This is a genomic window from Wolbachia endosymbiont of Chrysomya megacephala (assembly GCF_008245065.1).
Lineage (GTDB): Bacteria > Pseudomonadota > Alphaproteobacteria > Rickettsiales > Anaplasmataceae > Wolbachia.
Genome location: NZ_CP021120.1, coordinates 115,343 through 173,013, shown reverse-complemented (window position 1 = coordinate 173,013; position 57,671 = coordinate 115,343). Strand labels below are relative to the sequence as shown.

Genomic DNA, 57,671 nt, shown 5'->3' with positions numbered 1-57,671 from the left:
AATTTTTGTAAATTACCTTCTTCATCTTTATTAAATTCCATGAACACCAGGTTCCAAATTTCAACAATTCTGTCGTCTTCATGTAAAGCGGAATTTCCATGATCGTAAAAGATTTCAGAACATGGGCCACATGGACCAGTATTGCCCATGCTCCAAAAGTTATCATCTGTTGTAATTCTTATGATTTTATCATCTGAAAAGCCACTTATCTTACGCCAAATTTCATATGCTTCATCATCAGTGTGGTAAACAGTTATGGATAGTCTGTTTTTATCAAGAGACAATTCTTCAGTAATAAATTTCCACGCAAATTCTATCGCAGTTTCTTTAAAGTAATCACCAAAGCTAAAATTTCCGAGCATTTCAAAAAATGTGTGATGCCGAGATGTATAGCCAACATTTTCAAGATCATTGTGTTTACCACCTGCTCTGAGACACTTTTGACTTGAGACGGCACGTTTCATTTCAGTTTTTTGCGTGCCGGTAAAGATGTTTTTGAACTGTACCATACCAGCATTTGTAAACATGAGTGTTGGATCATGCTCTGGAATCAAAGGAGAAGAAGGAACTTGCTCGTGATTATTATTTACAAAAAATTTTATAAATCTTTCTCTAATTTCGTTTAGCTTCATCGTTTTTACTGAGGTTATCTATGCATAATAAGTTGTAACAGAAGTAAAATCAATTTATCAATCTAAATATTAATATATACATTACTTAGTATAATAAAAGTAACTTTTACATAAAAATTTTAATAAAAAGATATAGGTTTAAATATTTTATCCACTAACATAGAGAAGTATTTGTTAATTCAAATAATATTTTTGTTAATTAATTTAAGGAGTGTGAAATGCCAAAAAAATTCCAAAACACTAAGAATAGCATGCGAAAGAGAGAAACAACAAATAAGCAGGAGATGGATGGTCCAACAATTAGAATTGTATCTGACTTGGAAAGTATAAAACAAAACAGAAGAGTAGAATTTTTAATTAAAGGAGAGAATTTAACAGTAAAAGACCTCTCTATATCTTCTAGAGCAGCTGAGATAGGCTTGGTTACAGGAATAGTAAATTCAATAGACATTCCTCAAGCAATTCGTGAATCGACAATAGATGGAATTATTTTAGGTCTTAAGAGTGGAGAAATAGAAAAAAGTAAAGAATATAATTATAGAGAATTTAAGAAAATATATCTAAAAAACCTTGTAGATGAATTGGGTAAGGATAGTTCAAAAAAGCTAAAAGAAAGAACTGATGAAAATAGCCAATTGAGAGAATCTACTACTGAAGAAATTGATTATCAGATGCAGGAAGATGTAACTATCGAATCAGCTTCTTTAACAAAACAAGAATTCGATTTTGCATCAAGCAAAGTAACTACTAAAGAGATTAATGACGTAATAAATGAAATAGAAGAATCAAATGCTAGTTATGGAATTACTCCTGAAGATATAAGTAGTGTTTCCCGTTTTGATAGTAATTCACAAGAAGTGTTAGATCATTCTATATTTAATAGCACAGATGTGGAAGGGCCTAAATTACCCGAAATAAATGGAGGACAGTATATAGGAATAGCAGGGATTGCTGGTGGTATATTTGGTGGAGTGCTAGCAGTAGCTTTTGCAGGATTAGGATACTTTGTATGGCATAGAAAAAATAGGGAAGGTAGTTACGATGTTGAAAAAGCGATGAAAAACCTTCCTGAACAAGCTCAACTTGAGCATTCCGGATCTACATCAGAAATAGAATCTTTGCTCAGCAATGCTACATCGGTAGCACATCTATCTTCTCAGATTAGTGTCGAGTAAGATTCCAGAGTTTGATGGCACAACAGTGCCATCAACTTAGCTCTTACAGCACTTATATGCTCTGGAACCAAAGGAGAAGAAATTTTCCTGTCTTACAAAAAATTTTATAACTCTTTCTCTAATTTTATATCGTTTTTACTAAGGTATAATAAATTGCAATGAGAAATTCAGATATTAATATATGTATTATTTAGTATAATAAAAATATAAAAATCTTAGTGAAAAGATGTGGACTTAAATAATTTATCTTTTATACATAAGGAAATATTGGTCAGCTTGGGGGTCATATATGTCAAGAAGATTTAAAAATACTGTAGGAAAAAAAAGATCAATCAATAAGGAAAAAAGGAATAGATGGATTAGTATTGAATCAGAATTGCGAGATGTAGAACAAAACAGAACAATATATTTTCTATTGGGAGGAGGTGATTTAAAACTTAAGTATGTATGTATGCTTGACGATACATCTTATCGTATTCTTGTTGCTGAAGGAGAAATAGTGCATGCAGAAAATCCAAAAGTGATGATTGATGATATTGTTTCTGATCTCAAGAGTGGAAAAATACGAAGTTATAAAAGATATAATGCCAAAGAGTTTTATGAAAAGTATCTCAAAGAGTTTTTGAGTAATGAGAACTTGCAAAAGCTGGAAGCTGGTGATATTGAAAATACAACAGCAGAACTACCAAACTTAAAACAAGTAATGGAAGAAATGAAAAAATCAAACGCTAGCAATGGAATTACAATGCGAAATATAGAAAGTGTTCAAAATACGACGAATATTTTGGGTAATCCTATGATTCATGATACAAACTTGAGAGAGTTTAAATTATTGGAAACACCTTCAAACGAGAAAAATAATATAGTGTTCACAGTAGGTATGTTAGCAGTAACAGTAGCTTTGGTAGCAGCTGTACCATTTAAATGTTGGTTTTATAATAGAAAAAATAAAAGCCATAGTAGTGCTAAGGAAGAAACTCCATCTAGTTATTTATTAAGTGCAATAACTTTAGAAAGTGGAACTAATTCTATTCGTTAGCCAAAATATTGCAAAAATAGAATTTTTTTATTATTTTTTTACAGTTTCCTCATTTAATAATTTTTATGCTCTAATTATTATACTTAATTTATCATTACCTGTTGTGTAAACAGGATGAGAATTTTCAATAATCTACATCCTTTAGTAAGAAAAAATCAATACATTCACGATAAATTTACCTCATATCTGTGTTTTATATGTGGAATTTCGAATGGAAAATTATGCAGGCAAAGAAAGAAGAATAGTGAATATAGTTACTCAACATTGGAGTGATATAAAAGGATCAGATAGAGAATGGCCAGAAAGACATGAAATAGACACTGCAGAAATCATGGAGTCATGGCAGCATTGTTTTATCATTGAAGTTAAAGATCGAGGTTATATTTGTGAAAATGCAGGAGAAAAAGCTATTGAATTCTATGGTTTTGAAAAAAAGATGTACATCGATGATAAGTATGCAATTGATGCACCATTTTTGCGGTTATATAAAATAGATGCAGTTATTGATAAACTTGAGACTGTAATAGAGAGTAAATGCTCAATTAACGAAGAGGAAGAAAGTGAAAGTGTTAAAATGAGGCAAGTATTGTTGCCAATTGGAGATAAAGAAGGTATAACACATATACTGGGTGTGATTACATTCAAGCTGCTTTAAAATACAATTTTAATTTGATTTTTTAATAAAGTTATCTATACTCATACTTAATTACTAATAAAGAACTAAATAGTGATGTTTGTAAATTTGTTTAGAATATGACGAAAATAAAATTAAAAACCAAATCTTCTGTCAAAAAGCGCTTTCACCTTACAGCTAAGGGTAAAGTCATCTCTACTCAGTCAGGTAAGAGACATGGCATGGTAAAAAGAAGTAAATCTAATATTCGTAATCAACGCGGTACAACGATTCTCAATAAATCTGACTCGCGTATAGTTAAACTTTATATGCCTTATGGTATTTAATAAAATGGAGGTAAGATAAAAATGGCTCGGATAAAGCGTGGAACCGCTACTCATGCTCGTCATAAAAAGGTATTAAAATTAGCAAAGGGTTATAGAGGACGGGCAAAGAATTGTTATAGAATTGCATTACAAAGGGTTGAAAAAGCACTACAGTATGCTTATAGAGACAGAAGAAATCGCAAGCGTGATTTTCGTGGTTTGTGGATAATACGTATTAATGCAGCGGCAAGAGAACATGGACTTACTTATGGTAGGTTTATGCATGGTCTTAAACTTGTTGGAGTTGATTTGAATAGAAAAATTCTTGCTGAGATGGCTGTTAATCATAAGGATGATTTTGCTAAATTAATAGAAACTGTAAGTAGTAAGTTAGCAGAAAATTCCTAAAGCAAACACACCTGAAAACATGAGAATTATTTTCATGGGGTCACCGGGGTTTGCTGTTGGTGCGTTAAACTTACTATTGAAATTACAGAGTGAAGTAGTAGCAGTATATACCAAAGCTCCAAAGCCTTCTGGACGTAGGCAGAGGTTAACAAAATCGCCAGTACACATCGTTGCTGAAAAAAGTGACATAGAGGTATGTACTCCTGCCTCTTTAAAATCTTCGATAGAGCAAGAAAAGTTTGGAAATTTTAAGCCAGACGTTGCAGTTGTTGCTGCGTATGGATTGATACTTCCAAAAGAAATTTTAAATATTCCCAAATATGGTTGTATTAATATTCATCCATCATTGCTGCCTAGGTGGCGCGGTGCAGCTCCGATACAGCACACAATTTTAGCCGGAGATCAAGAAACCGGAGTTAGCATTATGCAGCTAGATGAAGGATTAGATTCTGGCCCTATTTTAAAACAGAAAAAATTTCTTATTGAAAAAAGCGATAATTATAAGACGTTGTATGATAAATTGTCTGAATTAGGTAGTGATTTACTGCTGAAAGTACTAAACGAAATTGAAAAGCAAGTTCCCTTAAAACAGAGCGATAACGATGCGTGCTATGCTGACAAAGTAAAAGACTATAAAATTTACGCAAGTGACGCCTGTGAAATTGCTTATAGAAAGGTTAAAGCATTTTATCCAAAAGCATTCATTAAGGTAGAGAATAAACGTATCAAGATACTTGATGCTGAATTTGAAGCCTTCACTTCAGGACAAGGTGAGATCATTAATGATAATATGCATATAAGTTTAAAAGGTGGTACTTTAATTCCTAAAGTTGTACAAATGGAAGGAAGAAATCCTTGCGATATTAAAGATTTTGTTCGTGGCTTAAAATCAAGTTTAACAAAAAAATTTATAGAATAGACTACTTTGAAAGGAGAGTGAGGAGAGCTAAAGCAACTTCTACAATTTGGTATTCCGCTGCTTGTTAGCGGAATCTACAACAAGATACCGCGTTTTGGTGTACGAACATTGCAATTTGCAGGTAATTTGAGTAGTAGATGGTCAGTGCTTGACACTGGAATGGCTTTGTTGCACAGCTCTTCGGATAGTGGGTAATGTATAATAAATTCATGAAGCTATATCAAACTTAGCCATGCCTATTTCAGTAAATTTGTTAAGCAAATAACACTTGAGTAGCAGTTCCTTCTCACGATTAATCTCAGATTTATTCCTAAAACTAAATCCAAATATTTGCTTCAGTCGCGAGAAAAAACTTTCTATATAAGATCTCTTCCAATAATTTATCTCTTTTTTCCACCTCTTCATACCATCTTCATCATATGACTTTATGAGCTTGATTGTAGAATTTCTCTCATTCATATAATCCAACTTTGGATGCTCTACTGCATTATTTTGCGGAGGAATCCTTGTCTTTATGTCAAGCTCATCGCACAGTTTGTATAACTTCTTTCGATCTATCTGCATATATCGTGCTTATGTTATACTTGGTATCCACTCTTTCAATAAGATCACAGGCTCCATAGTGGTCGGAATAAACTCCACTACTGTATTTTGCAGCTATAACTTTTTTACTACCTATCTCTAGCATTACATCTTGTTTGCTCATAGCGGCGATACTTTCTATCTGTACCATTTGCCTTACTATGGCCTGGAATATTATTGTAGATGCTGATACCTGTACTATCTATAGCAATTTCAATATCTTCCATATCGTTCTTATCAACTCTGCAGTCGTTGATTTTGATATTAAGCTTTTTAAACCTTCTTGAAGCCTGCGAATAGCTGATAATTTGCAAAATTTTCCCTATTTGCTCAAGATATTTCTCTATAAATCCCACTGTTTGCCTAAGACCAATCCTGAATAGATAGGTTATTATGTGAATTAGAATCACTACTTTGTCGCTGTAGACATTGTTGCCACCTGCTACTTTTGGACTATTTTCGTACCAATTTTCAATGGCATCGTTGATATAATGAAAAACATTTCCCCTTTCTTGAAGAAATTTGTTATATTCATTGCAGTTACTGACTTTCATTCTTATTGGCATATTTTTCTTTTGTCGGCTAAATATCTATTTTATAACAAATTCCATCAGTAACTGCCTGTTCTTTCCTTGAGTGGTGCAACAAAGCCCACTGGGATCCAGAACAGGTAATAAGAAGCACTGAAATGACATCTCTATAGAACTCCTAACCAATCAAAAATATTAAGAAATTTACCAAGCAAAAAAAGGCAAAAGAATCCCCCAGTAGTGAGTTTTAACCCTATAATAATGTAAATCGGCATTGTAATAATGTGCTAACGCTTATTTAAAGCGCGTTTTGGCTGAATGTAGAAAAAATAAAAAAGACATGCAGCCGCTATAATTTTATGTAATCTGCCAATATATACCTGAGTTTTTTACTGAATTTTTGTTGTTAAATCTGCAGAGATTAAAAACAAGGATAAATACTCTTATTGTCATGATAAGAAGACTGATGAGGTTTGTCAAGTTGACTCTATTGCATATCCTTATAAGTAAATTAATGTTATCCTTAACTATTGCTAATCTAAAATTTTTTATGTTCATACACTTACGTGTTCATAGCGTTTATTCTCTGCTTGAGAGTTCGGTTAAAATTGAGGAGCTGATTGGTCTTTGTTTGCAGAACAAAATGCCGGCAGTTGCAGTTACTGATTCAGGCAACTTATTTGGCTCACTTGAATTTGCAGAATATGCAGCAAATAAGGGAATACAGCTAATAGTAGGATGCAATATTATCGTTCGACACTTAGAACAAAATTTATCAATACTCCTACTTGCAAAAAATGAACAAGGGTACACTAATTTAGTCACTTTGGTGAGTGAGTCTTTTAAAAAGCGCAAAAATAGCAGCGATATTCCCTACGTTGATTTTGATGAGCTATTAAGTTTTAATACAGGTCTAATCGCCTTAACTGGTGGATGTTTGGCTCAACTGTTATTGGAGCAAGACAAAGAAACGGTTGAAAAACTGCTTTCAGCATTCGATGGTCATTTATATGTTGAATTGCAGCGTCATGGGCTGAATAAAGAGCTAGAGCTTGAAGAAGCTTTAATAGATTTTGCTTATCAGCGCAATATACCACTAGTGGCAACGAATGATGTGTTTTTTTCAAATAGATCTGATTATGAAGCTTATGATATATTAACGTGCATATCGGAGGGCAGTTATGCCCTGGAGAATAACAGAAAGAAGTTAACTACCGAGCATTACTTCAAATCTGTGGCAGAAATGGAGGAACTGTTCAGCGACATTCCCGAAGCAATTTATAACACTTTAGTGATAGCTAAGCGGTGCTCTTACATGCCAAGAAGCAGGCAGCCTATCTTGCCTAAATTTCCTTGTCGAGAAAATAAAACTGAGAATGAAGAACTGAGGGAGCAGGCAGTTGCAGGATTAGAATTCCGCATTGCAAATGAAACGGACATAGACCTTAAACAATACTACGATCGGCTGAATTACGAACTAAGCGTAATAACTTCGATGAACTACGCTGGCTATTTTTTGATAGTTTCTGATTTCATTCGTTGGAGCAAAGCAAATGGCATTCCAGTTGGACCGGGAAGAGGTTCTGGTGCTGGATCAATTGTTGCTTGGAGCTTGCAGATTACAGATCTTGATCCAATAAAATTTGGTCTGATCTTTGAAAGATTTTTAAATCCTGATCGTGTATCGATGCCTGACTTTGATATCGATTTCTGCCAAGAGAAAAGGGACCTGGTTATTGATTATGTTCAGAAAAAGTACGGTTATGTTGCTCAAATAATCACTTTTGGAAAATTGCAAGCAAGGGCAGTATTGCGTGATGTTGGTAGAGTATTGCAAATGCCTTACTCTCAAGTGGATAAAATATCTAAAATGGTTCCATTTAATCCAGTAAATCCTGTAACTTTATCGCAAGCGATAGAGTTTGATCAAAATCTTCAGAAAGAAAGGGATAGTGATGAAGTAATTGCCAAACTTCTTGATATATCTCTAAAGCTCGAAGGAATATATCGTCACGTTTCAACTCATGCTGCTGGAATTGTAATATGCGATCAAAAATTAGAAAATTTTGTTCCCGTCTATTATGATCCAAATTCGGCTCTGCCAATCACTCAATACAGCATGAAATATGTAGAGAAAGCTGGGTTAATAAAATTTGATTTTCTTGGACTTGGTACGCTAACACTAATAGATCATGTATGTCGTTTAATTAATCGTGATAAAAAAAAATTTGATATTTCCTCAGTTTCTTTGATTGATCAAAGAACCTATGAAATGCTCTCAAGAGGTGATTCAATCGGAGTGTTTCAGCTTGAAAGTTCGGGAATGAGAGAAGCTTTAATAAAACTAAAGCCAGACTGCATTGAAGATATCATCGCTTTAATTTCTCTTTATCGCCCAGGGCCTATGGATAACATTCCAACTTATGTTGCAAGAAAGCATGGACTTGAAAAGCCAGATTACATTCATCCATTGCTTGAGGAGGTGTTAAAAGAAACATTCGGAGTAATAATCTACCAAGAACAGGTAATGGAAATAGCGCGTATTCTCTCTGGATATAGCTTAGCAGAGGCGGATTTACTCAGACGTGCCATGGGTAAGAAAATTAAGGCAGAGATGGATAAACAACGTGAACTTTTTGTTCAAGGAGCAACAAAAAACGGTGTTGATTACGACAGGGCAAGTTATATTTTTGATCTTGTTGCAAAATTTGCTGGTTATGGATTTAATAAATCCCACGCTGCAGCATATGCGATTATATCTTACCAAACAGCTTACCTTAAGGCTAACTACCCGCTAGAATTTTTTACGGCCTTGATGAATCTCAACATTGATGATAGAGACAAACTGAATTTGTTTTATCATGCTGCAAAATTCAGTGGAGTTGCTGTTCTTTCGCCTGATATCAGCAAATCTAAGGCTGAATTTTCAATAGGGGGTGAGCACATACGCTACGGAATTGCTGCTTTGCGTAATGTTGGTTTTGCTATAGCAGAAGGAATAGTAAATGCACGCTCAAGTTCTTATAAGGACATATGGGAATTCATTCAAAATTTGGGGCATATAATAAATAAAAGGGCATTAGAAAGTTTAATTAAATCTGGAACATTCGATAGTGTGCACAAAAATAGAAAGCAGTTATACGAGTCAATAGACACATTGATTTACTTTGCAAATAAAAATAGGCAGTCAAATCAAGCTGCTTTATTTGGTCATCTTGATATTCTGAAGCCAAAACTTGAGAACGTGGAAGATTTTAATGAAGAGGAAAAATTAGAGCATGAGTTATTTTCATTGGGATTTTACTTAACTAATCATCCACTTGAAAAGTTTAGAACTCTCTTGAAAAAATTAAATATTGGGTTTATCGGAGAGAGTAAAACGATAAAAACTGCTGGTGTAATATTAAATGTGCGTATGAGAACCTCAGAACGTGGAAGATTTGTTATACTAACACTTTCTGATCCCCACAATGTTTCTGAAATAGCATTCTACAATAATGAAATAATAGAAGAAAAAAGGAATCTATTTTCACCTGGAGCATTTGTGATAATTGATCTTGAAATTTCAGAAAACACAACGAGACTATCAGGAAAGGACATATCTGAATTTACAGAAAAGGTTACTTCTCTAATGAAAGGATTAGTTTTAACTGCTGTATGTTCAGATTCGCAAAAAGTTGCTGAGGAGTTGAATGCAGTGTTGAAAAATGGAGGCAAAACCAAAATAATGCTAAAGTTTCTTCTCGAAAAACATAAAGTCAGCATCTTGTTGCCAGGTACATATTCAATCACCCCCAAAGCTATTTATGAAATATCTCACTTAAGTTGGATTGAAGACGTAGAAATTAATACAAATAACTTGCTTATATAAAAAAGTTTTATATAATTAAAGTGTTTAATTGATATTAAAGGAAGATATAGTGAATCTCTATGAATTTACTTTTATAGCACAACCGAACTTATTGCAGCAAGAAGTAGAAGAAATGGTCCAAGAATTGGCTATTTTGTTGAAAAATATTAAAGCAGATGTTATTTCTCAGGAGGTTAAAGGTCTCATAGAAAGAGAACATAGCACAGTTACAAAACAAGAGCTAGAGGCAAGTACCCAAAGCATTAAAAAAAGTCTGATTGTTTACTCTGATTTTTTGGAAACTCTGACAAAAATTTTGTGGGTTGAATTGGAAGAAGATTTTTCAAATTTAAAAGAAATAAAGTCAAGAATCGATAAAGAATTGAAAAATGAACTAAGTGATACGGGAATAAAACAAAATTTTATGGACCTTCCAGGAGCTAACATTAAAAGTGCATTTATCTATAATGTAGTAAATGCTTTTAAGGAAAATATTTCACAACATCTAATAAAGCCCCTTCAAGAGGTTTTAAAAAGTTTTAAAATAGTAGACTCAAATCAATTGAATAAAACGCTGGAAGTGCTTTTGAAAAATATTGAAGCTTCAGGATTGATAAAATATGAATATTGGGGTCTATTGGATTTTGCATACCCAATAAATAAGATGAAAAGTGGTCATTACTGTATGATGTGTATAAGTTTTACTTCAAGCATTATGGATGAATTTGAGCGTAGAGTAAAACTGAATGAGAATATTATTCGCCACTTGTCTGTACGGGTTAATGAGTTTTTTAAAGGTAAATCTTACATGATGGATAAACAAATTGAGGAGAAAAGTGCATAATGATGAAAAGACGAAATAGTTTTAATAATTCTTACGTGTCTGTAAATAACAGAACTGGCTTTAGGCGTCCTAAGGTCTGTCCTCTTGCTGCATCTAAAGATGAGGACATAGACTATAAGAATATAGATTTATTGTCCAAATTCACCTCTGACTATGGTAGAATATTACCTAGAAGGTTAACAGGTGTGTGCGCAAGAAAACAAAGAAAGTTGCGCTTAGCAATTATAAGAGCACGCTTTTTAGCTCTTGCTCCTTACTGTACTAAAAAAGTTAGGTAATTTATGTTAATAATTTTAAAGGAAAATATAACAACTTTAGGTAAGCTTGGTGAAGTTGTCAAAGTTAAGCCAGGTTATGCACGTAATTTTCTTTTTCCACAAAAAAAGGCGATGAAAGCCACTAAGGAAAATTTAATAAAGTTAGAGGAACAGCGTTTATTATTGGAAGAAGAAAATATCAAAAAATTAAATGCAGCAAAAGTGCTTGCATCATCACTGCATGATAAATTTATTATATTAATAAAGCAAGCTTCAGAGGATGGAAAGATTTTTGGCTCTGTAACCACACGTGAAATTGCAAAAACTTTATTACAAGAAGGATATGATATAAGTCATCATAGTTTATCTTTGGGTGGAATAAGCATCAAAAATTTGGGCGAGTATCAAGTGAATATAGAATTACATAGTAAAGTGATAGTGCCAATTACTATATACGTTGTCAGATCTGAGAAAGATGCACATGAATTAAGGCAAGCAAAGTTGCAAAATCAGAAATCTGAGCAACAAGAGGCAGAGCAAGATGCGAGTAAAGAAGCTGCTGATGCTGATGATAGCTGATCAAAGATGATCCCTTGTTATAGTCGTAAAGAAATGTCTTCCATTGCTAGGCTGGTATCATCCCAGTGCTCCCCTCATGTCATTCCAGTGCATGACACTGGAATGACACCATTATTGGAATAAATCAAAAATGATTCCACGCTATAGCCGCAAAGAAATCTCTTCTATTTGGGAAGAAAAAAATAAGTTCAACATATGGCTCAAAATAGAAAAATTAGCATGTGAAGCTCAAGCAAAATTAAAAGTTATTCCAAATGATGTTGCTGAAAAGCTCTCTGGTGCTATTGAATTTGATATTGAGCGTATTAACGAAATTGAATCCATTGTAAAACATGATGTTATAGCCTTTTTGACATATATTGCTGAAAAAGCGGGAGTTGATGTTCGTTATCTCCATTACGGAATGACAAGTTCTGATGTTTTAGATACATGCTTTGCAGTGCAGTTGAAAGAGTCATGTGATATTTTACTCAAGAATCTAAAAAATTTACTTATAGTATTGAAAAAAAAAGCTGAGGACTATAAAGATATTGTTTGTGTTGGGCGCAGTCATGGAATGCATGCAGAACCAATAACTCTTGGATTAAAATTTGCTAGATTTTATGCTGAATTTAAACGCAATTATCAGAGATTAATTAGCGCGCAAAAAGAGATCTCAATTTGTAAAATATCAGGTGCAGTAGGTAATTTTACAAATATTAATCCATTTGTTGAAGAGTATGTAGCGAAAGAAATGGGACTCATACCTGAAACCATATCGTCTCAAGTCATCCCTCGTGATAGACATGCCATGTTCTTTTCAATTTTGGGAGTAATTGCAAGCTCAATAGAAAATATTGCAATTGAGATTCGTCATTTGCAAAGAACTGAAGTCGGCGAAATCTCTGAATATTTTTCCACTGGACAGAAGGGAAGTTCTGCTATGCCGCATAAGTGTAATCCTATTTTAAGTGAGAATTTGACTGGGCTCTCACGCTTAGTACGCAGCTACGTTTTTCCTGCATTAGAAAATGTTGCATTATGGCACGAACGAGATATATCGCACTCGTCTGTGGAAAGGTGCATTGCTCCTGATGCTTGTATAGCAATGGATTTTGCTTTAGTACGATTAACAGATTTGATAGATAAATTGGTGATCAATAAGGAAAATATTGAAAAGAACTTAAATTCTTCAAAAGGCTTGGTTTTTTCACAACGAGTATTACTCAAGTTGGTAAATAGTGGTTTGGCGAGGGAAGAGGCGTATAAAATTGTTCAGAGCAATGCAATGAAAGTGAAACAAAACAATAGTGATTTTCTGGCCGAACTGAAACAAGATAAATCCTTACTTGAAGTTATTAACTCTAAAAAACTTGAATCTTTGTTTGATTTGAAGTATTATACGAAGCATGTAGATCATATATATAGCAAGGTTTTTAATGAGGCTGAGTAGCTCAGTGGTAGAGCAGGAGGATCATAATCTCTTGGTCGGGGGTTCAAATCCCTCCTCAGCCACTCAAGCTAAGCTATGGTTTGGCGATAGCAGCGCATTTGACAAAATAACGTGATTCATTGTCAATTAACTGAAGTCTTTTTTCAGTTGTTCATATAGTATATGGAATAATGTATGTGAAGTGATAAAGATACAACATTTGTTGTATCTATTCAGGGGAATGGCTAATGGTATCCGTTCAAGAAAGTGGTAAGGTAGATGAGAAAAGACAACTAAATGAATTTCATCCGAGTAGCTGACACTGACATCTATATAAAGACAATCTAATGCACTCATTTAAAGTGAAGTTTTCTGGATCCCAGTGTCTAGGCACTGGGATGAAAAGAGTTGACTTGAATGACACCGAATAGGCACTGGGACAGAGGCTACTTGAATAATATTTCACCATGTCATTCCAGCACTTGATGCTGGAATGGCTTTGTTGCACCACTCAAGGAAAGAACAGGCAGTTACTGATGGAATTTGTTATAAAATAGATATTTAGCCGACAAAGGAAAAATATGCCAATAAGAATGAAAGTCAGTAACTGCAATGAATATAACAAATTTCTTCAAGAAAGGGGAAATGTTTTTCATTATATCAACGATGCCATTGAAAATTGGTACGAAAATAGTCCAAAAGTAGCAGGTGGCAACAATGTCTACAGCGACAAAGTAGTGATTCTAATTCACATAATAACCTATCTATTCAGGATTGGTCTTAGGCAAACAGTGGGATTTATAGAGAAATATCTTGAGCAAATAGGGAAAATTTTGCAAATTATCAGCTATTCGCAGGCTTCAAGAAGGTTTAAAAAGCTTAATATCAAAATCAACGACTGCAGAGTTGATAAGAACGATATGGAAGATATTGAAATTGCTATAGATAGTACAGGTATCAGCATCTACAATAATATTCCAGACCATAGTAAGGCAAATGGTACAGATAGAAAGTATCGCCGCTATGAGCAAACAAGATGTAATGCTAGAGATAGGTAGTAAAAAAGTTATAGCTGCAAAATACAGTAGTGGAGTTTATTCCGACCACTATGGAGCCTGTGATCTTATTGAAAGAGTGGATACCAAGTATAACATAAGCACGATATATGCAGATAGATCGAAAGAAGTTATACAAACTGTGCGATGAGCTTGACATAAAGACAAGGATTCCTCCGCAAAATAATGCAGTAGAGCATCCAAAGTTGGATTATATGAATGAGAGAAATTCTACAATCAAGCTCATAAAGTCATATGATGAAGATGGTATGAAGAGGTGGAAAAAAGAGATAAATTATTGGAAGAGATCTTATATAGAAAGTTTTTTCTCGCGACTGAAGCAAATATTTGGATTTAGTTTTAGGAATAAATCTGAGATTAATCGTGAGAAGGAACTGCTACTCAAGTGTTATTTGCTTAACAAATTTACTGAAATAGGCATGGCTAAGTTTGATATAGCTTCATGAATTTATTATACATTACCCACTATCCGAAGAGCTGTGCAACAAAGCCCACTGGAATCCAGTTTTTTTGTGCAATTCCGTCAAAAAAAGCGCTTTCGTGTTTACCAACTTAGTTAGATTCCAGTGTCAAGCTACTCGGATGACACCAAAGAGGCTATTTGAATCTAATTTACTATTCACAATCCCGGTTATTAGCTTATTTGAGTTGACTTTTCATCATAATTATGTAATAATTAAACATATTGTTTAATATTGAAGGTAGAATTATGATAGGAGAATATGAGTCACTGGAAAAAGTACTGAGGACGATTGAGGTTAAGGAAGGCTTAAATAAAGATAATATAATTGAGGAAATAAAAACAGAACTAGAAAAACAGGATCAAGGTCTATATCAAGAGTGGAAGAAAGGTAAATTTGATGTAAATTATGTATTTTATATTCCCGCATATGAAAAATTGACGTTATTAATGATAGCTGCTAAGAATGGTCACGTAGATGTAGTAAAGGTTTTACTCGAAAAAGGAGCAAATGTTGATGAGAAAGGTTGGCGTGATGCGACTCCTTTGCATTTCGCTGCTGGGAATGGTCACAAAAAGACAGTAGAGGTTTTACTCAAAGCAAAAGCAAATGTTAATGCAGTAGATATTGAAGGGTGGACTCCTTTACATGTCGCTGCTCTTCATGGTCGAGCAAATATAGTAGGGGTTTTACTCGAAAAAGGAGCAAATGTTAATGAGAAAGGTTGGCGTGATGCGACTCCTTTGCATTTCGCTGCTAGGAATGGTCACAAAAAGACAGTAGAGGTTTTAATCCAAGAAGGAGCAAATGTTAACGCAGTAGATCGATATGGAAAGACTCCTTTAGATTATGCTGAAGGTTATGCTAAGAATCAAGACGTAGTAAAAGCTCTATTAGACGCAAGAGGAGGTTCTTTTGTGAAAGCACGTAATAAGGCAATGATTGCTGGTGGAGTGAATACATTATTAGGCACTGCTATAGCAGTGGCACTTTTTACAACTGGAACAATTACAGCTCAGTTGATACCTATCGTTATAGCAGTGGTTGCAGTTACAGCAGCAGCACTGGTAGTTGGTTGTGCTACATATGAATTACTAAAGCCTAGTACTAAAGTTGATGGAGCAGAAAAACCAATTGTCAACTCAATAAATGAACAGCAGGGAGTTACTAGCATTTCTTCATATTAGAGCGCGTGACGCAGGTTCCTGGATCCCAGTACTGGGATGACAATGAAGGGGCTGCTTGAATAACAACGAAGGGTTATTTGGATAATAGCCGTACTTGATCTGGATCCCAGTGTCTAGGCACTGGGATGACAAGGGGGGATACTAGGATGACAACGAAGGTGCTGGAATGAAAGGAGTGTGAGATAAAGCTACTTGTATAACTGTTGCACATCCATAAACTCTTTCTCGTCTTGCATGCTGATGATAGTGTGAGTGTTGAGAGGTAAAGGGTCATTTCTATGTCCATGTCCTACCCCTTTTATTGTAAATACTGGAAAGTTAACACTTTTTGCAAACCTTTCTTTTACAATTTCAACAAGATTATCATTATAACAGTTAACAAAGTCACCGAATATTACTGCATCTACTCCATCAAAAATATGAGCTTGTTTTAGGTGATCTAGACTTCGCTCAATTGAATATGGATAAACTTTTATGTCTTCTAAAAATAGAATTTTGTTTTTTGCGTTTATTTGCCAAGCAGTTCCTATGCTATTTTCAACCAAAGTCATATTACCACCGATGATTTTAGACTCTAATTTGCCATTTTTTAGTCTAATGCCATTGTCGATCATTTTTAGGTTATCAAATCTGATAGAGTTGCGTTGCTTAAGAATTAACTCTTTTAATTTTTCAACAGAGGTTTCAGCAACAGAGTTATTTACTATCATTTCCAACATGGTACCGTGAAGAGTTTGCCAGTCATATTTAACTTGCAGATAAATATGTAAAGCAGTGATATCACTATAGCCTATAAGAATTTTTTTGTTTTGAGCAATTCTTTCTTTTTTATCATTGGGTAACTTTTCTAGATAGGGAATTAGCCGAGAAGCCCCTTCTCCTCCTCTGATACACCAAATTATTTTGCTATCATCAGTGAGCGCATTAACCAAATCATTCGCTCTAAACTCATCAGAGTTAGAATAAAATGGGTTGTCATTACTGTATATTTTCTCCGAAATGTGAGGATTAAAACCCAAAGTTTTTACGGATTCTTTTATAGTGGGCAGATCTGATTCTTTTCCCTTCGAAGAAGGAGCAATAATATCAACTTGATTTGCAGGATTAGTGAGTAAAAGGCATAGAAAATAAAGAATAAAGGAATACATTAAAATATCTTATGAAACTCTTGCTTTAATATATCATCTAATTCGCAAAGAGAAACTTTTACTCCTAGTTTTTCCATTGATGTAACGCCGTAATCTTTTAGTCCACAAGGAATAATACCCTCATAGTGGGAAAGGTTTGGAGAGACATTAAGCGCTATGCCGTGATAAGTTACCCATTTTCTCAAGCGAATGCCAAAAGCTGCTATTTTTTCTTCTACTCCGTTGTTGTTCACCCAAATGCCTATTCTATCTTCCTTAAATTCCCCAAGTATATTAAAGTGTTTTAAAACATTTATGATCCAATTACTTAGGTCTCTGATATATAGTTTTATGTCACATTTGTTTCTTTTTTTAAGATTTAGCATTAAATATATAATGCGCTGCCCTGGTCCGTGATATGTATATTTACCACCCCTACCTGTTTTATATATAGGAAATAATTTTTCAATAATGTCATCATCTGTTGCACCGATTCCTGCTGTGTAAAGTGGAGGGTGCTGGAGCAGCCATACTAGCTCATCAGACAAATTATTGTAAATTTGTTGAATTTTTGCTTCCATGAATTTTATAGCATGGTTATAATCAGTAAATTGGTTAGAGATTAGCCATTCTGTCATGTTCTATTTCTTTAGGTCTATCAATGTCATTCCAGCGCTTGACACTGGAATCCAGAAATTTAATTGTAGATAGCACACTGAACTGGTGAGCATAGTTGCTTTACGCTAAAAGGAACGTATTTGACTAAATTGTATAAAAAGATGGATCCTAGTGTCAAGCTACTTGGATGACAAATATGGGCTACTTGAATGGCACTATCGCAAACGAACTAGTGTCAGCTACTCAGATGATATCATTCTTGTAACACCAATTGATATAATTCAACTATAATTTTAATCTTTTAACAAATTTAATTTTTCAGGAGGCACATATGAATTTTAACATTTTTCAAAGAAAGAAAAGCAGTGAATACTCTGCTTTGCAACTAATGATGGAACCAAGTTGGAGTAGGCGTGATTATGTAAGTTTTGCTGAGGAAGGTTACATAAAAAATGTTATTGCCTTTCGAGCAATTAATATGATCGCAAGTGCTGCATCTTCGGTACCTTTTATTCTCTGCCAGCTTACTGACCAGGGAAAATCACAACTAAAAGCACATCCGTTACTGAAGTTACTTTATTCTCCTAATCCAATGACATCAAAATCAGAATTTATTGAGGGGATTGTAACTTATCGGTTAGTTAACGGCAATTCTTATATATTGATGATTGAGCTGCAGAACAAACCAACAGAGCTTTATCTTCTGCGCCCTGATAGAGTTGAAATTGTTCCGGGGAGAAGTAACGTTCCTTATGCCTATCGTTATACCGTAAATAACAACAGTTATGACTTTAAAGTTGATAAATTGACTGGGCGTTCAACAGTACTGCATCTTAAAACCTTTAACCCTTTGAATGATTGGTATGGACTTTCACCAATTGAGGCAGCTGCATATAGTATAGATCAGCATAATCAGGCTGGTGCTTGGAATCAGGCAATGCTGCAAAATGGAGCAAGACCAAGTGGTGCAATAGTTGTGAAATCAGAAAAGGATGGAAGCGTTGGAAACTTAAGTCAAGAGCAGTACCAACGCTTAAAAGCGCAGATAAATGATCATTACTCAGGTCCTGTCAACGCTGGAAGACCGATATTACTTGAAGGAGGTTTAGAGTGGAAGGAAATGAGCTTATCACCGAGGGATATGGATTTTATTGAGTCAAAACATAGCTCAGCTCGTGATATTGCGCTAGCTTTTGGCGTTCCGCCGCAGTTGCTTGGCATACCGGGTGATAACACTTACAGTAATTTAGTTGAAGCACGTCTTTCCCTTTGGGAACAGACGATTTTACCAACGCTAGAAAATATTATCTGTCACCTGAATTCTTGGCTAGTGCCCAAGTTTGGCAAAGATTTATGTTTGTCATATGATAAAGACGCGATAGAAATTCTAATGGAAAAAAGACAAAAGATGTGGAAATACGTGGAAAACGCAAGCTTCATGACACTTAATGAAAAAAGAGAAGCTTTTGGCTTGCCACCGTTACCCGGTGGTGATAAATTGGGTTGATATTATTTTTTTGCATATTAAATTAACTACAATGAAATTGTGGGGTAAATTATGAATGAAAGGGAACAAAGAGAATTGGATGAACTATTAATGAATTCTTCTAAAGGAGAGAATATACAGCAGATTACGGAGTTGATAGAAGCTGGAGCAAATATTAATGCAGTAACAACTGTGCAAAAGGAGACTCCTTTACATATTGCAGTTAGGTATGGTCATAAGGAAGTAGCAGAGTTGCTGCTTAATAAAGGGGCAAATGTTAATGCAGTAGAAAGGCGAAAGTGGACTCCTTTACATACTGCAGTTAAAAGTGGCAAGGTGGAGGTAGCAGAATTGCTGCTTGATAGAGGAGCAAATGTTAATGCAGTAGATAATCTGGATATGACTCCTTTACATTTTGCACTTAAGTATAATCGGGAGGAATTAGTAAGGTTGCTGCTTGATAGAGGAGCAAATGTTAATGCAGTGGACAAGAAAGGAAGGACTCCTTTATCTATTGTAGCTAGTGATGATTACCACATAGGGTATTGCGATAAACTGATGGTAGTAAGAACTATAATTGCATATGCTGTGATACATAGTGGTATTACAACGAAACCAGAGTGTATTGTTAACAATAGTGAATTGTCCGAATTTTGGGATTCTTATGAGAAGAGGATGGAGGACGTTAAACTTAGTAACAGCACTATATCATTATATCAGTTTCTGCGAGAGACTGATGAGAATAAATTAGCAGGTTATTTTTCTGGTAGAGAATATGATGAAATAAGGTGTTCTGACGCATTGGAGTATATATCAGAATTTCCTGAACACGTTAATACGATAGTAAGCCAATTTGATAAGGCATCGGACAGAAGGGGTTTATTGGATAAAAGTAAAGCAGCTATAGAGAATTCTAATTTGTGGGTGTTAAATCAAGTTTTTGACGAAGTAACTTATCACTTAACAGATAAAGAGTTAAAGAACATTATAGAGGCATTTCCAAGTCGGAATTTGGATAATCCAAGTGCTGAACAACTTCAAGCAGCTGCTCAAGCTCATAATTAGAGTAATGTACACAGGCCTATGCTCATTATAAAAGGAGAAAGTTTTACCATTACCCTGATGATAAGTTGAATTGATGTTTATATAGTGTAGATATTTATACTAAGCTGTAATAAACTGGGGGTATTTTATGTATCAAGAACAAGGAAATTCAGTAAGTAATTCTCGATTTACTCTTCCTCATATAGAATTGTTATCGACATGCAAAGCGAATGTTAATGCAGCAGATCGTAATGGTGAAACTCCTTTACATTACGCTGCTAAAAGAAATCGCTTAGAGCAAGTGAAATTATTGCTTAAAAAAGGAGCAGTTATTGATATAAAAAATCGTTTCGGTTATACTCCTTTATACTATGCTGTTCGTTCAGGCCACACAAGTATGGTAAAATTATTGCTTGAAAAAGGAGCAGATATTAATACATCAAGTAATTCTTGTGTTACTGTTTTACATTTATCTGTTCGCGAAGACTATAGGGAGATAACACAGTTATTGCTTGGAGATACAGAAAGTCCAAGCACAAGCTGCAGCGACGCAAGCATTGAGAATGTACAAACAATCAATCAGTCTTATCATTGGTGAGAGTAGAACATCTTTTACTAAGGTCTAATTTGAATATAGATAGTCTCTTAAATCCTGCATCTAAAAGAATTAACTATTTTTCTTGCTAACTAAAGTGGTAAAAATTTGATCTACGTCAAAACTCATCTTAGGGAGCCAAATAGGGCCATCTAAGTGTGCCTCGATATAAAGAGGACTATTATGATTTGGTAGTATGAAAAAGAGTCTGAATATAGAAGTTAAGGAGAACTTAGATAAGATTAAATTAGAAGAGATAGAACCTGATGCTTGATCGATACTAAACTGTGAACTAGTTGAACATACACCACTGTTAATACTTACTTTTCCACTAATATTTTCAAAAAGCGTACTGCCATTATATATATCAACGTAAGCAAGCTTGGAAATTTCAGGTTTATTCTTACTGTTTAACAAATTAGTGATGAATGAATTAAAATCCACATTAGTAAACTCTATTTTCTGTGCTTGAAAGTCTACATTTCCTGATAAGTTACTAGCCCAATCATCAAAGCTTGTCCCTTGAGTTTTGATTTCACCACTTAAGCTTATCTTGCCATTTATGTTATTAACTCCTATAACTTCCTTGGTGTCTAAATTTGCAATAGAAAATTTTGTGTGAATTGAGCCTGCTTTTAGATAACCCTGAAAAAACATTTGTCCATGTTCTAGTATGTAACTTATCTGTTTGATAGTGATAGTGCTTTTTCTTATCACTGTATCCAAGTTAAAATCTTTTAAGACGTTTTGCCCAATTTTAAATTCTGTAGTTTTGATTTGCACATTTGCATCAAAATCTCCTTTCTCATCTAAAAAATTAAGCTGCTTTGTTGACCATTGAATTTGATTTATTTCATTTCTTGAGTTTCTTTTTACCTCTAATAGTTTTGGTAATTTAAAGATATTTCCATTAAATTTATTACCTGTAAAGTTTACGTCTAATAAAGGCTTAGTGTATTTTTGATCCACTAATATTTTTACACTACCGGTAATGTCGAAATCTTCTCCGAATAACTTTATTTTATCTGCAACTAGCTTGTTCTCTTGTATTTTTAATGAAAAATCCAAATCTTCAATTTTTGTACCATTGAATATAGAATCTTTAACACTAGTTCTTATATTTACATCATATTTAAGATTTTTCAGCCATTGCACTTTGCTGAATAATGAATAATCATATTTATCTATATTAATGTTATGTATGCTAAATTTGCTATCGATCATATTGTGTTTTTTTGTGTGATTTACCTTAATTGATCCTTGCCAAGATTCTTTGTTATTTAGCAATCTGATATCTGAAAGAGATAATATTCTAGGTGCTAAATATAGTTTAGAACTTGCTGTAAATTGACTTTTCTCTCTTTCTTGCATCTTGATAGAAGGTAAAATATGTGAAATGAACGACTCACCCTTTATCAATATATCACCATTAAATTCAGACAAGTTGCCATTGTTTGAAACTCTTCCTGATAAGCGAGATATATTATTGGTTCCAGGAAATTGAAGAAGAGTATCAACGTTTATTTCGCCATTAGCAAATTTTAGCGTAGCATGAAATTTGTCCAATATCCTGTTTTGATATTGGATATTTGAAGCTTCCATATTAAAATCCAAGCTCAGGTTCTTTGGCACAACCTCTCTAAAAGATTCTAAAAGACCCTTCATATCTGTTGTTTTGTGTGAGCCGTTTTTTAGGTCGACTTTACTAAAACTAATATTGATATTAGTATGATCACTTTTTCTATCATTTTGTATTATACCAGTGCCTTGCATGCTTTTGGACTCAATTTTTAAATCAGTTGCCGTAAACTCGCTTTCATTGAGATTGATATTGGATGATATCTCAATATTTTCGCTGGGAATTACATAAGAAAGGAAGCTAAGATTAATGATTTTTGCCAAGTCGCTCATAGAATCAGAATTATTATTAATCGTCAATACTAAATTGCCCTTGAGCTCTTCTTGATTTCTATTACCTTTAAATAGCAAATTTGCAAAATTTGAATCAATACTAATGTGTACATTATTTTTTGTGACATTAACCTTTCCAGAAAAATCGTAATTGTTGTCACCAATCTGTACTTCACCAAAAAACTGCTTATTTTTTTTTATAGCAACTTCCTTGATGTTAATAGTATCGGCGTTAAAACTTATTTGGCTGTCCTTTATTAATATATCAACTATATTATCATTGGCTTTCGTATTTATAATATTAAGTAAATTTTCTTTGTTGCTTTTCATGCCCAAAAATGAGATTGACTTTGGTTGCAATGAAAATGAAAACAACGATGGCCTTATTTCAATTTTTTTTGCACTAATTAAATCTGATAATTTTTGCTCCTTGTTTTTGTTGTATTGTACATATACATTGTGAATAGTAAGTTTTGGAGTAATGAGCGAAACTTCAATTTTTCCTCCAACATGTACTTTAGCATCATACGTCTTCTCTAACTCTTTTACGATATATTCTCTGTAGCCACTCCAATCCTTAAAAGTTGCAGCAACGTGCATGAGAATTAATAGCAACGAGATTGATAATATGGCGTATAAAGAAAGTTTCATAATAGACCTCTCATTCCAGCATCCCTTCTCTTCTTGTCATCCCAGTTTGGGATCCAGGAAATTTGATTAGACATTAAGTTAATTAGCAAAAAAGTAGCTATTCTTATGTTAAAGCACAGCATTTTTACATGAGAAGCTGGTCTGATGAGCACTGGGTTCCCAGTGGAAATTGCTCTCAAACCACAACACTTATACAGTTGTGTGTGTGACACTGTGATCCAGTGTGACTTAAATAAGGTTTTCCAGATTATATAATCAACAAAATTTCTGGATCCCAGTGCTTGACACTGGGATGACAGGAATAGGTTATGGGATGAAAGAAGTGGATATTGGAATAGTAGCTGAAATGACATATAGCAATACAAAGGGTGTAATTTACACATATTTCAAATTATTCAAATTTCCTCTAAAAATCAGGTAAAGAGTGCTAGAATAAATAATAACACTCAAAGCTATTAAAGTTACTAAATAAACAATACGAGCTAGCCCTCTATCGAAAAACAACCCTGCTGATAAGTAATTAGAGAGATAAAGAACTATTGACATAACCAATGTTGCAGTGAGAATTTTTACAATATTTAGTAATAATGCTTGGCTAAGCTTATACATCTTATTTATTGTTAAATAATTAATCAATAAAATAGAATTTATCCAAGTGGAAATGGAAGTAGCAATAGCAATTCCTATATGTTGGTATTTGTTCATTAATAGGAGATTTAGTATTACGTTAATTCCAAGGCACGTTAATGAGAACATAGTTGGTATTTTTAGCTTTCCCCTAGCAAAGAATGTGGGTAGCAATACTTTATTTATAATAAATGCGGGTAAAGAAAGAGAAAATGCTACTAATGTAGGAACAGTTTGCTGCACTGCATAATAATCAAATCGGCCGTAAGAAAAAAGCGTAAGTAAAATCATGTCAGGAATAATGATAAAAGCAGCAGTTATTGGCATAATTAATATTAACCCTATATTAAGGGCCTTGTTCTGTATTTTGACTATATTCTCAGTATCATTTATTCGTTTTGAAATCATAGGAAGAAGTACTGTACCAATTGCAGTGCCAATTACTCCTTGCGGTAGTTGATTTAGTCTATCGGCATAATATATATAAGAAACTGCATTTGGTATAAAACTCGCCATGATTGTGTCAATCCATACACTTATTTGTATTACACAATTGTTGATAATTGCAGGTATTACACGCTTGAAAAACAACTTCACTTCGTTACTTAATTCTAAACTAAAAGAAAAGAAAGCCTTTAATTTGTATGCACTAAATATTATTAAAAGTAGCTGCAAAATCCCTCCAATCAGGACGGCTATAGAAAGGTTATGAGCCGGTGTTTCAATGTAAGGTAAAAACAAACTGATGATTAAACAGAGGTTCAAAATGATTGGTGAAATAGCTGTTGAAGCAAAATGCTGTTTTACTTGCAACATTCCACCAATAAGTGATGCGATTGACACGAAGATTATGTAGGGCATCATAATTTTCGACAAAGTTACAGTAAAGGTAAATTTATTTTGGTCAAATCCAGGAGTGAAGATTTTGATCATGTAAGGGAAGAAGGTTTGTGTGATAAGGCAAAAAATTACTAGAATAATAAACGTAATGGATATTACACTACTTGCGAAATTAAATGCCTTTTTATTATCATATGACTCTGCAGAGTATAATGGTATGAATGAGGTAGTAAATGCTCCCTCTGCAAAAAACGATCGAAATAAATTAGCAAAGCGAAACGAGGAAAAGAATATATCTGCAAGAGAAGTTGCACCAATAACCGTAGCAATCAATACATCTCTTATTAGCCCTAAAATTCTTGAAATAGCTGTAAAAAAACTAAATGTGAAAATACTTTTAAACATATCACGATTTCAATACGATTAACTATAATGCTAAAAGCATAAATGAAAATGTTTATTCGCTAAACTTAAAACTCTATGCAAAAGTAGGTAGCTTAAATAATTAATTGACTATTTATGCTTGTGTGTTAGAAATTTTATACCTTGGCGGGCGTAGCTCAGTTGGTAGAGCGTCAGTTTGTGGTACTGAATGTCGCCAGTTCGATCCTGGTCGCTCGCCCCACTAAAAATTTCCACTTTACATAAATATAAACATTAGATATTTTTGCACGTCCGTTAGCATTCCTTGTTGCTTTAGTATTTAGATGGCGGAGGGGAAGTTTGCGATTTAGAGTAAAAATGATGCCTATTAATTAGTGAGAGGGATTGTATGTATATTTGTTTGTTAGCTTATAGTATAGTGTCAGCACTAGGAATATTAGCTTGGTGGTTGAGTTTTGACACTTCATCACCTTTAGCCATAGGTGCAATTGCTGGTTCTATGGCTCTAGCATTGATTGCGGTTTTGCACGTAGGATGTTTGCTATATAAGTTTTGCAAAAGAGATCCTATTGAGGAAGATCATGGAAAAATAGCAATTTTTTTGGGTATGGCTATACCTATAAGTACTATGATTGGGGCAGTGCTTAATGCAAGTGTGATTGCTGTTCTTCCTAACCCAGTAGTAACAGTGATTATCTTAGTAAGTGCAATAACAGGGCTAATAGCAACAATTATGGGGGTTTATGTAGCCACATCTTTAGTGCATTGTGCAGATGAAGCAGCAATTACATTTGCAGCAAGTGCAACTTCGATTACAGATTCTACATTTGTTAGAATATCTCAGGAAGAAGAAGTGGATGAGCGTATTACCTCTCCTACAGTTGAAAAAGTTTCTTCTGTAAAAGAGACGATAATTTGAGCTAAGTTAGTTTGTAACACTGGAATCTGTAAAATTTGACATCAATCACTGATAGTTGGAATATTATAGATTAGGAATTACTCAAGAAGATGCATAAGTACGACGTAGTGGTAGTAGGTGGCGGTCATGCCGGGTGTGAAGCAGCTACAGCTGCAGCACGTCTTGGTGCAAGCACGCTACTTATAACTCACAAAATTTCAACTATAGGAGAGATGTCTTGTAATCCAGCAATTGGAGGAGTTGCAAAGGGTGTTGTAGTTAGAGAAGTAGACGCCCTTGATGGAATAATGGGGAGAGCTATCGACCGAGCAAGCATACACTCGGTCGTTTTAAATGGCAGCAGAGGCGCAGCAGTATGGGGCCCACGTGCACAAGCAGACCGAAAATTATACAAAAAAGCAATACAGGAAATTATTCTAAATTATAACAACTTGACAGTAAAAGAAGAGTCAGTTGACGATTTTCTTATCGAAAGTGATAGCAATGGAGAATCTTATATAAAAGCTGTAATAACAGACTCAGGTGAACGTATACTGACAAGCAGAGTTGTTTTGACTACAGGGACTTTTTTACGTGGTGTGATTCATATAGGAGAGCAAACAACTCCTTCTGGAAGAATAGGAGATAAACCTGCAATAGAGCTTGCAAACACGCTAAAGAAGTATGATTTTAAACTGGGCAGGTTACGTACCGGAACTCCACCGAGGCTTGATCGTGGCACTATAAACTGGTCGGTATTACAAGAACAAGTGGGTGACAATCCACCTACACCATTTTCTTATCTTACAGAGAAAATTAACCAGCCTCAGGTTTCATGTTTTATTACTCATACTAATGAACATACACACAGAGTAATTCGAGAGAATCTTCACAGATCAGCTTCTTCATATTTAGATAACGTTATTGCACCAAGATACTGCCCATCAATTGAAACTAAAGTTAAAAAATTTGCAGAAAAAAATAATCACCAAATATTTCTAGAACCAGAAGGGATTGATGATAACACTATATATCCAAATGGAATTTCAAATTCATTGCCCATCGAAGTGCAGTATGAAATGATAAAGAGTATAAAAGGGCTTGAAAATGCAGAAATATTAAGACCTGGATATGCAGTTGAATACGATTATATCGATCCACGAGAGCTATTTCATACTCTCGAAACTAAGAAAGTTAAAGGACTATATTTTGCTGGTCAAATTAATGGTACCACTGGATATGAAGAAGCAGCTGGGCAGGGAATTATTGCCGGAATCAATGCAGCACTCTCTTTATCTCAAAAAAGTTTTGTTCTTCATCGTACAGACTCATATATCGGTGTAATGATAGACGACTTGGTCACTAAGGGAATTACCGAGCCTTACAGATTATTTACCTCGCGTGCAGAATATAGACTAGCAATCAGGTCAGATAATGCAGATAGAAGATTGACACAAAAAGGTTATGACATCTCTCTTGTGTCGCATGAGAGATACTCTGTTTTGCAGGGTAAACTTAAATCCATTAAGCAACTTGAGGAGAAATTAGAGAGCCTAACAATTACTCCTGAGCAGCTCAGGTCCTATGGCATTAAAATATCTTATGATGGAATAAGAAAAACAGCATTAGATTTGCTCGGTTATCCAAATATTGACTGGAATAAATTACGAGAAATATGGCCAGAGTTAAACATGGGTTCCAGTGTCAGCTACTTGCATAACGCCAAAGCACCTCTTCCTGTCATCCAAGTAGCTGACACTGGGATCCAGTACTTGAATGATGATGGAATGGATGCAGTTGACACTGAAAAAAATGTAGATTCCAGCGTCATGTGCTGGAATAACACTATAACTGATAGCATAGCCAAGAATGAAATATATGAAGCAGTTGCAATTGAAGCAAAATACAAGCCTTATTTAGTAAGACAAGAAGCAGATATGAAGTTTCTACAAGAGGAAGTTAATACTCAAATTCCAACTAATTTCAACTACTCACAGATTAAAGGCTTGTCAACTGAAGTGATAGAAAAGTTGCAGTCAATAAAGCCAGCAACAATTGGTATTGCGAAGCAAATACAAGGTATCACTCCAGCAGCGATAGTTAGCATATTAGTGTACCTTAGGAATAAGAAAACGAAAATAGCTGCTAATTCTGCGTAACATGTCAAAAATCGAAGAATTTCGCTCTTTTATGCACGAAATAAATGTTGATACATTTATGTTGAATACTAAAGACGAGTATTTAAATGAATATTCAAAAGAGTTAGCAGAGTTATGTGGCTTCACGGGAACAAATGGGCTACTTATCGTTACAAAGAGTAATAAGTGCCCATTTTTTACAGATGGACGCTATATCACACAAGCTCGCAGTCAGCTCGATCAGGGCAGTTTTCGAGTATATAATATACAAGAAGAGGATCCACACAAATGGGTAAAAGCAAACTTAACATTGACTACCTCACTGGGTTACTATCCGCAATATTTTACTATGAAGGACATAAGAAAATATGAAGGCATTTGTAAACTAGTACCATACTTAATTAAAAAAGATAGTAGTCATAAAGCACAAACAATAGTCTCACATGTATCTGGTGAGAGTGGTAAGGATAAATGTGAAAGAGTAGCTAAAAACATAGAGGCTGAAGCAGTGCTTCTGACTGATCCAAATTCAATTTCGTGGTTATTAAATTTAAGAAATGAAAGTTCTGAATATACTCCTTGTATATTGGGTCGTGCTATATTGTATAAAAATGCCAATGTTGATTTATTTATTCAAGATAAAGAACATTCAACTATAGAAGCAAATTTTGATAACCATATAAATGTTTTTGATATTAGTGAGCTAGAAAATTCACTACATAAGTTAAATTTGGTGGTGATAGATCCAAGCACGACTCCAATGAGCATTATGAATGCAATAGATCCCTTGTATAACCATTATTTAAATGAAAAATCAGCTTCGGTGTCATTCCAGTGCTTGACCAGAAATAAAAAAGCATGGATCCCAGTGTCAAGAACTGGGATGACAATAAGTAATGAAAGAGGTCTAATAGAAAATAAGCAGATAATTGAGAAGGAGGATCCTTGTTTGATTCACAAAGCAGTAAAAAATCAAACTGAAATAACTGGAGCTATAAGTGCGCACATCAAAGATGGAGTAGCAGTTATAAATTTTCTATATTGGCTTGAAAACAATATTGACAGTGAAATTACTGAGCTTGAAGCTGAAGAAAAAGTTTTAGAATACAGAAAAGAGCAGAATTTGTTTAAGCAACCGAGTTTTCCAACAATTTCAGCATTCAACGAGAATGGAGCAATCATTCATTACCGTGCAAGCAATAAGACAAATAAAGTCATTCAAGAAGATGGGCTGTATTTAATTGATTCTGGTGGTCAGTACCTTGATGGCACAACCGATGTTACAAGAACTATAGCAATTGGTAGTCCAACCAATGAGCAACGAGCTCACTACACAATAGTATTAAAAGCTCACATTGCGATAGCAAGTGCGGTCTTTCCTTCTGGCACTACTGGTGGAGAATTGGACATATTAGCGCGTATACATTTATGGAAATTTGGAATGGATTACATGCACGGTACAGGACATGGAGTAGGAAGTTACCTTTCGGTACACGAAGGACCGCAAGCAATATCAAGAGGAAATAAAGTGGAACTCATTCCAGGCATGATACTTTCTAACGAGCCTGGTTATTATATTCCAGGAAAGTATGGAATAAGAATTGAGAATCTGATGTATATTGAAAGGCGAGAAAACGTCTTTTTAAGCTTTAAACAATTGACCTCTGTTCCTTATGATAAAAAGCTAATAGATATACAAATGCTTACTGAAGATGAAGTTAAATGGATAAATAGCTATCACCAATTTGTTTATAAAAATATAGAAAATGGCATAAAAGATAAGGAATGGTTAAAGAGAGTATGTGAACCTTTAAAATAGTTAATTTGTCATTTAATCAAGTATTAATATAGTTGTTCTTGTATTGTTTTTAATTAAAAACAATATATAATATTAGTTTCAAATAGGTGTAATTATGACAGATAAAATGCAAGATGATGAATTTATGAAGCAGTACATGGATACTTGCAAAGAGCAAATAGAAAAATTGGCAAGCGACCCTAATTTGCTTCAACAGACCTTAAAGCCATTCATGCAAATGTCTCAGCAACTTATGGCTGGCGGTATGCTAGAAGGAAATATGCCTAGCATGATACCTGATATGGGTGGTATGGATATCAACAAGATGATTGCTCAGATGAAGGAAATGTATGATTACATAAAGAGTAATCACAAAGAGCTCATGAGAAAAGATGCTTCACAAATTCAAGAGCTTGATGATTCCAGCAGAAGATTGAGAGGCTTGGTCAAGAAATTGATAGAGAAAGTTGAAGCTAAGTAGTATTTATTCATATCAAAGAGCTATAGCAGTAGTGAGGTCTTGTTCCTCAAATTTAGTATTACCATAAAGTTAAATATAAACATAAAGGGATGAAGAGATGATTGAACTACAAAGCCAAGAAATTTGTCCAAATGGAAATAAGAAAAATTTGATTATTTTTTTTCATGGTTGGGGTTCAAGTGGCGATAATTTCGCTCACCTTGCCAAAGTTATGAGCAAATTTTTACCCGATTCATGTTTTGTGGTACCGAATGCTCCGTTTGAGAGGGAAATAGGTGATGGTTATCAGTGGTTTAGTTTAGAGGATCGTAGTGAAGAAGCACTATATAATGGAGTGAAAAATGCTGCATCAATTGTAAATCATTTTATTGATACAAAATTAAAGGAGCTTAATTTAAAAGATACTCAGCTTTCTTTAGTTGGATTTTCTCAAGGGGCAATGCTTGCAATACATGTGGCTCTTACCCGGCTTCAGTCTTGTGCGTCAGTTGTTGCGTATTCTGGTAGATTTCTTTCGCCTTCAAAAACTGCACCGGAGATCAAATCAAAACCTAACATATGTATTATTCATGGTGACGCTGATGATGTGGTACCTTTTTCTTCCCTTGATTTAGCGGTTAAAGCTCTGAAAGAAAATGGAGTAAACGCTCAAGGATACCCAATTCATGGATTAGGCCATATTATTAATGAAGAAGGAATAAGGTTAGGGGTTGAGTTTATCAAGAAGAATTTTGGAAATTAATTTCCATGCACTTGTTTTGCTTTGGTTACGGATATGTAGCTAAATTTCTATCGAAAAAATTGCTAAATTTAGGCTGGAAAGTTAACGGTACATCAAGAAATAAAGATATACAACTTTTTGATTATGAAAAGGTTGATCAAGATCTGCTTAAAAGCGTAACGCATGTTTTAGTTTCTATTCCTCCAGACGGCGATGATGTTATGGAGAGATACGGTCATTGTCTGGAGAATATTAAATGGCTTGGTTATCTGTCTGCAACTAATGTTTATGGTGACCACTGTGGTAATTGGGTGAATGAGGAATCTGAAACAAAGCCTATAGAAATTAGAGGAGAAAAGCGCCTTGAGTCTGAAAAGAAGTGGCTAAGTAGCAAATTGCCTGTACATATTTTTCGTTTGGCTGGGATATATGGTCCTGGTAGAAATGCGCTAATTGACCTGCAGCTTGGCAAAGCAAGAAATGTGAAAAAAAATTTTTCTCGTGTTCATGTTGAAGATATATCGAATATTTTATTTTCTTCCATGCAAAATATAAAGCCTTATGAGATATACAATTGTGCAGATGATTTACCTGCTACGCAATCTGAAGTGGTCACGTATGCAGCCGAGCTTCTCAATATTAGTCCTCCAGAGCCAGTTGAGATTTCTTCCGTACCAAATTACGCACGGGGTTTTTATTTAGGGTCAAAAAAAGTAAGCAATACTAAAATTAAAAAAGATCTTGGTGTCTCTCTAGTTTATCCTGATTACAAGGTGGGTTTAAAGAGTTTGTATATATTAGAATAGAGAAAATAGATTGCCAGATGCAAAAAATTTTTCTTGAATGTTCCTTGTTTTGATGTAGTACCACTAGGCATACTATTATATAGAGGTAAATATGTTCAGCACTCAATCGCTCCCGGTTGAAAATATTCTATTACATCAAGCCGCTTATAATGGTAACATAAATGAAGTTAGGTTATTACTTAATGTAAAAACTGATATCAATATCAAGGATAAAAAAGGATTTACAGCCTTGCATTTTGCTGTTTATTCAGGACATTTAGACGTAGTAAAGTTACTAATCAGTAAAGAAGCTAATATTCATGCAAGAACTACTAAAGGCAGTACAGTTTTACACTTTGCTGTTGTAGCTAAAAGCAAAGCTATAGTAGAGGAGTTAATTAAAGCGGGAGCTGATCCCAATATAAAAGACTGTACTGATGGTAAGACACCTTTACATATTGCTGCTCAAAATGGACTTGTAGAAGTTGTAAAGGTGTTACTTAATACTCAAGAAATTGAGATTGATGCTAAAGACAATGAATTTGGTATAACAGCTCTGTACTTAGCCTCTCAGAACGGACATACTGAAATAGTTGAACTATTAATTAGCACAAAAAATGCTGATGTTAACATAGTAGATAAAAAAAATAATGTCACACCCTTGTATCTAGCTGCTCAGAATGGGCATGCAGCAGTAGTTAAGTTGCTTCTTGATAATGGTGCTAAAGTCAATGGCTGTGATACCAGTATGAATCCTTTGTGTGTAGCTATTGATAATGGCCATGACGAGGTAGCTCAATTATTACTTAGTGTAGAAGGGGTGGATGTCAATATTGGCAATCAGCTTGGCAATACACCTCTACATATAGCAGCTATGAAAGGTAATGAAAAAATGGCAAGATTACTGCTAGAAAAAGGTGCTGATCCTAATATTAAAAACCTTTCAGGAGATACTTCCTTACAAGCTGCTGAATACGTAAGAAAAATTAGCTGGCATGATAATCCTCCAAATGTACAAGGAGGATTCTTCGTGTTAGTTGGCTCGAATGGAATATATTCATTTCAGCAATTTTATGAGCAAAAAAAAATTATGGAGCTTTTGGTACAACATATAAAGGACAGCAGACCTAGCTCATCAGTAGATGAAATTGACGTATCTGTTCAGCAGAGTAGCAAAATAAGATAGATGAGAAAACTAGTTTGTGACATTGGCGTCCAGTTAAATTTACATGGATTCCAGTGTCAGCTACTCGAATGACATTATGGAAGCCGTGATGACAAGGAAGGAAGCACTAGAAAGAAATGGTGTCACGCACTGGGATGACATTATGGGAACTGAGATACAAGAAAAGAAACACTGGTTTCACATGCATCTGTCTTAGTGATGTAAATTCAACTTTACCCCATTTGCAACAATCAGGGTCCTTTTACTATGATCCTAACAATTCGTTTTCGATTTCTTTTTTAATTGTCTCAATAATCTTTTTATCAAGTTTATTTATTAAGGAATCATCAATACCTGTGATGTCATCTGGATTTTGTATCATTTTTTCAATAGCATCATCTATTTTTTTTACTCTTTTTTCATTAATTTCCTCAAATATAGGTTTAATTTTCACATAACCAGGAGCGCCCTTGCTATAACTTTTGCTGCTTTCGTTGATACAACCACCAGCACCATATGTTTTATTCACGTAGTTTTTACTACATTTTGTTACATCTTTATACCCAATCTCACCATTTTCTATATATGCTATTTTATTATCTTTACTAGAGTTTAGCTTGTCCCCTTTCTTAATTTCTTCTTTTAATTTTAAACTTTGTTCATGAATTATTGTATCTTTGTAATTCTTTCCCCCATAGGTTCTGTATGTACCTCCGCCTGCAACAGTAATTAAATCTTTACAAATTGTTTCTGAAGAGTCTCTGCACATTTTTATTAAAGTTGGTCCCCCATCCTTGTTAGATTTATCATTTTCTTGTCCACCACCTCCTTCTGTTACTTTTACTTTAATATATGGATAACTAGGGTTGACTCTCAGTTTAGCTTTAATGTAATCACCTGGCATTCCTAGTCTACTTACAGTAGACTGAGCTTTACCATCTATATGACCAGCTTCACCACCTCCCCATGCTTCTATTTCAACGTAATCATACATTGACAGATCATCTGTAGAGCCATCTCCAAGCTCATAAAGTTTTTGATCCCTGTTTTCAATAATCTGCTTCTTATGTTTCAATTGTGCTATTATTATTTCACGTAATCTCTTTTTTAAACCCTCTAAATCGAACCTACACAATTTATCAGCATAAAAAACTTCTGTTCTATTTGCTTTAATCGGTTGATTTTTTAATTGTGTGCACTTTTGTATTTCACCTTTCTCGTTTTTTACTGTTTTACCATCCTTATCCTTGCAATCCACTTCCTCATATCTTAAGTAAAATAGTTTATCATTCTTATCTACATACTGTGTTGAGCGACTACATACTCCATCAAAGCAGAGGCAACCATCATCACCGTGATTACAGTTTTTTTCTTCATACTTTCCATCTGTTAACTCATATACTATTTTGCATTTGTCACAATTTTGTTTTGTATCTACCTCTTTATCCTTTTTTTCCATGCAGTTATCTCTAGACTTATTTTCAGCAGGAATGGAAATATATCCTTTTTTATTAAATATTATTTCATTCAGTGCATCTTGTGGCTTTGCTAAAACCTCAATTGTTTCGTTACAGGGAAAATAATAAAGCTGATCAGACTCCTTTGAATAAACAGTATTGTATTTATTGTATCTTGCCCCCATTGATTTTAGCGATATTAGCTTACTTTCTTTTTTAAGAACAAACTCCTCTGGTTCTGGTTGCCACCCAGAAAGGCAGAGCATTTTACTTTTAGAATTTTCTTTATATTTTATTTCTACTTTTGGATATCCTGAGCCATCTAGTTTGCACTTACCATTCTGAAGCTCTTTACATTCTGTTTCAATATCGGGAACATATCCATATTTTTCTAGAACTTCAAATTGCGAATTATTTTTTAATATACCTTCTATTACGCTATCGATGTCGCTTTTACTGTTACTGCTATCAGTTGTTTTTGCCACTATTGCTGGCTTTACTACTTTTAAAGGTAGATGGCCAACATATGTAGGAGAATTTTTATTAACATAAAAAGTACAGATGCCATTACTGTGAGTTCCACGTGCGTCATAAGTACAAACGTTCTCACTCATCTTCATTTTTACTTTTAGCGTATTTTCGCCTTTACCCTCATTAGGCTTTGGTATGCTCACTTCTTCAATCTTTGGAGCAGGTGGCGCTGGGAAGCAGCGAGCAGGAAATTGTAATTTTCTTTCGGACTCTTCTTCCTCAGTACCATAGTATTCAGCGCAGAGCTGACCTTTTTTTCTATAGGTTTTGAGATAATGGATAGTATCTTTAATAGTAAATGGATAAATTGGAGTATTCTCACTATTTGAAAAACCGCGCGGAAAAGGTAGCTCCCTTCTTTCTTTCAGCTCACCAATAATGACTCCAACTCTTGGATGGAAATAATCATTTTCTTCATTTGTTATAGGAACAATTCTAACTTGTGGAGGTGACATTGCAAGTTGTTCACAAAATGGAGGGGGGCCAGGTGCAAGTGGTACAGGAGCACATTTTATCTTTTGCTTTCCTTTATTCCATGATGAACAAGTATCACAAACGTTTTCCATATCCCCTGGACGGAAAATATTTTCTCCCTGAAGCACTCTTGAAAACCATGCAGAACTACCCATACAAGCGCCTTTTTGGCTACAAGCACATATTTTAGGAGACTTAGCAAACTTCGTTTTTTCTTCATCAGTAACATTGTCTGCCCATTCCCACTCAAGACTATCTGCTATTTTTGCATTAACAGATGTTTTATCTCCTTCCCAATCAATAAACACTGCTGCAGAGACTCCACCTCCTGTATCTTGTGTACCATATATCTGGCGGCAGGATGTTCCACTAGGTAATATATAACAATTATCTTTTCCTTCATAATCACAGACTTGAATCTTTGGATTAAAATAACCATCAATTCCTTGGTCTTTTACTTGTCTTACTGTAATATATTGGTATAGCTTTTCATCAACTTTAAAACTACCTTTAGTACCAAAAGTAAAAATTGCTAAAAAACCCTCCAAAGCTTTTTTGCCTCCAGCTTCAAGTGTAGTATTACTCTCTACAAGAGGCGGACAATCAGCATATCCTTGATAAGAAAGACAAAATATCAAGGAGAATATCAATAAAAAATTAAGCTTTACATTTTTCATAGAACGCCGGTAACCACTTACTCACTTTTTCGCCTTTTTCCTTTATTGCTTCATACATATACTTTATAGTCTCTTTATTAGCTGAAAGTACATGTATTTCTTTCATATTCTTCAAATCTAGATTTAAAGTTACTAAACCTTTGTATTGCTTTATCAAAAATAAACCTTCCTGTGTTGGTGTTTGCAAAATAACATTCAGTTCCTCTTTCGACAGAGAAAATGCTTTCATGTATAACCTGTTTGCATTTATGTTCGGCATCAGGATTCTCGTATCGACATGCTTATCTAAATATTGAGTAAACTTGCTAGCAAATGCTAGGTTTAAGTTTTCAGTACTTAGAATTACTACAACATTTAACTTTGTCATTCTTTGCATCCAGTCGTCAAACTCTCCCTCTGTAGGAAAAATATTACTTATCTCCCATGCTTCATCCAAAACAAGTATTGCAGGTGAGCCATCACATTTTGCTTCGAAAGAGTATAAGAAATAGTAAAGTATCACGGACATACATTCTTTTTGCTTAGTGAGATTTGCAGTATTGAGGGATATAGTTTTTGTTCCCCAGTCAATGTCTGACTCATCACCATCTTGGAATAAGTAAGCAAATTCACCTTCACCACACCATTTACTTATTTTGCCTCCAAGAAGTAAAAGCACTTCAGAAATTTGAGAAATAGATCGCGATTCTCTTGGTATAGCAAATATAGAATCTACAATTTTTTTTGTCTTTTCTTCTACGTCTACCAAACTTGCATCTGCAACCATCCTTTTGATCAATTCAACAAGCATATTGCGATTAGAAGCACTATCTTCAATGTTCAGTGGGTTAAATTTTAGACTTTTATCTTTATATTTTGGATCAATTATGTAATATTGGCCGCTTACTGCTTTAGTAAATATTATTGATTTTCCAGTATTATCCAATATAACAATCCTAGGGTTAAATTTTCTTGATTCCGAAAGTAAGAAATTGATCAGTGAGGTTCTACCTGAATTTGGAGCTCCAAGTATTGTGGTATGACCATTATTTTTCTTTCCATGAAAGTTAAAAAAGTAAGGACTGCCTTTTTTTGAAAAAAAAACTGTTACTGCTTCTTTCCATCTTCCTCCTTTTAACGTACCTGATGTAAAATCATGCAACATAGCAAAGCTGCAAGCATATTTTTCTAATATATTTTTTGGTTGTGTAACAAAAGCAAAGTTTCCAGGAAGCTGTGCCCAAAAATGATTTTCCATGTGCAGATCAGTCCTAAACATCATCAACCCGATTAACGACATTACAGAGGATAAATCACTGATATTTTTAGCTAACCTATTCTTATCATCTGCAAAGATTGTAACAATAATTTTCTGTTGACAAAAATCCATAGCAGAAATTTTTTCAAGCTCTATTATTTCATTTATTCCTGAGTTTTGAAGTAAGGTATTGTCCTCACTGATTTGCAGTATATTAATTTGTTTTTTGAATTCTTTTACTGCTTTATTATTACTAGTAAATATTATTATTTCTGTGATGATAAGCTCAGAGTCAAGTTGCAAACACCTATCTATATTTTCTAAGGGGATTTCTCGATATTCCTTTATGCAAAAAATAGAACCAAACTTCTGTTGACCTTCAAACGATGTTTGAAATTTATTGAAACCAAAAGCTACTTTTAAATTTTTAACATGCTGCGATAGATCCCTTTCACATATTGGATAATCTTTGTGCGTTAATGTAATAATGTAATGGAGAAATTCCATCATTTGAGAATATATTTTGCCTTCACTAGACCTAAGGCCCAGTTTTTTAGCTCCAAAAGGTTCTAAATCTTTTTGAATCAGGTCAGTTATTTTTTGTAATTCTTGATGATTTTTTTGTAAAAATAACTTGTGCCTATTCTTTATCCTGCCAAAAAAAAATGCATTATTAATATGTTTGCCAAAATCACTAAGTAACACCACAATGTATAACTCATTTATATACTGTAGTTTACTATCAACTAGTTTATTAAACCACGTTGAGTGTAGCTGATCGGAAAAGTCTGAAGTTTTATTCCACTGTAAGCTCAGTTTATTGCGCTTACGGACAGTGTGAATCCAAACGGTAAAATATAAACTCTTGATATTTTTTGATATACTTTTTCTAATTTCAGTTCTAAGATCACCATAGTTATCAACTGAAGAATAGTCTTCTAATTTGATTATTTTTAATAATTCCCCCTGTTTTGTTAGTATAGTTTCTTCATCGTAGTGGCAAGCATAAGGGATAAAATCTAAATTAATACTTTCTAGTAACGCTAAATTGTTCTTTTTTTCAGAATTAGATCTAGTGGCTGGTACTTTTGGTTGCATACAATATCATGCGTATTCAATAAAAAGATAATAAAGAATCATCTATCTTACTTAATCCTTATCTTCTTTTTTGTTATTGGATTGTAACTGTATGTCCTTTGCAAAGTTGAATTTTTCTTTCAGGTAATCTGTTGCCTTTTCTGTGCTTCCAAACATCATGATCAGTACGCCAAATATTATCATGAAAAAAATTAGGCCTCTGAACACTACTGCAAGTATCACTGTAGCTATACATAACCCTATAATTGTCGAAGGATTCATATTTTCTACAGTATCTTTAACTGAAAATGAAGAAATAAGTTCTTTCAACGTTCCTGGTATATTTTTCAATTCATCACTTGCTTTGCTAGAACATGACATGAAGATAAAACTTAACAGGGCTACAATAGCAAAAACTCTACCCAATTGAATACGCATCAGCTAAATACCTTTAAGATACTCCTCAAATGTAACAATTTTTACATCAATAGGCAAGAACCGAATTCACTTGCTCACCATAAGTAACTCATATTTAACTTTTATCACCGTGTTAGCTCTTTATTATCAACAAGAGGACTCACACTAATGGATGTCAATTTACTTGACAGAAAGTTTGAACACAATTCAGCAGCAGCTGCTGTAGCAAACACCGCAGCCACCACAAACAGTCCTGCTCCTACTAATCCTGATGTCATTGCTCCTGCAACAATGCACCCTATTGCTAAGAGAGCAGAACTTGTTACAAGTGCGACGTGAAGATTTTTGTTTTTACTATTATTTTCATAATTATTGGATTGCATTGTATCTTTTACCTTACTGCCTGTCACTGAGATCACACAATGAGGCCCTTCTTCAGTCTTCTTATAATGTTTAGAAGGGGATATTCTTCCGCTTGGGCCTTTGGGCCTTGTTTTGTTCGGATGTGCTAATTTTGTTTTTCCTTCATCTTCTAGTTGCAAACTATTATCTTTCTCAGCAGGGTTTAATTTTAAGTGTACACTTTCCTCAGATGAAATGCTTGTTACTGAAGTTAAGCTGTTCCTTCTGCTACTTGATGCCAAGCTAGATGAATTTATTCCACTATCTAAGTCACTGCTACTACTGAGTTTAGAAGTATTTGCACCGCTTGGCACTTCTACAGCATTCACAGTTATATTAGGCTTTTCATTTTTTAAATCTTTACTATCAATCGAAAGATCAGATTGACTATTCAATTGTGATTGTGCGATCTCCTTTCTTGCTTGCGATTGTTTTGATGTAGGATGTGCTGAAGCACCATAATAACCTGAATTTCTCAAGGTATTGTATTTTCCAGGGGTTCCTTTTCCACTTACACCCTTAGCTAAAGAATCCTTTTCCAGAGGATTAATACCTGAATTTTTGGGAATTTCAACTTCACCAGAAAGACTTTTTTTGTTAAATAGTTCCATAGTATTATTTTGTCTATTTGCTTGATTACTTCTAAGACTTTTCTGATTTTGAATAGTGCTACTAGAATGATCTTTGTCACTACTTTTATTAGTAATCCCTGTAATCTCTAAAATTATTTCTAATATTTTTCCTCTTCTTGTTGGTGATCTTTGTGATGATTTTTCTTCATTGTTAAGTACTGAAGATTTCATTAATTCCTCTGACTCTATCACTTTTGTTTTCAATGCTGGAAGGAAGTTGTCAATATAATATTTATAATATTCTTCTTGTTTTCTCAATGACTTTTCTAATTCAATTAATACGTTGGGATCAGCTCCTTTGTTAAACAACTCTATGCATTTTGCGATAGTTCCATCTCCCTTTTTTAGATTTCCATGATTATGTGTTTTTTTTGTGACCTTTTTGTATATAGCATTGTACAATTGTTGATTAATATCTTCACTCTTCTGATGTTTTGCAAAACGACTTAGCATAACATTTCTCCATACATAACAAAATGTATGAATACCTCTTTAGCGTTAATTTTACATTAAAACTGGGCAGTTATGCCTTATTGCGGATAATTATAGCAATTTGCTAACTATTTTCTTTGCTGATTACTGATTTTACATTTCAACATAATTGCTTGCCTGTTGAACTAACATATCTATCACTTCTTTTACAGGCTTTTCTCTATCAACCATGCCAACACTTTGACCGGCCATTAAAGATCCTGTTTCAACATCTCCATCAATTACTGCCCTTCTTAAAGCTCCAGCCCAGAACTTTTCTATTTCAAGCTGCCCATCTTCTTTTGAGATTTCTCCATTTTGATATTTATCAATAATGTCTCTTTGATGCTCCATAAAATCGTCACTTGCTTTGTTAACTATAGCCCTTACTGGAATTACAGGGAAATCAGCACTAATCTGCACAGAAGATACAGCATTACGCGCAGCTGATTTGATGAATACTTCTTTAAAATTTTTGTGAGCGATTGACTCATTCGTGCAGACAAATAATGTACCTATTTGACAGCCACTTGCTCCCATTTCTAGGTAGTTCACTATCATTTCACCTCTTCCTATTCCACCTGCAACAAACACCGGTGTTTTCTCATTTTTAAAATGAGGTAATATCTCCTGTGCGAGAACAGAAGTGCTAACAGGACCGATATGTCCTCCTGCTTCCATACCTTCTATTATTAACGCATCTACTCCCATTTTTACTAACCTTTTCGCGAGGCTTAATGCTGGTGCAAAACACATAACTTCAATGCCCGCACTCTTGATTTTTTCTATATTAGGCTTCGTTGGTAGTCCACCTGCAAGCACTATATGGCTTACTTTCGTTTCAATGCACACATCTATCAACTCACTCAACTTTGGGTGCATAGTAATTAGATTCACACCAAATGGTTTGTTAGTTAATTTCTGTGTCTCTATGATTTCTTTTTTCAGTAAGTCTGGAAACATTGCACCGCAAGCAATCACGCCAAATCCACCAGCATTTGAGATTGCTGAAACTAAATTTCTCTCTGAAACCCAGCTCATAGCGCCACCCATTATGGCAAACTCACTACCGAGAAAATTTGTTCCTTTTTTCCAGAGGCTACTTAACATATAACCTATATCATACGTTTAAAAATGTTTTGTTTATCTATAAATGTGTGTTTTAAAGCACCAATTATATGCAAGGCTATAAAGAGTATCATAAAATATGCAAGTATCGAGTGTAACTGATTAGCTGCACTAGCTAGATCTGCATTATGGTTAATTAATAAAGGGATATGAAAAAAATATTTGATCTCTTTGCTAGAAGCAGAAGACATGACATAACCAGATAGTGGCATTAGCACCATCAAAGCATATAAACCAAAGTGTATCGTTTTGCTCGCATTGATTACAAATCGAGAAAAATTGGCTGGTAATGGCGGAACATAAGTAAAGACGCGAAAAAATATACGTACTATAATTAATCCAAGAACGGTGATACCACAAGCCTTATGAACAGCGTATATGCTGAATTTAATTTCACTGCTAATCGGCAAATTTTTCATGTATAGTCCAGAACAAAGCATGCCAATAATAAAAGCAGACATTAACCAATGAATGATCCTTAAACCTAAACTATATTTATTGTCTTTCATTAATTTTGATTACTCTAAAGTAGAATTTATATAGTAGAAAAACTATTTCTCAATCAAAATTATCTATACATAATTTCGCTGCCTTGATCAACATAAGTGCAATAATTGTATGTGACACATAAACATTGTCTATCAGATCATGAAGAAGTGGTGAAGTTTTTGAGAGTTTTTCTATTGTAACGATGAGTTATAGCTTGTACAAGAAGCCTATTGACTTTAAGCACATTTTACCCTATACAATTCCAATACCTTAAGCTACCAAAGCATGCCTGATCTAAAGACAATGATGCTAAATTTTGGTCCTCAGCACCCAGCTGCACATGGGGTGCTACGACTTGTTTTAGAGATGGATGGTGAAGTGATCGAGAGAGCAGATCCCCATATTGGGCTTTTGCACCGTGGCACTGAAAAATTGATAGAACATAAAACATATCTTCAAGCTCTGCCTTATTTTGACCGCCTTGATTATGTGTCGCCAATGTCACAAGAGCATGCATATTCGTTGTGTGTAGAGAAATTGTTGCAATGTGAAATTCCAATTAGAGCAAAATATTTGCGTGTTTTGTTTTGTGAGCTGACAAGAATACTAAATCATTTACTAAATATCTCTTCTCAAGCACTTGATGTTGGGGCGATGACTCCTCTTTTATGGCTCTTTGAAGAGAGAGAAAAAATACTCGAGTTCTATGAAAGGGCCTCAGGTGCAAGATTTCACGCAGCTTATATAAGGCCAGGTGGACTTGCAGCAGATATCCCAGAAGGTTTGGTTGAAGATATTGCAAAATTTATAGAGCAATTTCCAAAGTATATAGATGATGTTGATGAACTTTTAACGGAAAATAGGATATGGAAGCAACGCACTGTAGGAATTAGTGAAATATCAATAAAACAGGCGCTTGATTGGGGCTTTAGTGGACCAATGCTCCGTGCTGCTGGACTTGCTTGGGACTTGCGAAAAAGCCAGCCATATGAGATATATGATCAGTTAGATTTTGATATACCTATCGGCCAAAATGGTGACTGTTATGATCGTTATTTAGTAAGAATGGCAGAGATTAGGCAGTCTGTTAGCTTGGTGAAGCAATGCATAGAGAAGATGCCTGAAGGGTCAATAAAAACTGAAGATAGAAAAATTTCTCCACCGCCAAGAGCAGAAATGAAAGAATCCATGGAGGCTATGATTCATCATTTTAAGCTTTATTCAGAAGGATATCATGTGCCAGAAGGTGAGGCTTATGTGGCTGTTGAAGCGCCAAAAGGCGAGTTTGGAGTATATATAGTTTCAGATGGTACCAATAGACCTTATAGATGTCGAATAAGAGCACCTGGCTTTGCGCATTTACAGGCCTTAGATTTCATGGCAAAAGGACACATGCTTGCTGACATTGCAGCAATTATCGGTTCACTCGATATAGTCTTTGGTGAGATTGATAGGTAATTATTGTAAAATAGTAACTCAACTAATGGTCAATACATCCTCTATTAAAAACTGCACAAATTCATTGCCATTCCAGTAATTCATAGAGATTTTACCCAAAATGGCTTTAACATTACCCTGCATAATAGCAGAGCCAAGCTCAGTATTTGCACAGCGAAACGCAATAGCTTTGACCATAACATTATCGTCAGCAATAAAACATTTTATATGGTCAACTCCTATAACTTCCGGCTTTCTTATCTTTGCTCCTTGAATGATGAATCTCGGTTCAGGATTGCCAACACCAAATGGCTCTAAGCGTTGCAATTGATTCCACAAGGATAAGTTTATTGCTTTAGCTGTTACTATACCATCAGCCTTTATGATTTTGTCATTTGTAGAGTTTGCAAATCTTTCAGTAAAGAAATCATGTAGATCACTTATTTTATCTTCTTCAATCGAAAATCCTGCTGCCATACTGTGACCACCACCTTCAATGATTAGGTTGGTAAATTTTGCAGAAAGAACCGCAGCACCAATATCTACTCCAGAAATTGACCTACAGCTTGCTTTTCCTATTCCATTGTTTAAAGATATCACTATCGTTGGTAAGTGAAACTGCTCTTTTAGTCTTGATGCAATGATACCAATTATTCCCTGGTGCCAATTACCACTTACCATTATAAAATTTACACCTAAGTGGGCAAAATTTTCCGCTTGTGTTGTGGCTTCCAAAATAGCCTCATTTTCTAGCATTTTTCTTGCATTATTCAAATCTATTAGTTTTAGCGCGATTGAATGTGCATCATCATCATCATCGGTGGAAAGCAACCTTGCACCGAGCGATGCTTCTCCAATTCTTCCTCCGGCATTTATACATGGCCCAATACTAAACCCTAATCGCGAAACACTTGGTTTTTCAAGGATTCCCAAAGCGTCAAACAAAACACGTAAGCCAACATTTTTTCTTGCTGACATAACTTTTAATCCTTGTAAAACAAAAGCCCTATTTAGGCCTGTAATCTGCATAACATCGCAAACAGTTCCAAGAGCAACCAAATCCAGTAGATCAAATAAATCTGGTTCTTTTTTGTTGGTAAAAAATCCTTGCTCACGTAGGCTTCTATTAAGAGCAACAATTAGCAGAAATGACACTCCAACTGCTGCAAGATTAGTATAAGGAGAGCTCTCATCAAGGCGGTTGGGATTAACAACTGCTGCAGCACTTGGTAATTTTTCTGTACCAAGGTGATGATCGACAACTATAATATCAAGTCCAAAGACCTTTGCCTCTTCTATCGGTTGATATGCAAGCGTACCGCAATCAACAGAAATACATAAATCAATACCATTCTTTTTAAGTTGTAATAAAGCATCTGTGTTCAATCCATAGCCCTCATCAACACGATCTGGAATATAGATTATAGAGTGTGTTCCAATCGCTCTTAGGTACCTATTAATCAATGCTGATGACGTTGCACCATCAACATCGTAATCACCAAATATTGCAATATTCTCATTATTGTTTATTGCTTTTATTATGTGAGAAACAGCTTTATCCATATCAAGGAGGTGAAAGGGATCTGGTAATAGCGATCTGATTAGTGGGTGTAAGAAGTCATGTGCATTTTCTATGTTAACACCACGAGCAACTAATATTCTTGCTAATATTTCTGGCAACTCAAATCTCTGTATAAGAGTAAAAATCTCCCTTTGATCTGCTTCTTGTAACTTCCACAGTGCATTTGTTATGCTGCGTTTTTCAATATCAAGTAGCATATTTTTTGTAAATAAAACTACTTTACCAGAACTTTTACGCTTGTTCTATAATTGTGTTAGACTTCTGTATAACCTAAAGAAAGATATAGGAGAGTGTCACTCGAAAGGAATCACATTTATTTTGACAAAGAGCATCTGTAAAATCTGATACTTCTTCTTGCATAACATGCTCTTTAATTAGTATTATATCTATATTAGCATATAAGTGTGAATATTATATTTAGTGTAATTACTTTTTGGTATACATAACAAATTTATGCCTGGAAACAGTTTTTGGTTACTCAAACCTTTTCTACCTTTATTTCATATTCTTTAAAGTATTTTTTGCACTTTCTTTATAAAAACCATAGGTACCAATCGGTTTTTAGCTTAAGAATAAAGGTTAAGTATCTGGAATTCTGGACATAAAATCCTCCTGAAAGATTAGAAAGAAAATGCAGCGCACATACAACAGAATTTGAACACGTGCTGAAGAAGATACACTACGTTTTTTTTTGAAAAATTGACTGAAAAGTCTGCAGACGAAGATAGATTTTTGAGCTCTTAAAATACCTCTACTGTTAGAGTAAGGAAAGCGAGAAGGTTTGTCAAGCAATCTTTATTGGCTGTTGTACTAGAATTCAGTTTTTCGTATAATTTGCTAGAATTTGTGTGAAGAATTTTAAATATGAAAGGCCTATATATTAAAACTTACGGCTGTCAGATGAACGTTTATGACTCCATTTTAATGGAGAATATAGTTAAGCCTTTAGGGTTCAACGTTGTTAGTGATGCAGAACAAGCTGATTTGGTGATATTAAATACTTGTCATATTAGAGAAAAGGCAGCAGAAAAGCTTTACTCAGAGCTTGGAAGAATCCATTCATCACAAAAAAATAAGGAAATGACCATAGTGGTGGCTGGATGTGTAGCGCAAGCAGAGGGAGAAGAAGTGTTCAGAAGGGCTCCTTTTGTTGATATTGTTGTTGGTCCGCAGAGTATTCCTGCTTTACCGGAGTTGATAGTCAAAGCAAGTAGAAGTAAAGGTCATGTAATAAACACTGATTTTCCAGAAGTTGCAAAATTCGATAAATTGCCGGATGAATGTTATGGTAGTAATCAAGGGTCTTCTGCGTTTCTTGCTATACAAGAAGGTTGTGATAAATTTTGTACGTTTTGTGTGGTGCCTTACACTCGCGGGGCTGAGTATTCACGATCAGTAAATGAAATATTCCGTGAAACATTAAAGTTAGTTGCAAGTGGAGCAAGGGAAATTACTTTGCTTGGTCAGAATGTCAATGCTTATCATGGGGAGTGTGAGGGAGAAGTGTGGGATTTAGGAAAATTAATTAGTCACATTGCTAAAATTGAAAAGCTAGAAAGAATCCGCTACACAACTTCTCATCCAAGAGATATGCACGAATCTCTCTACTTGGTACATGCGGAGGAATCAAAACTCATGCCGTTTGTTCACCTACCTGTGCAGTCAGGTTCAAATAAAATATTGCATGCAATGAACAGGAAACACACTGCAGAGGAGTATTTGGAAATAATAGACAGATTTCGCAAATTGAAACCTGAAATCGAATTTTCTTCTGATTTTATTGTTGGTTTTCCTGGAGAAACTGAAAAAGATTTTGAGGAAACTATGAAGTTAGTAGAAAAAGTAAAGTACGCTCAGGCTTATAGTTTTAAATATAGCCCAAGGCCAGGAACGCCAGGGGCGGAAAGAAAAGATCAAGTACCAGAAGAGGTTAAAACAGAGCGTCTTCTTTTTTTACAGGAATTAATTAGCAAGCAACAACTTGAATTTAATCAGAGTATGATAGGAAAAACTATTCCTGTTCTATTCAGTGATAAAAAAGGTAAACACCAAAATCAAATTATTGGTAAAAGCCCATATATGCAATCAGTATGCGTTGATGATCCTGACGATAAATACAAAGATAAAATAGTAAATGTAAGGATATTGGAAGCTCGGCAAAATAGTTTGTTGGGATGTGCTTACTAATAGTGATGTTTGTCAATTAGAAAAAAGCACTCCCATGGTCTCATTTAGAAGCACTTTGTGTGTTTTATAAGTTTATAAGCTATCTAGATTTAATCCTTAAAGGACTACAGCTCTCTGTTACGCAATCATATGAGACTTGATATAATAGATTCGCGGGATTTTTTTTCTTTTCCCACTGATAGTGTAATTTTTCAATCTTTCCAGAATTATTATATTCATAAGAAAGTGATCCCCAAACAAAGCTGCTTTTACTATTATTTTTGTTAGCATCATGAAATTTCTGATAAGGCCAACTGTTATTGTCTTTATTCATCTTTAACTTAAGTAAATAAGTCTAATGAATTAATATGTTGTATAATGATGTCAATACCTATCTATGTTTGTAGAAACAGAGTTTTTGAATTTGTAATTTTCCAGAAAGCTCTATATTCTTTGATTTTATCCAGTTAAAATGAATATGAAGTATTATCCTGATACAAGCAGCAGTCCTAATTTTTCATTGCTAGAAAAGGAAATCATAAAATTTTGGCAGGAAAATAAAATTTTTGAGCAGTCAGTTGAGAAACGTTCCAAGGATCATTGTTTTGTATTTTATGATGGGCCTCCGTTTGCAAATGGACTTCCGCATTACGGACACTTGCTTACTGGTTTTATAAAAGATGCATTTGCAAGATATCAAACTATGCTGCAAAAAAGGGTTGAACGCAGATTTGGTTGGGATTGCCATGGGCTACCGGCTGAGATGGGCGCGGAAAAAGAACTTAGAATATCTGGCAGAACTGAGATAGAGAAGTTTGGCATTGAAAAATTCAATAATCATTGCCGTACTTCTGTAATGAAATTTTCATCAGAATGGGAGAAGTATGTAAATAGACAAGCAAGATGGGTAGATTTTCATAATGACTATAAGACTATGGATAAGTCATTCATGGAGTCGGTCATGTGGGCATTTAAGCAGCTTTATGATAAAGGTCTGGTATATGAATCAATACGCGTTGTTCCCTATAGCTGGGCGTGCGAAACTCCACTCTCTAATTTTGAAACAAGGCTTGATAATGCATATAGAGAAAAAATTAGCAAAGCTGTAACTGTTGCTTTTGAACTTTTAGAAAATCCAAAGCAATTTAAACAAAAATGTAGATTACTTGCTTGGACTACAACGCCTTGGACATTGCCGAGTAACCTTGCACTGGCAATAGGAAAAGATATTGAGTATTGTGCAATGTTAGTAAATGGTGAAGTCTGCATCTTTGCTGAAAGTTATTTAGAGAAATTTGTCGGCCACTGTGAACAAAGCAATATTCAATATGAAAACTGTAATACAAAACTTAAAGCGAGTGATCTTGCAGGTCTTTCCTATAAACCACTGTTTGATTACTTTAAAGATACAAAAAATGCGTTCCGTGTTTTCAGTGCTGATTATGTTACAGCAGAAGACGGCACTGGTGTCGTGCACACTGCTCCTGGATTTGGTGAAGAAGATTTTTACCTTTGCCAAAGCCATGATATTCGAGCTGTTTGTCCAATTGATAACGGTGGGAAATTTACTGCAGAAGTTTCAGATTTAACAGGAGTTCATGTTTTTGATGCCAATGATACAGTAATAAAAAAATTAAAAGAGCAGGGGAGTTGGTTTAAGACTGAGCAACATATTCATAATTATCCTCACTGCTGGAGAACTGATACTCCCTTGATCTATCGCACTATGCCTTCTTGGTACGTTGCTGTGACAAAGTTTAAGGGAAGAATGACAGAGCTAAATAAGAGAGTTAATTGGATGCCAAATCATATAAGAGATGGTCAATTTGGAAAATGGCTTGAAGGAGCGCACGACTGGTCTATTTCACGCAATCGATTTTGGGGTACGCCAATTCCTGTGTGGAAATCAGATGATGCAAAATATCCAAGAGTGGATGTATATGGTTCGATAGCAGAACTAGAGCGAGATTTTAATGTTAAAATAGATGACTTGCACAGACCATTTATCGATACTTTGATAAGACCAAATCCTGATGATCCAACAGGAAAATCAGTTATGCGTCGTGTGCCTGATGTGTTTGATTGTTGGTTTGAGTCTGGCTCGATGCCGTTCGCGCAAGTTCACTATCCGTTTGAAAATAAAGAATGGTTCGAGAAAAATTTCCCTGCGGATTTTATCACTGAATATATAGCACAAACAAGAGGATGGTTTTATACGCTTTTTGTGCTTTCCACTGCTTTATTTGATAGTGAGCCATTTAAGAATTGCATATGCCACGGTGTGGTTCTTGATGTGAAAGGTCAGAAATTATCCAAACGTTTGAATAATTATGCAGATCCAATGGAGGTTTTTGACAAATATGGTTCTGATGCGCTGCGTTTTCTTATGCTATCTGGTTCCATTGTTTGCGGTGGTAATTTACTACTCGACAAAGAAGGAAAATCGATACGAGATATTCTGAAGGACGTAATAAAACCTATTTGGAATAGTTATCACTTTTTTACCATGTATGCAAATGCAGATGGAATTAGAGCTGAGGTTTGTAAAGATTATCAAAGTACCATTGATCGCTACATGATTTCCAAATGTTTTGAAGCTGTGGAAAGTATACAAGCTTCTATGAACAACTATAATTCCCAAGAGGCTTGTAAAACCCTGATGAATTTCTTTGAAGTGTTAAATAATTGGTATATTCGTCGTAGTCGTGAGCGTTTTTGGAAAAATGATTTAGATCAAGACAAAACTGATGCTTATAATGTTCTATACACAGTTTTTTATTACATGCTTCGAGCTGCAGCTCCTTTGTTGCCACTCATAACAGAGACTATATGGCAAGGGCTTGAGTACAAAGAAACATCTGTTCATTTGGCTGATTTTCCACAATCAGATAGATATGACAGTGAACTCATTGCCAAGATGGATTTGGTAAGAGAGATATGTAACTCTGCATTATCCATCAGAAATACGTTTAACATGCGCATCAGGCAGCCACTTGGCAGTATGACCATTTATCATAGGTCTTCCTGCGATTTCCTTAAAAATGAATATCAAGAGATAATAAGAGATGAGGTGAATGTAAAAGAACTAGAAATAGTAAGTGAGTTGAAAGAAGTTGCGTCACTAGAGCTAAAACTAAATTTTCCGCTACTTGGTAAGAAGGTTGCAGATAAAATCAAGAAACTAGTTCAATATGTCAAAGAAGAAAAGTGGAGACAAATTGAGAATGAGCAAATATTTCTGGGAGATGAAACAGAGAGCTATACTATAGAAAAAGGTGAGTATGAACTATTATTAAAAGCAAATAGTGAATATTCTTCTGTATTTGATAACAATAAAGGGATTGTTGTTCTGAGTACTGAGCTCAATGATGAACTAATTCTAGAAGGACTCGCGAGAGATGTTGTGAGGCTTATTCAAGAAACTAGAAAACAAGCTGATTTCCATATATCAGATAGAATCAGAGTAATAATTAAAGCAGAAGATGAGAAAATTAAGGAAGCAATAACTACATGGAATAAATATATAAAAGAGCAGACCCTTGCCTTATCTTTGGACACTAATAAAGAGATCGAGGCCGATTTCTATTCTAAGGAATACCAAGGTTTGACAGTTAGTATTAAGTTAATAAAGTTGCAAAATTAGTAATATTTATGCTATACTTAAATTGCTTTAAGTAGGGTGGTGATATGAATCAAGTTGTTGCAGATGGTCATAGAGAAGTTATTGATTTAAATAACAACAGTGATGGTTTAGGTAAAGTAGAATCTATTTTTAATGTTGCTTTGGAAGAGGAAGAAGAGTTTTTTGATGCTATGGAAGATGTTTCTAATGTAGAAGAAGAGAATGATTTAGGTCTTGCTAATTCAGAAGAGGGAGAAGAATTTTTTGATGCTATAAGTCAGCAAGATTGGTTAACTAAACAGGTAGCTGCTTTTAATGTTCCACTCAGTATATTTCATTATAAAGATTACAACTCTGACTTTTTTACTTCCTGGTATAATATATCAAGTAGAATATTTAAAGAGATAAACAGAGCTTGCCCGGAGAAAAAAGTATTAAATTTAGCTCTGTCAGTTTTAATACTTCCTTATATTGCTTTTGTTGCAATGGGGTTAGTCATATACAGTAGATTTAAAGCAGGCAGCAAAACACAAGAAGGTGTAGTGGAAGATAAGGCAAAAAAGAGTGAAACAAGTGTATCGAGAAGATTTGCATACGGTGCTCTTGCTGCAATAGCAATTTTTGTTAATGTGACTGTGCTTGTAGCCTTAATTGTTCCTGCAACAATTGCTTTGGCTACTTTTTATCTTTTAAATAGAGAGTTATCTCACTCTTTAGTTGCTGTTCTTAAAATAAGTATGGGGCGATATTCTAATAAGCACCAAAATATTGAGATATCTTTTCATGAAACGGAGTTTCCTGAACCAAACATTACATGGGATATGGAAATAAAATTTCCACCGCAATTTAAACAACTGCTTAGAGATTTATGTGAAAATGGAAATGATAAATGGTTTAGTGTGAAGCGGGGTTTAGAGCATAATATCATACTGAAATTATCAGCTAGTATCAATTTAAACAATGGTCTTAAGCCCTTGCATAATGAAATTAAGAATGTGATTGCAACTTCAATTCAAGAATTTGCAAAAACTATGGAAGAGCTGGTGAAGCTAGAAAAAGAAGAGATTACACGTGATAAATTGAAGGAATTATTGAACGAATTCAGGTTGAAAGTGGTGAGTAGTATAGGTTCTAAGTTGACAACTCACTTAATAGAAAATGCTTATCAAGTTGCCTTTATACAAGCAATTAAGTTTCAGCAGAATAGACGGGGAGAAGATTTTTCGCTGGAAGATGAGCTAAAAAATACTTTAGTGAAGCAGAAGTTAGAAAGTCAAGGTAAGGAATTACCAAATGAGAAAGAGATGATAATAAAGGATCTAAAAGAAGCAGGAGCAAAAGTGCCAAATGCCCTAGACGATAGTGAGCTTCCTGTATTTAAAGCAGAATGGGAGCGACTTATACAAGAAGGGAAAATAACTAGGAAAACAATAATTGATGTTTATAAGAATACAGATCTTGGAAAAACAGAGGAAGTTCTGAATGATGCTAAAGAAATAATTAAAGATTTAAAAAAACAAGGACAAGTAAGATATACTGGGATACATGAAAAGCTGAAAGCAGTGTATAATGAAGGAAAAAACAACTTAACAAACGATGATTTAAAAAGGAAATTAGAAGGTCTTTTTAAGTTCGAGTATGGTGATCAAGAAGTTGAGCGAAGGCTAGTAAAATCAGTAATGAAAAAAGCAAAGGGTGAGTTAGGCCTATTAGTCATGCTAAGCTTAATAGACCAGTTTCGAGATTTAGAAGAGGAGATAAAAGGTCCTTTGAATGGGGAAAGTTTAGAAGAAGCTTCAGGTAAAGTGAATGATTTTATAGCAAAGATGTATTTAGAAATAACGAAACGTAAAACACAAGATTTGTTTAAAAGTCAAGCAAAGGGTATAGAGAATTCATGTAAGTTATTAGAAAGGGGGGCACCAGATCTAGTAGAAAAGATTAATTCACATCGAGTGAGAATTGAAAAATACTTAAAAAGACCTGAACAACCTATACTATTAAGAAAAATAATAGAAGGGAATAAGGACTTAAATAAGTACTTAGAAGATGAGTGGAATAGAAAAGGAGAAAAGCATCCAAATACGAAATTAATACAGAAGCACTTGAAAAATAACCAAGAAATTCTGAAAGCATTAAAACAGTTAGAATTAGAAGAAAAAGGATTATTGATAAATGAAGAAACAAAAAATGATTATAGAGAAGAACTGGAATCTCGCGAAAAAATAAAGTTTGCAATAATAGAAGATGCTTTACTTAAAGCATTCGAGCATGAAATTTTTGATGAAGAAGCAATTAAGAAGTTATTAGAGGAAGCGGAACTTGAGTACTATTTTGCAGAAAAGTGCATAAAAAGTCCTGTGATTAAGACAAAAGACAATATCAAACATTTTTGTCAAGATTTATTGTCTCCTTTAATAAATAGGTTGGTGGAAAATATAGTAAATAATGTACCAAAAAGTGATAAGAGTTCATGGCTGCAGCCTATAAAAGCTATTAGGACAGGCTTGGGATATATTCAAACAGGTCTTGCCGTTGCAATGCGTGGGGATAAGAGAACAGAAGGAAAAGCGTTGAGTGTGGCACATGATACTCATAAGGAAGTAGAAACATTTCTTCAACATTTTCAATCAAGTTATGAGGAAGTAGGAGTTTTTTTGGGTAATTTATTTTCTGATGATGGAACGACATTTAAAAATGATGTATGGCCTAAAGTAGAAGAGCATTTGCATGGAATGTGGGATAGGTTTTTCAAGGATATTGAATTCAAGATAGGAAATAAATTGGATGAAGTAAACGTGACACAGCAAAATCAGGAAACGGCGATTACGGCTTAATGATGAGCTCTCAAAGTTCCTTCAGTATTTTCACACACTAAGTTGACTATCATATTTGATTCTTTTTGGATTTCCTCTTCAGTTAAAGTGTGAGTTGGAGAGCAGAAAGTAACTGAAAATGCTATAGACATCTTATTCGATTCTATATTGTTTCCATGATATACATCAAATATCAAAACTTCTGTGATGAGCTCTGAGCTTTTTTTCACCATATTGATTATACTGCCTGCTGCTACATCTTTATTTACAATAAATGCAAAGTCGCGTTTTACACTTTGATATTTATAATCGATAAATTTTTTTCTACTTATAGGTAAATTTTCGATATTTTCTAATATCAACTCAAAGCCTACAATTTTTTGTTTGATGTTAAAAAAATCCAATATACTCGGATGCAATTCTCCAAAATAACCAACTATTTTACTTCTAAAAGATAAGGAGCCTGATTTTCCTGGGTGATAATATTCTTTTTCTGCTCTCTCTATTGCTAAATTATCACAATTGACATTAAAAAGTTCCAAAGCTGTTATGAGGTCAGCCTTTGCGTCAAAAATATCTATTTTCCTATCAGTGTTATAGTGGTTTTTCGGCGAATTATTTCCTGATCTAATTCCACTTAAAACGTACTTAGACTGAGCCTCACCATTATAAATTGGTCCAATTTCAAAAATTGCGAGACCAGATATCCCGTGAGCAATATTATCTGCAGTGACTTGCAACAAATTTGGTATGACACTTGGCCTCATTATATTGAAGTTATTATTAAATGGATTATCGATAATGAATAACTTATTCAAGTAACCAAACTTTTCAGCTGTTGATTCACTCATAAAAGACCAAGTTATCACTTCATGAAACCCTCTGCTTGTCATTAAAATGCGCAAATCATCTTGTGTCTCTTCTTCTACTGTAACGTCTTCTGCTAGTTGCTCTTCCTTTATTTTATCATAGCCGTATATTCTTACTACCTCTTCAACTAAGTCAGCAGGTATGGTTACGTCCGGTCTCCAGCTTGGTACTTGTATATTCCAATTACCTTCGGTTTTTTTATCGATACTAAACCCTAGCTTTGTTAAAATATCGAATACCTCATTAGGTGATGCAGATACACTTCCAAGTTTGTTTGCATTCTGATAATCAAAATTTATCTTGGTATAAGCCTTATTCAAATTGCCAGCAGACACTATGCTTGACACTTCTCCGCCACATAAATCCAAAATCATTTTGGCTGCAAGATTGAGTCCATCAAGGGTAAATTCAGGGTCAATTGAACGTGCAAATCTGTAACTTGAGTCTGTGGAGATGCCTAGCTGCCTTGAAGATTTAGTGATGGAGATGGGGTCAAACCAAGCAGACTCTAAAAAGATATCAGTAGTTTCAAGTGTACATTCGCTATACTTGCTGCCCATAATTCCAGCAATTCCATGAACATTTTTATCATCAGAAATAACTCTTATTTCTTTATTTAATGAATATTCTTTACCATTTAAACCAATAAATTTTTCTCCATCATTTGCTTTGCGTACTATGAGCTCACCTTCTATTTTCTTTGCATCATATGCGTGCATTGGGCGGCCAAAAGATATCATGATGTAATTAGTAATATCAACTATTACAGAAATGGAGCGCATTCCTATCGATTCCAATTTATCTTTTAACCATTTTGGGCTTTCTTTATTTTTTACATTGGTGATGTATATTCCACTAATAAAGCTCTCCCCGTCAGTAACTTTGACGTTTACTGGTGAATTTATAGAGCAGGCAAGTCGTGGAATGTTTGAAGCCTTTAACGTTCCAATTCCAGTTGCTGCTAAATCTCGAGCTATTCCATATACGCCTAAGCAATCTCCACGGTTTGGAGTGATGTTTATGTCAATTACAGGATCGCAATTGAAAAATTTATCTCCTGTTTTATAATCATCAGAAAGCTCGATTATTCCTTCACTTTCATCTTGAGTCAGCGAAAGCTCAGAGGCAGAGCAGAGCATCCCTTCACTTAGCACTCCTCGTATTTTTGTAGGCTTAATTGTAAAGTCGCTTTCTGGCAATGTGCTACCAAGAGATGCAAGTACAGTCTTCATGCCTTCTTTAACATTTTTTGCTCCGCAGACTATCTGCAGAACTTTACTTCCATCATTTACTTTACATAATTTTAATTTATCAGCATTTGGATGAGGTGCGACTTCTAATACTTCTGCAACAACAAACCCGGCCAATCTGGAATTGTCGATCACATTCTCTACTTCCAACCCTATGTGAGTTAATTTATCAATAATTTCCTCTAAACTAGCATTGGTTTCTAAGTACTCTAATAACCAAGATAATGTGAACTTCATTTATTTAACAGAAAATAAAAAAGTTATTGTAATGTAAAATATAATGATTTTAAAGCTTGTTGTAGTGAGTAGCTTCTCTAATTGTAAAAAACGAAGGAGAAGCCTACTTTTTCTACAAAGAAAGAATTTTCTTTATATCACCTTTGCAGTCCATTTCCATGCAGAGTTGAATGTTCATATTGTGATCATCTATATGGAAATTATAAATGTAAGCATCACCAGTGAAATTTCCTATAACATCATGGCTTTCATTTAGCATTTCACCTGCCATGTGGAAAAGACCAGTGTCTGAGTTAGAAGAATAATCTGTAAACTTGATGTACCCGTTACCACATTCCTGTTCTAAATTTAAAGGTGGATTAGTAAAATCTATTTCGTTCATAATTGCCTCATATTAAAATTAAATTATAGTTAAAATAAGATGTTAAGTAACTTAATAAGATTAGTGAATTTTTAAATAGAACGCTGGCTATAATTAGCATTCTAATCACATACTTTGTTGATATATTTATGCCATAATGGCATGGATCTTCTATCTTAATTCTTGACTTTACCCTATAAAATCTATATTTTACTTACTATTATAGTTTAAGTATATAAATCAAGATGGCGTTAAATCCGCTAGAACAATTTAAAGTATATACAATAATAGAACTACCAAAATTATTTGGGTATGACATAAACTTTACCAACTCATCTCTTTTTATGATGATCTCGGTGGTATTAATGGTACTGTTTTTGCTCCTTGGAATAAGAAAAGGTGCAGTAATACCAGGATATTTGCAAGCTGCAGTTGAATATGTATATGATTTTGTTGTTTCAATAATAGAAAGTAACACTGGAAGCAAAGGTTTGGAGCACATTCCTTTGATATTTACAGTATTTATTTTCATTTTATCGTGTAATTTAGTTGGTGTTCTTCCTTATAGTTTCACAGTTACAAGTCATGTGATAGTTACCTTCGCTTTATCAATGGTGGTTTTTACTTATATAACGATTGTTGGGTTTAAAGAAAGAGGAGTAGAATTTTTACGCATATTGCTACCAAAAGGAACTCCTTCGTGGCTTGCACCTATAATCATCATTATTAAATTATTTGCTTATTTAGTAAGACCGATTAGTTTATCAATAAGGCTTGCAGCAAATATGATTGCGGGTCATACAATCATCAAAGTGATAGCAGGATTCGTCATAAATATGAACATATTTTTTACACCTGCACCTTTTTTGTTTATAATTGCACTAATAGGATTTGAAGTATTTGTTGCAGTTTTGCAAGCTTATATATTTACTATATTAACATGTGTATATTTGTCAGATGCAGTAAAGTAATTGACTTCCTTGCAGAATATTTTACAATTATATTATAAAGAAATAGTTAAAGGTAATATATGGATTTAGTGGCTTTAAAATTTATAGCAATTGGTTTGGCTGTATTTGGAATGCTCGGTGCTGGTTTAGGTATAGCTAATATCTTCTCTGCTATGTTAAATGGGATTGCGAGAAATCCTGAGTCAGAAGGTAAAATGAAAAGTTACGTT

Annotated in this window: 43 protein-coding genes, 2 tRNA genes and 2 pseudogenes (2 of these 47 running past the window's edge); 31 read left to right on the top strand and 16 right to left on the bottom strand. The window is 34.4% G+C overall.

Features of this window, described 5'->3' with window-relative positions:
- A protein-coding gene (alaS, locus tag CAI20_RS00740) for an alanine--tRNA ligase (protein ID WP_007302085.1) crosses the window boundary here: on the bottom strand, positions 1 to 632 show its 5' end (the start). 1,951 nt of this gene lie to the left of the window's left edge; the window shows 632 of its 2,583 coding nt (coding positions 1-632); its start codon is at positions 630 to 632; its stop codon lies beyond the left edge, outside the window.
- A 218-nt stretch (positions 633 to 850) separates the two neighbouring features.
- On the opposite strand from alaS, the gene CAI20_RS00735 reads away from it, so the two are divergent.
- The 6 genes from CAI20_RS00735 (at position 851) to fmt (ending at position 5,112) form a co-directional block, all read left to right on the top strand.
- Positions 851 to 1,807, top strand: a complete 957-nt coding sequence (locus CAI20_RS00735) for a hypothetical protein (protein ID WP_007302084.1) — start codon at positions 851 to 853, stop codon at positions 1,805 to 1,807.
- Positions 1,808 to 2,096: 289 nt separating this feature from the next.
- Complete coding sequence (locus CAI20_RS00730) at positions 2,097 to 2,846, top strand: hypothetical protein (RefSeq protein WP_007302083.1); 750 nt, start codon at positions 2,097 to 2,099, stop codon at positions 2,844 to 2,846.
- Between the two features lie 211 nt (positions 2,847 to 3,057).
- On the top strand, positions 3,058 to 3,501 hold the full coding sequence (locus CAI20_RS00725) for a PAS domain-containing protein (RefSeq protein ID WP_007302082.1): 444 nt from the start codon (positions 3,058 to 3,060) through the stop codon (positions 3,499 to 3,501).
- Positions 3,502 to 3,599: 98 nt separating this feature from the next.
- The gene (rpmI, locus tag CAI20_RS00720) at positions 3,600 to 3,806 is read left to right on the top strand and encodes a 50S ribosomal protein L35 (protein WP_006013548.1); all 207 of its coding nucleotides are present in this window, start codon (positions 3,600 to 3,602) and stop codon (positions 3,804 to 3,806) included.
- 21 nt (positions 3,807 to 3,827) lie between these two features.
- The gene (rplT, locus tag CAI20_RS00715; protein ID WP_007302081.1) at positions 3,828 to 4,193 is read left to right on the top strand and encodes a 50S ribosomal protein L20; all 366 of its coding nucleotides are present in this window, start codon (positions 3,828 to 3,830) and stop codon (positions 4,191 to 4,193) included.
- Between the two features lie 19 nt (positions 4,194 to 4,212).
- Positions 4,213 to 5,112 carry a methionyl-tRNA formyltransferase gene (gene fmt / locus CAI20_RS00710; RefSeq protein ID WP_012481877.1) on the top strand — a complete coding sequence of 300 codons (900 nt, stop codon included), beginning with the start codon at positions 4,213 to 4,215 and terminating at the stop codon, positions 5,110 to 5,112.
- A gap of 207 nt (positions 5,113 to 5,319) precedes the next feature.
- Here the strand turns inward: fmt and CAI20_RS06875 are convergent.
- Positions 5,320 to 6,260: pseudogene (locus tag CAI20_RS06875) on the bottom strand (IS5 family transposase).
- Between the two features lie 514 nt (positions 6,261 to 6,774).
- On the opposite strand from CAI20_RS06875, the gene dnaE reads away from it, so the two are divergent.
- From dnaE to CAI20_RS00640, 8 genes and pseudogenes are all read left to right on the top strand, one after another.
- Positions 6,775 to 10,095 (top strand): DNA polymerase III subunit alpha, encoded by a 3,321-nt coding sequence (dnaE, locus tag CAI20_RS00690; protein WP_012481876.1) that lies wholly within the window; start codon positions 6,775 to 6,777, stop codon positions 10,093 to 10,095.
- 49 nt (positions 10,096 to 10,144) lie between these two features.
- On the top strand, positions 10,145 to 10,918 hold the full coding sequence (rpsF, locus tag CAI20_RS00685; protein WP_149169001.1) for a 30S ribosomal protein S6: 774 nt from the start codon (positions 10,145 to 10,147) through the stop codon (positions 10,916 to 10,918).
- Positions 10,918 to 11,196 (top strand): 30S ribosomal protein S18, encoded by a 279-nt coding sequence (gene rpsR, locus CAI20_RS00680; RefSeq protein ID WP_015587948.1) that lies wholly within the window; start codon positions 10,918 to 10,920, stop codon positions 11,194 to 11,196. Before rpsF ends, rpsR begins: the two co-directional genes overlap by 1 nt.
- A gap of 3 nt (positions 11,197 to 11,199) precedes the next feature.
- Entirely contained in the window at positions 11,200 to 11,754 is a 555-nt protein-coding gene (gene rplI, locus CAI20_RS00675) for a 50S ribosomal protein L9 (protein ID WP_149168664.1), read from the top strand.
- Between the two features lie 130 nt (positions 11,755 to 11,884).
- Positions 11,885 to 13,186, top strand: a complete 1,302-nt coding sequence (gene purB, locus CAI20_RS00670) for an adenylosuccinate lyase (RefSeq protein WP_149168663.1) — start codon at positions 11,885 to 11,887, stop codon at positions 13,184 to 13,186.
- A tRNA-Met gene (locus CAI20_RS00665) sits at positions 13,177 to 13,248 on the top strand. The genes purB and CAI20_RS00665 overlap by 10 nt, the downstream gene beginning before the upstream one ends.
- Before the next feature lie 498 nt (positions 13,249 to 13,746).
- Positions 13,747 to 14,687: pseudogene (locus CAI20_RS06870) on the top strand (IS5 family transposase).
- Positions 14,688 to 14,950: 263 nt separating this feature from the next.
- Entirely contained in the window at positions 14,951 to 15,889 is a 939-nt protein-coding gene (locus CAI20_RS00640) for an ankyrin repeat domain-containing protein (RefSeq protein ID WP_149169000.1), read from the top strand.
- 188 nt (positions 15,890 to 16,077) lie between these two features.
- On the opposite strand, the gene CAI20_RS00635 is transcribed toward CAI20_RS00640, so the two are convergent.
- Positions 16,078 to 17,037 (bottom strand): LD-carboxypeptidase, encoded by a 960-nt coding sequence (locus tag CAI20_RS00635; RefSeq protein ID WP_052264793.1) that lies wholly within the window; start codon positions 17,035 to 17,037, stop codon positions 16,078 to 16,080.
- Positions 17,037 to 17,654 (bottom strand): lipoyl(octanoyl) transferase LipB, encoded by a 618-nt coding sequence (gene lipB, locus CAI20_RS00630; protein ID WP_052264792.1) that lies wholly within the window; start codon positions 17,652 to 17,654, stop codon positions 17,037 to 17,039. Before lipB ends, CAI20_RS00635 begins: the two co-directional genes overlap by 1 nt.
- Before the next feature lie 311 nt (positions 17,655 to 17,965).
- On the opposite strand from lipB, the gene CAI20_RS00625 reads away from it, so the two are divergent.
- From CAI20_RS00625 to CAI20_RS00615, 3 genes are all read left to right on the top strand, one after another.
- Entirely contained in the window at positions 17,966 to 19,141 is a 1,176-nt protein-coding gene (locus tag CAI20_RS00625; protein WP_149168661.1) for a phage portal protein, read from the top strand.
- A gap of 51 nt (positions 19,142 to 19,192) precedes the next feature.
- Positions 19,193 to 20,185, top strand: coding sequence for an ankyrin repeat domain-containing protein (locus tag CAI20_RS00620; protein WP_149168660.1), 993 nt, complete (start codon positions 19,193 to 19,195; stop codon positions 20,183 to 20,185).
- A gap of 127 nt (positions 20,186 to 20,312) precedes the next feature.
- Positions 20,313 to 20,762: an ankyrin repeat domain-containing protein gene (locus CAI20_RS00615; protein ID WP_127463786.1), complete on the top strand. Its 450-nt coding sequence runs from the start codon at positions 20,313 to 20,315 to the stop codon at positions 20,760 to 20,762.
- Between the two features lie 69 nt (positions 20,763 to 20,831).
- Here CAI20_RS00615 and CAI20_RS00610 read toward each other — a convergent pair whose 3' ends face one another.
- Both CAI20_RS00610 and murJ read right to left on the bottom strand, forming a co-directional pair.
- Positions 20,832 to 23,321 (bottom strand): AsmA family protein, encoded by a 2,490-nt coding sequence (locus tag CAI20_RS00610; RefSeq protein WP_149168659.1) that lies wholly within the window; start codon positions 23,319 to 23,321, stop codon positions 20,832 to 20,834.
- Between the two features lie 375 nt (positions 23,322 to 23,696).
- A complete protein-coding gene (gene murJ / locus CAI20_RS00600) occupies positions 23,697 to 25,193 on the bottom strand; it encodes a murein biosynthesis integral membrane protein MurJ (protein ID WP_007302067.1) in 1,497 nt (498 codons plus the stop codon).
- A 144-nt stretch (positions 25,194 to 25,337) separates the two neighbouring features.
- On the opposite strand from murJ, the gene CAI20_RS00595 reads away from it, so the two are divergent.
- The 8 genes from CAI20_RS00595 (at position 25,338) to CAI20_RS00560 (ending at position 33,179) form a co-directional block, all read left to right on the top strand.
- Positions 25,338 to 25,413: transfer RNA gene (locus CAI20_RS00595), tRNA-His, on the top strand.
- A 147-nt stretch (positions 25,414 to 25,560) separates the two neighbouring features.
- Entirely contained in the window at positions 25,561 to 26,091 is a 531-nt protein-coding gene (locus tag CAI20_RS00590; RefSeq protein ID WP_007302066.1) for a hypothetical protein, read from the top strand.
- Between the two features lie 89 nt (positions 26,092 to 26,180).
- On the top strand, positions 26,181 to 28,229 hold the full coding sequence (gene mnmG / locus CAI20_RS00585) for a tRNA uridine-5-carboxymethylaminomethyl(34) synthesis enzyme MnmG (RefSeq protein ID WP_007302065.1): 2,049 nt from the start codon (positions 26,181 to 26,183) through the stop codon (positions 28,227 to 28,229).
- Position 28,230: 1 nt separating this feature from the next.
- Positions 28,231 to 30,027 (top strand): aminopeptidase P family protein, encoded by a 1,797-nt coding sequence (locus tag CAI20_RS00580; RefSeq protein ID WP_012481871.1) that lies wholly within the window; start codon positions 28,231 to 28,233, stop codon positions 30,025 to 30,027.
- A gap of 94 nt (positions 30,028 to 30,121) precedes the next feature.
- Entirely contained in the window at positions 30,122 to 30,487 is a 366-nt protein-coding gene (locus tag CAI20_RS00575; RefSeq protein ID WP_019236690.1) for a hypothetical protein, read from the top strand.
- Positions 30,488 to 30,584: 97 nt separating this feature from the next.
- A complete protein-coding gene (locus tag CAI20_RS00570; protein WP_149168658.1) occupies positions 30,585 to 31,229 on the top strand; it encodes an alpha/beta hydrolase in 645 nt (214 codons plus the stop codon).
- A 5-nt stretch (positions 31,230 to 31,234) separates the two neighbouring features.
- Positions 31,235 to 32,014: an SDR family oxidoreductase gene (locus CAI20_RS00565; protein ID WP_149168657.1), complete on the top strand. Its 780-nt coding sequence runs from the start codon at positions 31,235 to 31,237 to the stop codon at positions 32,012 to 32,014.
- 91 nt (positions 32,015 to 32,105) lie between these two features.
- Positions 32,106 to 33,179 (top strand): ankyrin repeat domain-containing protein, encoded by a 1,074-nt coding sequence (locus CAI20_RS00560; protein WP_007302061.1) that lies wholly within the window; start codon positions 32,106 to 32,108, stop codon positions 33,177 to 33,179.
- A 244-nt stretch (positions 33,180 to 33,423) separates the two neighbouring features.
- Here the strand turns inward: CAI20_RS00560 and CAI20_RS00555 are convergent, their stop codons facing one another.
- The 6 genes from CAI20_RS00555 to CAI20_RS00530 all read right to left on the bottom strand — a co-directional run bounded on the left by CAI20_RS00555 (position 33,424) and on the right by CAI20_RS00530 (position 42,170).
- A complete protein-coding gene (locus tag CAI20_RS00555) occupies positions 33,424 to 36,297 on the bottom strand; it encodes a hypothetical protein (RefSeq protein ID WP_149168656.1) in 2,874 nt (957 codons plus the stop codon).
- Positions 36,278 to 38,632: a VirB4 family type IV secretion/conjugal transfer ATPase gene (locus tag CAI20_RS00550; RefSeq protein WP_007302059.1), complete on the bottom strand. Its 2,355-nt coding sequence runs from the start codon at positions 38,630 to 38,632 to the stop codon at positions 36,278 to 36,280. The genes CAI20_RS00555 and CAI20_RS00550 overlap by 20 nt, the downstream gene beginning before the upstream one ends.
- Positions 38,633 to 38,683: 51 nt before the next feature.
- The gene (locus CAI20_RS00545; RefSeq protein WP_007302058.1) at positions 38,684 to 39,049 is read right to left on the bottom strand and encodes a hypothetical protein; all 366 of its coding nucleotides are present in this window, start codon (positions 39,047 to 39,049) and stop codon (positions 38,684 to 38,686) included.
- 104 nt (positions 39,050 to 39,153) lie between these two features.
- Positions 39,154 to 40,515: a DUF350 domain-containing protein gene (locus CAI20_RS00540; RefSeq protein WP_149168655.1), complete on the bottom strand. Its 1,362-nt coding sequence runs from the start codon at positions 40,513 to 40,515 to the stop codon at positions 39,154 to 39,156.
- Between the two features lie 132 nt (positions 40,516 to 40,647).
- Positions 40,648 to 41,643: an NAD(P)H-dependent flavin oxidoreductase gene (locus CAI20_RS00535; protein WP_010402622.1), complete on the bottom strand. Its 996-nt coding sequence runs from the start codon at positions 41,641 to 41,643 to the stop codon at positions 40,648 to 40,650.
- A gap of 5 nt (positions 41,644 to 41,648) precedes the next feature.
- Positions 41,649 to 42,170, bottom strand: coding sequence for a cytochrome b (locus CAI20_RS00530; protein WP_007302055.1), 522 nt, complete (start codon positions 42,168 to 42,170; stop codon positions 41,649 to 41,651).
- A 265-nt stretch (positions 42,171 to 42,435) separates the two neighbouring features.
- Here CAI20_RS00530 and CAI20_RS00525 point away from each other — a divergent pair, with 265 nt between their 5' ends.
- Positions 42,436 to 43,608, top strand: coding sequence for an NADH-quinone oxidoreductase subunit D (locus tag CAI20_RS00525; RefSeq protein WP_149168654.1), 1,173 nt, complete (start codon positions 42,436 to 42,438; stop codon positions 43,606 to 43,608).
- 18 nt (positions 43,609 to 43,626) lie between these two features.
- Here the strand turns inward: CAI20_RS00525 and recJ are convergent, their stop codons facing one another.
- Entirely contained in the window at positions 43,627 to 45,366 is a 1,740-nt protein-coding gene (recJ, locus tag CAI20_RS00520) for a single-stranded-DNA-specific exonuclease RecJ (RefSeq protein ID WP_149168653.1), read from the bottom strand.
- A 667-nt stretch (positions 45,367 to 46,033) separates the two neighbouring features.
- Between recJ and miaB the strand changes: the two genes are divergently transcribed.
- Entirely contained in the window at positions 46,034 to 47,356 is a 1,323-nt protein-coding gene (gene miaB, locus CAI20_RS00515; protein WP_149168652.1) for a tRNA (N6-isopentenyl adenosine(37)-C2)-methylthiotransferase MiaB, read from the top strand.
- Positions 47,357 to 47,435: 79 nt separating this feature from the next.
- Here miaB and CAI20_RS00510 read toward each other — a convergent pair whose 3' ends face one another.
- The gene (locus tag CAI20_RS00510) at positions 47,436 to 47,669 is read right to left on the bottom strand and encodes a hypothetical protein (RefSeq protein ID WP_246111607.1); all 234 of its coding nucleotides are present in this window, start codon (positions 47,667 to 47,669) and stop codon (positions 47,436 to 47,438) included.
- Positions 47,670 to 47,807: 138 nt separating this feature from the next.
- Here CAI20_RS00510 and ileS point away from each other — a divergent pair, with 138 nt between their 5' ends.
- On the top strand, positions 47,808 to 50,978 hold the full coding sequence (gene ileS / locus CAI20_RS00505; protein WP_149168651.1) for an isoleucine--tRNA ligase: 3,171 nt from the start codon (positions 47,808 to 47,810) through the stop codon (positions 50,976 to 50,978).
- A 44-nt stretch (positions 50,979 to 51,022) separates the two neighbouring features.
- Positions 51,023 to 53,794, top strand: a complete 2,772-nt coding sequence (locus CAI20_RS00500) for a hypothetical protein (RefSeq protein WP_149168650.1) — start codon at positions 51,023 to 51,025, stop codon at positions 53,792 to 53,794.
- Here CAI20_RS00500 and pheT read toward each other — a convergent pair.
- The gene (gene pheT, locus CAI20_RS00495) at positions 53,791 to 56,130 is read right to left on the bottom strand and encodes a phenylalanine--tRNA ligase subunit beta (protein ID WP_149168649.1); all 2,340 of its coding nucleotides are present in this window, start codon (positions 56,128 to 56,130) and stop codon (positions 53,791 to 53,793) included. The two genes, CAI20_RS00500 and pheT, sit on opposite strands and share 4 nt — an antisense overlap.
- A 112-nt stretch (positions 56,131 to 56,242) precedes the next feature.
- Complete coding sequence (locus tag CAI20_RS00490) at positions 56,243 to 56,512, bottom strand: hypothetical protein (RefSeq protein ID WP_010402566.1); 270 nt, start codon at positions 56,510 to 56,512, stop codon at positions 56,243 to 56,245.
- Between the two features lie 224 nt (positions 56,513 to 56,736).
- Here CAI20_RS00490 and CAI20_RS00485 point away from each other — a divergent pair, with 224 nt between their 5' ends.
- Both CAI20_RS00485 and CAI20_RS00480 read left to right on the top strand, forming a co-directional pair.
- Positions 56,737 to 57,462, top strand: coding sequence for a F0F1 ATP synthase subunit A (locus CAI20_RS00485; protein WP_096097195.1), 726 nt, complete (start codon positions 56,737 to 56,739; stop codon positions 57,460 to 57,462).
- A 59-nt stretch (positions 57,463 to 57,521) separates the two neighbouring features.
- On the top strand, positions 57,522 to 57,671 hold the 5' portion of the coding sequence (locus CAI20_RS00480; RefSeq protein WP_006014985.1) for a F0F1 ATP synthase subunit C. Its footprint extends 78 nt past the window's final position; the window shows 150 of its 228 coding nt (coding positions 1-150); it begins with the start codon at positions 57,522 to 57,524; its stop codon lies beyond the right edge, outside the window.

What these genes read in the sequence shown, in the direction of transcription:
- CAI20_RS00560 (WP_007302061.1), top strand. Translation starts at nt 32,106, where the DNA reads ATGTTCAGCACTCAATCGCTCCCGGTTGAAAATATTCTATTACATCAA.
- CAI20_RS00735 (WP_007302084.1), top strand. Translation starts at nt 851, where the DNA reads ATGCCAAAAAAATTCCAAAACACTAAGAATAGCATGCGAAAGAGAGAA.
- CAI20_RS00490 (WP_010402566.1), bottom strand. Translation starts at nt 56,512, where the DNA reads ATGAACGAAATAGATTTTACTAATCCACCTTTAAATTTAGAACAGGAA.
- CAI20_RS00485 (WP_096097195.1), top strand. Translation starts at nt 56,737, where the DNA reads ATGGCGTTAAATCCGCTAGAACAATTTAAAGTATATACAATAATAGAA.
- CAI20_RS00540 (WP_149168655.1), bottom strand. Translation starts at nt 40,515, where the DNA reads ATGCTAAGTCGTTTTGCAAAACATCAGAAGAGTGAAGATATTAATCAA.
- ileS (WP_149168651.1), top strand. Translation starts at nt 47,808, where the DNA reads ATGAATATGAAGTATTATCCTGATACAAGCAGCAGTCCTAATTTTTCA.
- CAI20_RS00575 (WP_019236690.1), top strand. Translation starts at nt 30,122, where the DNA reads ATGACAGATAAAATGCAAGATGATGAATTTATGAAGCAGTACATGGAT.
- CAI20_RS00510 (WP_246111607.1), bottom strand. Translation starts at nt 47,669, where the DNA reads ATGAATAAAGACAATAACAGTTGGCCTTATCAGAAATTTCATGATGCT.
- murJ (WP_007302067.1), bottom strand. Translation starts at nt 25,193, where the DNA reads ATGTTTAAAAGTATTTTCACATTTAGTTTTTTTACAGCTATTTCAAGA.
- CAI20_RS00580 (WP_012481871.1), top strand. Translation starts at nt 28,231, where the DNA reads ATGTCAAAAATCGAAGAATTTCGCTCTTTTATGCACGAAATAAATGTT.
- CAI20_RS00725 (WP_007302082.1), top strand. Translation starts at nt 3,058, where the DNA reads ATGGAAAATTATGCAGGCAAAGAAAGAAGAATAGTGAATATAGTTACT.
- CAI20_RS00640 (WP_149169000.1), top strand. Translation starts at nt 14,951, where the DNA reads ATGATAGGAGAATATGAGTCACTGGAAAAAGTACTGAGGACGATTGAG.
- CAI20_RS00550 (WP_007302059.1), bottom strand. Translation starts at nt 38,632, where the DNA reads ATGCAACCAAAAGTACCAGCCACTAGATCTAATTCTGAAAAAAAGAAC.
- CAI20_RS00530 (WP_007302055.1), bottom strand. Translation starts at nt 42,170, where the DNA reads ATGAAAGACAATAAATATAGTTTAGGTTTAAGGATCATTCATTGGTTA.
- purB (WP_149168663.1), top strand. Translation starts at nt 11,885, where the DNA reads ATGATTCCACGCTATAGCCGCAAAGAAATCTCTTCTATTTGGGAAGAA.
- pheT (WP_149168649.1), bottom strand. Translation starts at nt 56,130, where the DNA reads ATGAAGTTCACATTATCTTGGTTATTAGAGTACTTAGAAACCAATGCT.
- CAI20_RS00615 (WP_127463786.1), top strand. Translation starts at nt 20,313, where the DNA reads ATGTATCAAGAACAAGGAAATTCAGTAAGTAATTCTCGATTTACTCTT.
- CAI20_RS00570 (WP_149168658.1), top strand. Translation starts at nt 30,585, where the DNA reads ATGATTGAACTACAAAGCCAAGAAATTTGTCCAAATGGAAATAAGAAA.
- CAI20_RS00635 (WP_052264793.1), bottom strand. Translation starts at nt 17,037, where the DNA reads ATGTATTCCTTTATTCTTTATTTTCTATGCCTTTTACTCACTAATCCT.
- dnaE (WP_012481876.1), top strand. Translation starts at nt 6,775, where the DNA reads ATGTTCATACACTTACGTGTTCATAGCGTTTATTCTCTGCTTGAGAGT.
- CAI20_RS00545 (WP_007302058.1), bottom strand. Translation starts at nt 39,049, where the DNA reads ATGCGTATTCAATTGGGTAGAGTTTTTGCTATTGTAGCCCTGTTAAGT.
- rpsR (WP_015587948.1), top strand. Translation starts at nt 10,918, where the DNA reads ATGATGAAAAGACGAAATAGTTTTAATAATTCTTACGTGTCTGTAAAT.
- rplT (WP_007302081.1), top strand. Translation starts at nt 3,828, where the DNA reads ATGGCTCGGATAAAGCGTGGAACCGCTACTCATGCTCGTCATAAAAAG.
- miaB (WP_149168652.1), top strand. Translation starts at nt 46,034, where the DNA reads ATGAAAGGCCTATATATTAAAACTTACGGCTGTCAGATGAACGTTTAT.
- rplI (WP_149168664.1), top strand. Translation starts at nt 11,200, where the DNA reads ATGTTAATAATTTTAAAGGAAAATATAACAACTTTAGGTAAGCTTGGT.
- CAI20_RS00620 (WP_149168660.1), top strand. Translation starts at nt 19,193, where the DNA reads ATGAATGAAAGGGAACAAAGAGAATTGGATGAACTATTAATGAATTCT.
- lipB (WP_052264792.1), bottom strand. Translation starts at nt 17,654, where the DNA reads ATGACAGAATGGCTAATCTCTAACCAATTTACTGATTATAACCATGCT.
- CAI20_RS00500 (WP_149168650.1), top strand. Translation starts at nt 51,023, where the DNA reads ATGAATCAAGTTGTTGCAGATGGTCATAGAGAAGTTATTGATTTAAAT.
- CAI20_RS00730 (WP_007302083.1), top strand. Translation starts at nt 2,097, where the DNA reads ATGTCAAGAAGATTTAAAAATACTGTAGGAAAAAAAAGATCAATCAAT.
- CAI20_RS00555 (WP_149168656.1), bottom strand. Translation starts at nt 36,297, where the DNA reads ATGAAAAATGTAAAGCTTAATTTTTTATTGATATTCTCCTTGATATTT.
- CAI20_RS00565 (WP_149168657.1), top strand. Translation starts at nt 31,235, where the DNA reads ATGCACTTGTTTTGCTTTGGTTACGGATATGTAGCTAAATTTCTATCG.
- rpmI (WP_006013548.1), top strand. Translation starts at nt 3,600, where the DNA reads ATGACGAAAATAAAATTAAAAACCAAATCTTCTGTCAAAAAGCGCTTT.
- CAI20_RS00610 (WP_149168659.1), bottom strand. Translation starts at nt 23,321, where the DNA reads ATGAAACTTTCTTTATACGCCATATTATCAATCTCGTTGCTATTAATT.
- mnmG (WP_007302065.1), top strand. Translation starts at nt 26,181, where the DNA reads ATGCATAAGTACGACGTAGTGGTAGTAGGTGGCGGTCATGCCGGGTGT.
- recJ (WP_149168653.1), bottom strand. Translation starts at nt 45,366, where the DNA reads ATGCTACTTGATATTGAAAAACGCAGCATAACAAATGCACTGTGGAAG.
- CAI20_RS00590 (WP_007302066.1), top strand. Translation starts at nt 25,561, where the DNA reads ATGTATATTTGTTTGTTAGCTTATAGTATAGTGTCAGCACTAGGAATA.
- CAI20_RS00535 (WP_010402622.1), bottom strand. Translation starts at nt 41,643, where the DNA reads ATGTTAAGTAGCCTCTGGAAAAAAGGAACAAATTTTCTCGGTAGTGAG.
- fmt (WP_012481877.1), top strand. Translation starts at nt 4,213, where the DNA reads ATGAGAATTATTTTCATGGGGTCACCGGGGTTTGCTGTTGGTGCGTTA.
- CAI20_RS00525 (WP_149168654.1), top strand. Translation starts at nt 42,436, where the DNA reads ATGCCTGATCTAAAGACAATGATGCTAAATTTTGGTCCTCAGCACCCA.
- CAI20_RS00625 (WP_149168661.1), top strand. Translation starts at nt 17,966, where the DNA reads ATGAATTTTAACATTTTTCAAAGAAAGAAAAGCAGTGAATACTCTGCT.